The organism is Arthrobacter sp. MAHUQ-56 (genome assembly GCF_019710585.1).
Taxonomy (GTDB): Bacteria; Actinomycetota; Actinomycetes; order Actinomycetales; family Micrococcaceae; genus Arthrobacter.
The window spans coordinates 179,603-236,079 of the sequence record NZ_JAIFZQ010000026.1; the positions used below are offsets into that span (position 1 = coordinate 179,603).

General features: G+C 66.7%; 53 protein-coding genes, 7 tRNA genes and 1 riboswitch (2 of these 61 running past the window's edge). Of the genes, 38 read left to right on the forward strand and 22 right to left on the reverse strand.

The window, feature by feature from the left end:
- From K4G53_RS20780 to K4G53_RS20790, 3 genes are all read left to right on the forward strand, one after another.
- Positions 1 to 1,531, forward strand: partial view of a succinic semialdehyde dehydrogenase gene (locus tag K4G53_RS20780; protein ID WP_221387581.1) — the 3' portion only. 95 nt of this gene lie to the left of the window's left edge; only the last 1,531 of its 1,626 coding nucleotides appear in the window; its start codon lies beyond the left edge, outside the window; it ends in the stop codon at positions 1,529 to 1,531.
- Position 1,532: 1 nt separating this feature from the next.
- Positions 1,533 to 2,360, forward strand: coding sequence for an SDR family oxidoreductase (locus tag K4G53_RS20785; protein WP_221387582.1), 828 nt, complete (start codon positions 1,533 to 1,535; stop codon positions 2,358 to 2,360).
- A gap of 134 nt (positions 2,361 to 2,494) precedes the next feature.
- Entirely contained in the window at positions 2,495 to 4,282 is a 1,788-nt protein-coding gene (locus K4G53_RS20790; RefSeq protein ID WP_221387583.1) for a multicopper oxidase family protein, read from the forward strand.
- Positions 4,283 to 4,300: 18 nt separating this feature from the next.
- Here K4G53_RS20790 and ybaK read toward each other — a convergent pair whose 3' ends face one another.
- From ybaK to K4G53_RS20805, 3 genes are read right to left on the reverse strand one after another with little or no spacing between them, the layout of a single operon-like run.
- Positions 4,301 to 4,816 (reverse strand): Cys-tRNA(Pro) deacylase, encoded by a 516-nt coding sequence (gene ybaK, locus K4G53_RS20795; RefSeq protein ID WP_221387584.1) that lies wholly within the window; start codon positions 4,814 to 4,816, stop codon positions 4,301 to 4,303.
- Between the two features lie 10 nt (positions 4,817 to 4,826).
- Positions 4,827 to 5,276 carry a SufE family protein gene (locus K4G53_RS20800; RefSeq protein WP_221387585.1) on the reverse strand — a complete coding sequence of 150 codons (450 nt, stop codon included), beginning with the start codon at positions 5,274 to 5,276 and terminating at the stop codon, positions 4,827 to 4,829.
- A gap of 27 nt (positions 5,277 to 5,303) precedes the next feature.
- Positions 5,304 to 6,227 carry a sulfurtransferase gene (locus K4G53_RS20805; protein ID WP_221387586.1) on the reverse strand — a complete coding sequence of 308 codons (924 nt, stop codon included), beginning with the start codon at positions 6,225 to 6,227 and terminating at the stop codon, positions 5,304 to 5,306.
- A 216-nt stretch (positions 6,228 to 6,443) separates the two neighbouring features.
- Here K4G53_RS20805 and zapE point away from each other — a divergent pair, with 216 nt between their 5' ends.
- Entirely contained in the window at positions 6,444 to 7,481 is a 1,038-nt protein-coding gene (gene zapE, locus K4G53_RS20810; RefSeq protein WP_221387587.1) for a cell division protein ZapE, read from the forward strand.
- Here zapE and K4G53_RS20815 read toward each other — a convergent pair.
- The 7 genes from K4G53_RS20815 to K4G53_RS20845 all read right to left on the reverse strand — a co-directional run bounded on the left by K4G53_RS20815 (position 7,478) and on the right by K4G53_RS20845 (position 9,845).
- Entirely contained in the window at positions 7,478 to 8,731 is a 1,254-nt protein-coding gene (locus K4G53_RS20815) for a benzoate/H(+) symporter BenE family transporter (protein WP_221387588.1), read from the reverse strand. The two genes, zapE and K4G53_RS20815, sit on opposite strands and share 4 nt — an antisense overlap.
- Before the next feature lie 162 nt (positions 8,732 to 8,893).
- The gene (locus K4G53_RS20820) at positions 8,894 to 9,157 is read right to left on the reverse strand and encodes an antitoxin (protein WP_221387589.1); all 264 of its coding nucleotides are present in this window, start codon (positions 9,155 to 9,157) and stop codon (positions 8,894 to 8,896) included.
- Positions 9,158 to 9,301: 144 nt separating this feature from the next.
- Positions 9,302 to 9,376: transfer RNA gene (locus tag K4G53_RS20825), tRNA-Val, on the reverse strand.
- A 34-nt stretch (positions 9,377 to 9,410) separates the two neighbouring features.
- Positions 9,411 to 9,486 (reverse strand) — tRNA-Gly (locus K4G53_RS20830).
- 55 nt (positions 9,487 to 9,541) lie between these two features.
- A tRNA-Val gene (locus K4G53_RS20835) sits at positions 9,542 to 9,613 on the reverse strand.
- A gap of 41 nt (positions 9,614 to 9,654) precedes the next feature.
- Positions 9,655 to 9,725, reverse strand: a tRNA-Cys gene (locus K4G53_RS20840).
- A 47-nt stretch (positions 9,726 to 9,772) separates the two neighbouring features.
- Positions 9,773 to 9,845: transfer RNA gene (locus K4G53_RS20845), tRNA-Gly, on the reverse strand.
- Positions 9,846 to 10,200: 355 nt separating this feature from the next.
- Between K4G53_RS20845 and K4G53_RS20850 the strand changes: the two genes are divergently transcribed.
- From K4G53_RS20850 to hisF, 14 genes are all read left to right on the forward strand, one after another.
- Positions 10,201 to 10,272: transfer RNA gene (locus K4G53_RS20850), tRNA-Val, on the forward strand.
- A 104-nt stretch (positions 10,273 to 10,376) separates the two neighbouring features.
- Positions 10,377 to 11,237: a cytochrome gene (locus tag K4G53_RS20855; protein WP_221387590.1), complete on the forward strand. Its 861-nt coding sequence runs from the start codon at positions 10,377 to 10,379 to the stop codon at positions 11,235 to 11,237.
- A 123-nt stretch (positions 11,238 to 11,360) separates the two neighbouring features.
- Positions 11,361 to 11,963, forward strand: coding sequence for a peptide deformylase (def, locus tag K4G53_RS20860; RefSeq protein ID WP_221387591.1), 603 nt, complete (start codon positions 11,361 to 11,363; stop codon positions 11,961 to 11,963).
- Entirely contained in the window at positions 11,960 to 12,880 is a 921-nt protein-coding gene (fmt, locus tag K4G53_RS20865) for a methionyl-tRNA formyltransferase (protein WP_221387592.1), read from the forward strand. The genes def and fmt overlap by 4 nt, the downstream gene beginning before the upstream one ends.
- On the forward strand, positions 12,877 to 14,508 hold the full coding sequence (locus tag K4G53_RS20870; protein ID WP_221387593.1) for an RsmB/NOP family class I SAM-dependent RNA methyltransferase: 1,632 nt from the start codon (positions 12,877 to 12,879) through the stop codon (positions 14,506 to 14,508). Before fmt ends, K4G53_RS20870 begins: the two co-directional genes overlap by 4 nt.
- 110 nt (positions 14,509 to 14,618) lie before the next feature.
- The gene (rpe, locus tag K4G53_RS20875) at positions 14,619 to 15,299 is read left to right on the forward strand and encodes a ribulose-phosphate 3-epimerase (RefSeq protein WP_221387594.1); all 681 of its coding nucleotides are present in this window, start codon (positions 14,619 to 14,621) and stop codon (positions 15,297 to 15,299) included.
- A gap of 39 nt (positions 15,300 to 15,338) precedes the next feature.
- Positions 15,339 to 15,488: riboswitch (FMN riboswitch) on the forward strand.
- Between the two features lie 183 nt (positions 15,489 to 15,671).
- Positions 15,672 to 16,856, forward strand: a complete 1,185-nt coding sequence (ribD, locus tag K4G53_RS20880; RefSeq protein WP_221387595.1) for a bifunctional diaminohydroxyphosphoribosylaminopyrimidine deaminase/5-amino-6-(5-phosphoribosylamino)uracil reductase RibD — start codon at positions 15,672 to 15,674, stop codon at positions 16,854 to 16,856.
- Positions 16,856 to 17,515 (forward strand): riboflavin synthase, encoded by a 660-nt coding sequence (locus K4G53_RS20885; RefSeq protein WP_221387596.1) that lies wholly within the window; start codon positions 16,856 to 16,858, stop codon positions 17,513 to 17,515. Before ribD ends, K4G53_RS20885 begins: the two co-directional genes overlap by 1 nt.
- Positions 17,512 to 18,237 (forward strand): 3,4-dihydroxy-2-butanone-4-phosphate synthase, encoded by a 726-nt coding sequence (gene ribB / locus K4G53_RS20890; RefSeq protein WP_374226192.1) that lies wholly within the window; start codon positions 17,512 to 17,514, stop codon positions 18,235 to 18,237. The genes K4G53_RS20885 and ribB overlap by 4 nt, the downstream gene beginning before the upstream one ends.
- The gene (ribA, locus tag K4G53_RS20895) at positions 18,234 to 18,968 is read left to right on the forward strand and encodes a GTP cyclohydrolase II (RefSeq protein ID WP_221387597.1); all 735 of its coding nucleotides are present in this window, start codon (positions 18,234 to 18,236) and stop codon (positions 18,966 to 18,968) included. The genes ribB and ribA overlap by 4 nt, the downstream gene beginning before the upstream one ends.
- 30 nt (positions 18,969 to 18,998) lie before the next feature.
- Complete coding sequence (gene ribH, locus K4G53_RS20900) at positions 18,999 to 19,484, forward strand: 6,7-dimethyl-8-ribityllumazine synthase (RefSeq protein WP_221387598.1); 486 nt, start codon at positions 18,999 to 19,001, stop codon at positions 19,482 to 19,484.
- 104 nt (positions 19,485 to 19,588) lie between these two features.
- Entirely contained in the window at positions 19,589 to 19,852 is a 264-nt protein-coding gene (locus K4G53_RS20905) for a phosphoribosyl-ATP diphosphatase (protein WP_009358176.1), read from the forward strand.
- A gap of 84 nt (positions 19,853 to 19,936) precedes the next feature.
- Positions 19,937 to 20,797, forward strand: coding sequence for an ATP phosphoribosyltransferase (gene hisG, locus K4G53_RS20910; protein ID WP_221387599.1), 861 nt, complete (start codon positions 19,937 to 19,939; stop codon positions 20,795 to 20,797).
- Positions 20,798 to 20,837: 40 nt separating this feature from the next.
- Positions 20,838 to 21,614 carry an imidazole glycerol phosphate synthase subunit HisF gene (gene hisF, locus K4G53_RS20915; RefSeq protein WP_221387600.1) on the forward strand — a complete coding sequence of 259 codons (777 nt, stop codon included), beginning with the start codon at positions 20,838 to 20,840 and terminating at the stop codon, positions 21,612 to 21,614.
- A 56-nt stretch (positions 21,615 to 21,670) separates the two neighbouring features.
- Here hisF and K4G53_RS20920 read toward each other — a convergent pair whose 3' ends face one another.
- Entirely contained in the window at positions 21,671 to 22,315 is a 645-nt protein-coding gene (locus K4G53_RS20920) for a TIGR03085 family metal-binding protein (protein WP_221387601.1), read from the reverse strand.
- Positions 22,316 to 22,427: 112 nt separating this feature from the next.
- Between K4G53_RS20920 and hisI the strand changes: the two genes are divergently transcribed.
- The 11 genes from hisI (at position 22,428) to pyk (ending at position 37,711) form a co-directional block, all read left to right on the forward strand.
- Entirely contained in the window at positions 22,428 to 22,877 is a 450-nt protein-coding gene (gene hisI / locus K4G53_RS20925) for a phosphoribosyl-AMP cyclohydrolase (RefSeq protein WP_221387602.1), read from the forward strand.
- 114 nt (positions 22,878 to 22,991) lie between these two features.
- Complete coding sequence (locus K4G53_RS20930) at positions 22,992 to 24,554, forward strand: anthranilate synthase component I (protein ID WP_221387603.1); 1,563 nt, start codon at positions 22,992 to 22,994, stop codon at positions 24,552 to 24,554.
- Positions 24,554 to 25,198 carry a Trp biosynthesis-associated membrane protein gene (locus K4G53_RS20935; protein WP_221387604.1) on the forward strand — a complete coding sequence of 215 codons (645 nt, stop codon included), beginning with the start codon at positions 24,554 to 24,556 and terminating at the stop codon, positions 25,196 to 25,198. Before K4G53_RS20930 ends, K4G53_RS20935 begins: the two co-directional genes overlap by 1 nt.
- Before the next feature lie 104 nt (positions 25,199 to 25,302).
- Positions 25,303 to 25,590, forward strand: coding sequence for an HGxxPAAW family protein (locus K4G53_RS20940; protein ID WP_221387605.1), 288 nt, complete (start codon positions 25,303 to 25,305; stop codon positions 25,588 to 25,590).
- The gene (gene trpC / locus K4G53_RS20945) at positions 25,590 to 26,411 is read left to right on the forward strand and encodes an indole-3-glycerol phosphate synthase TrpC (protein WP_221387606.1); all 822 of its coding nucleotides are present in this window, start codon (positions 25,590 to 25,592) and stop codon (positions 26,409 to 26,411) included. Before K4G53_RS20940 ends, trpC begins: the two co-directional genes overlap by 1 nt.
- Positions 26,412 to 26,490: 79 nt before the next feature.
- Positions 26,491 to 27,810: a tryptophan synthase subunit beta gene (gene trpB / locus K4G53_RS20950; RefSeq protein WP_221387607.1), complete on the forward strand. Its 1,320-nt coding sequence runs from the start codon at positions 26,491 to 26,493 to the stop codon at positions 27,808 to 27,810.
- 20 nt (positions 27,811 to 27,830) lie between these two features.
- Positions 27,831 to 28,670: a tryptophan synthase subunit alpha gene (gene trpA / locus K4G53_RS20955; RefSeq protein ID WP_221387658.1), complete on the forward strand. Its 840-nt coding sequence runs from the start codon at positions 27,831 to 27,833 to the stop codon at positions 28,668 to 28,670.
- A gap of 3 nt (positions 28,671 to 28,673) precedes the next feature.
- A complete protein-coding gene (lgt, locus tag K4G53_RS20960; protein WP_221387608.1) occupies positions 28,674 to 29,828 on the forward strand; it encodes a prolipoprotein diacylglyceryl transferase in 1,155 nt (384 codons plus the stop codon).
- Positions 29,829 to 30,092: 264 nt separating this feature from the next.
- On the forward strand, positions 30,093 to 34,706 hold the full coding sequence (gene gltB, locus K4G53_RS20965) for a glutamate synthase large subunit (RefSeq protein WP_221387609.1): 4,614 nt from the start codon (positions 30,093 to 30,095) through the stop codon (positions 34,704 to 34,706).
- On the forward strand, positions 34,699 to 36,156 hold the full coding sequence (locus K4G53_RS20970) for a glutamate synthase subunit beta (RefSeq protein ID WP_221387610.1): 1,458 nt from the start codon (positions 34,699 to 34,701) through the stop codon (positions 36,154 to 36,156). Before gltB ends, K4G53_RS20970 begins: the two co-directional genes overlap by 8 nt.
- 64 nt (positions 36,157 to 36,220) lie before the next feature.
- The gene (pyk, locus tag K4G53_RS20975) at positions 36,221 to 37,711 is read left to right on the forward strand and encodes a pyruvate kinase (protein ID WP_221387611.1); all 1,491 of its coding nucleotides are present in this window, start codon (positions 36,221 to 36,223) and stop codon (positions 37,709 to 37,711) included.
- A 130-nt stretch (positions 37,712 to 37,841) separates the two neighbouring features.
- Here pyk and K4G53_RS20980 read toward each other — a convergent pair whose 3' ends face one another.
- Entirely contained in the window at positions 37,842 to 38,447 is a 606-nt protein-coding gene (locus K4G53_RS20980; RefSeq protein ID WP_131134321.1) for an ANTAR domain-containing response regulator, read from the reverse strand.
- Between the two features lie 204 nt (positions 38,448 to 38,651).
- Between K4G53_RS20980 and K4G53_RS20985 the strand changes: the two genes are divergently transcribed.
- Positions 38,652 to 38,733: transfer RNA gene (locus K4G53_RS20985), tRNA-Leu, on the forward strand.
- A 702-nt stretch (positions 38,734 to 39,435) separates the two neighbouring features.
- Here K4G53_RS20985 and acs read toward each other — a convergent pair.
- The 4 genes from acs to ald form a co-directional block, all read right to left on the reverse strand.
- Complete coding sequence (acs, locus tag K4G53_RS20990) at positions 39,436 to 41,385, reverse strand: acetate--CoA ligase (RefSeq protein WP_221387612.1); 1,950 nt, start codon at positions 41,383 to 41,385, stop codon at positions 39,436 to 39,438.
- Between the two features lie 115 nt (positions 41,386 to 41,500).
- Entirely contained in the window at positions 41,501 to 41,737 is a 237-nt protein-coding gene (locus K4G53_RS20995; protein ID WP_221387613.1) for a hypothetical protein, read from the reverse strand.
- Between the two features lie 76 nt (positions 41,738 to 41,813).
- A complete protein-coding gene (gene pdxS, locus K4G53_RS21000; protein ID WP_308287945.1) occupies positions 41,814 to 42,731 on the reverse strand; it encodes a pyridoxal 5'-phosphate synthase lyase subunit PdxS in 918 nt (305 codons plus the stop codon).
- The gene (ald, locus tag K4G53_RS21005; RefSeq protein WP_221387614.1) at positions 42,728 to 43,894 is read right to left on the reverse strand and encodes an alanine dehydrogenase; all 1,167 of its coding nucleotides are present in this window, start codon (positions 43,892 to 43,894) and stop codon (positions 42,728 to 42,730) included. The genes pdxS and ald overlap by 4 nt, the downstream gene beginning before the upstream one ends.
- A gap of 209 nt (positions 43,895 to 44,103) precedes the next feature.
- On the opposite strand from ald, the gene ehuB reads away from it, so the two are divergent.
- The 4 genes from ehuB to ehuA are packed head-to-tail and all read left to right on the forward strand — an operon-like array spanning position 44,104 to position 47,176.
- Positions 44,104 to 44,997: an ectoine/hydroxyectoine ABC transporter substrate-binding protein EhuB gene (ehuB, locus tag K4G53_RS21010; protein ID WP_221387615.1), complete on the forward strand. Its 894-nt coding sequence runs from the start codon at positions 44,104 to 44,106 to the stop codon at positions 44,995 to 44,997.
- 28 nt (positions 44,998 to 45,025) lie between these two features.
- Positions 45,026 to 45,724 carry an ectoine/hydroxyectoine ABC transporter permease subunit EhuC gene (gene ehuC / locus K4G53_RS21015; protein ID WP_221387616.1) on the forward strand — a complete coding sequence of 233 codons (699 nt, stop codon included), beginning with the start codon at positions 45,026 to 45,028 and terminating at the stop codon, positions 45,722 to 45,724.
- A complete protein-coding gene (gene ehuD / locus K4G53_RS21020; protein WP_221387617.1) occupies positions 45,721 to 46,377 on the forward strand; it encodes an ectoine/hydroxyectoine ABC transporter permease subunit EhuD in 657 nt (218 codons plus the stop codon). The genes ehuC and ehuD overlap by 4 nt, the downstream gene beginning before the upstream one ends.
- Positions 46,361 to 47,176: an ectoine/hydroxyectoine ABC transporter ATP-binding protein EhuA gene (gene ehuA / locus K4G53_RS21025; protein ID WP_260323904.1), complete on the forward strand. Its 816-nt coding sequence runs from the start codon at positions 46,361 to 46,363 to the stop codon at positions 47,174 to 47,176. Before ehuD ends, ehuA begins: the two co-directional genes overlap by 17 nt.
- Before the next feature lie 7 nt (positions 47,177 to 47,183).
- On the opposite strand, the gene K4G53_RS21030 is transcribed toward ehuA, so the two are convergent.
- Positions 47,184 to 47,636 (reverse strand): RidA family protein, encoded by a 453-nt coding sequence (locus K4G53_RS21030; RefSeq protein ID WP_221387618.1) that lies wholly within the window; start codon positions 47,634 to 47,636, stop codon positions 47,184 to 47,186.
- Between the two features lie 96 nt (positions 47,637 to 47,732).
- On the opposite strand from K4G53_RS21030, the gene K4G53_RS21035 reads away from it, so the two are divergent.
- Entirely contained in the window at positions 47,733 to 48,467 is a 735-nt protein-coding gene (locus K4G53_RS21035) for an Asp/Glu/hydantoin racemase (protein ID WP_221387619.1), read from the forward strand.
- Between the two features lie 71 nt (positions 48,468 to 48,538).
- On the opposite strand, the gene K4G53_RS21040 is transcribed toward K4G53_RS21035, so the two are convergent.
- The gene (locus tag K4G53_RS21040; RefSeq protein WP_221387620.1) at positions 48,539 to 49,279 is read right to left on the reverse strand and encodes a maleate cis-trans isomerase; all 741 of its coding nucleotides are present in this window, start codon (positions 49,277 to 49,279) and stop codon (positions 48,539 to 48,541) included.
- Between the two features lie 194 nt (positions 49,280 to 49,473).
- On the opposite strand from K4G53_RS21040, the gene K4G53_RS21045 reads away from it, so the two are divergent.
- The 3 genes from K4G53_RS21045 to K4G53_RS21055 all read left to right on the forward strand — a co-directional run bounded on the left by K4G53_RS21045 (position 49,474) and on the right by K4G53_RS21055 (position 52,285).
- Positions 49,474 to 50,904, forward strand: a complete 1,431-nt coding sequence (locus K4G53_RS21045) for an amidase (RefSeq protein WP_221387621.1) — start codon at positions 49,474 to 49,476, stop codon at positions 50,902 to 50,904.
- An 8-nt stretch (positions 50,905 to 50,912) separates the two neighbouring features.
- On the forward strand, positions 50,913 to 51,422 hold the full coding sequence (locus K4G53_RS21050) for a DUF3830 family protein (protein WP_221387622.1): 510 nt from the start codon (positions 50,913 to 50,915) through the stop codon (positions 51,420 to 51,422).
- A 185-nt stretch (positions 51,423 to 51,607) separates the two neighbouring features.
- Positions 51,608 to 52,285, forward strand: coding sequence for a GntR family transcriptional regulator (locus tag K4G53_RS21055; RefSeq protein ID WP_221387623.1), 678 nt, complete (start codon positions 51,608 to 51,610; stop codon positions 52,283 to 52,285).
- A gap of 91 nt (positions 52,286 to 52,376) precedes the next feature.
- Here the strand turns inward: K4G53_RS21055 and K4G53_RS21060 are convergent, their stop codons facing one another.
- The 4 genes from K4G53_RS21060 to K4G53_RS21075 all read right to left on the reverse strand — a co-directional run.
- Positions 52,377 to 53,606: a M20 family metallopeptidase gene (locus K4G53_RS21060; protein ID WP_308287947.1), complete on the reverse strand. Its 1,230-nt coding sequence runs from the start codon at positions 53,604 to 53,606 to the stop codon at positions 52,377 to 52,379.
- Complete coding sequence (locus K4G53_RS21065; protein WP_221387624.1) at positions 53,603 to 54,847, reverse strand: PLP-dependent aminotransferase family protein; 1,245 nt, start codon at positions 54,845 to 54,847, stop codon at positions 53,603 to 53,605. The genes K4G53_RS21060 and K4G53_RS21065 overlap by 4 nt, the downstream gene beginning before the upstream one ends.
- Before the next feature lie 3 nt (positions 54,848 to 54,850).
- Positions 54,851 to 56,032, reverse strand: coding sequence for a M24 family metallopeptidase (locus K4G53_RS21070; protein ID WP_221387625.1), 1,182 nt, complete (start codon positions 56,030 to 56,032; stop codon positions 54,851 to 54,853).
- Positions 56,033 to 56,135: 103 nt separating this feature from the next.
- Positions 56,136 to 56,477: the 3' end of a D-2-hydroxyacid dehydrogenase gene (locus K4G53_RS21075; protein WP_221387662.1), read on the reverse strand. Its footprint extends 627 nt past the window's final position; the window shows 342 of its 969 coding nt (coding positions 628-969); its start codon lies off the right edge, out of view; its stop codon occupies positions 56,136 to 56,138.

A 56,477-nucleotide genomic window follows, 5' to 3' on the forward strand; every position in this document is an offset into this window, starting at 1 on the left:
TCCAGCTCCGCCGGACAGGCCGCGGCAGGCCTCCTTTTCACCGTTTGACGGAACGGTGGTGGGCGAAGTGCCAGAGTGCACGCCCCAGGACGTCGATGCCGCCGTGGCCCGGGCACGGCAGGCGCAGCGCGGCTGGGCCGTTAAGTCCGTCACGGAGCGCCGGGCCGTGGTGCAGCGGTTCCGCAGCCTGCTGCTGGTCCGCGAAAAGGACATCCTGGACCTCGTCCAGGCCGAGAGCGGCAAATCGCGGCTGAGCGCCTTCGAGGAACTGGCCGACGTCGTCCTGACCGCGAACTACTACGCGCGCACTGCGGGACGGTTCCTCCGTCCCGCCCGTCGGAAGGGCGCAGCGCCGGTCCTGACCCGGACTGTGGAGTACCGGCTTCCCAAGGGCGTTGTGGGCGTGATCAGCCCGTGGAACTACCCCCTGACCCTCGCCGTGTCGGATGCGCTCCCGGCGCTCCTGGCGGGCAACGGCATCGTCCTGAAGCCGGATTCACAGACGCCGTTCACGGCCCTGCTGATGCTGCGGTTGCTCCGGCAGGCCGGGCTCCCCAAGGACCTGTTCCAGATTGTCACCGGGCCCGGACCGGTCATCGGCCCCGCCATCATCGAACGTGCGGACTTCGTCATGTTCACGGGATCTTCGAAAACCGGGAGGGAAGTGGCGCAGCAGTGCGGTGCGCGGCTGATCGGCTTCTCCGCTGAACTCGGCGGGAAGAACCCCATGCTGGTCCTCGCCGACGCGGACCTGGGCAAGGCCGCCAGCGGGGCGGTGCACGCCTGCTTCTCCAACTCGGGCCAGCTCTGCGTCAGCATCGAACGGATCTACGTCCACGCCGCTGTCTTTGACCGTTTCCTGGCAGCATTCACCGCAGAGGTGGAAGCCATCCGGCTGGGTCCAGGCACGGAATGGGACATCGGTATGGCGTCCCTCATCAGCGCCGAACACGTCGAACGGGTGGACCGCCACGTCCAGGACGCGCTGGCCAAAGGTGCCCGGCTCGTCACCGGGGGCCGCAGGAGGCCGGACCTGGGACCGCTGTTCTATGAGCCCACGGTCCTGACCGGGGTGACGGACAACATGCTGCTCGCGCGCGAGGAGACGTTCGGGCCCGTCGTTGCCGTCTACCAGGCAGCGGACGACGACGAAGCCGTAGCCATGGCCAACGACTCCGATTTTGGGCTGAACGCCAGCGTCTGGTCCGCCCGGCGTGGGGAATCCGTGGGCCGCCGGCTGAATGCGGGCACGGTCAACGTCAACGAGGGATATGCGGCCACCTGGGCTTCACATGACGCACCGATCGGCGGGATGAAGGATTCCGGCGTCGGGCGCAGGCACGGCCGGGAAGGGATCCTCAAGTACACGGAGCCACAGACCATCGCCCTGCAGCGGCTGCTCCGGGTGGCGCCCTCTCCCGGCATGACGAACAAGGCGTATGCGGGAATCATGAGGCGGGCCATCACGCTGATGAGCGGCCTCCGGGGAAGACCCGGGAAGTCCGCACGGCCCGGGAACGGGGAGGACTGACATGGCCAAAGGAACCGGGCTGTCCGGCGCAACCCTCCTGGTGACGGGAGGAGGCAGCGGATTGGGCCGCCGCCTCGCCCTCGGTGCCGCGCAGCGGGGAAGCCGGGTGGTCATCTGGGACATGGACGCCGTCCGCGGTGCAGGCGTCCGGGACGAAATCCGGGCTGCCGGCGGTGATGCGGAAGCTTTGGCTGTGGACGTCACCGACAGGGACGCCGTCAACGCCGCGGCAGCCAGCACCGGCCACGTTGACGTACTGGTCAACAACGCCGGCGTCGTCAGCGGCCACCATCTCCTGGACGCCGACGATGAGGCCATTGAACGGACCCTGAAGGTCAACGTCCTGGCCTTGTACTGGGTCACCCGCGCCTTCCTGGCCGGGATGGCCGGCCGCCGGCGTGGAACCATAGTCACCATCGCCAGCGCAGCGGGCCTGGTGGGGGTGGCGCGGCAGACCGACTACTCCGCCAGCAAATTCGCCGCTTTCGGTTTCAACGAGTCGCTCCGCGCCGAGTTGCGGGCCAACCGGCACGAGGTCAACACCCTGGTGGTTTGCCCGTACTACATCGACACCGGCATGTTCGAGGGCGTCCGGACCCGGTGGCCCCTGCTCCTGCCCATCCTTCGCGAAGAAGACGTGGCAACCAAGGTCCTCGACGCCATCGAGTCCGGCAGGCGGCAACTGGTCCTCCCGCCGATGGTGAAGCTGCTTCCGGCCCTCCGGGTGCTGCCGGTGGGTGCCTTCGACCGGCTGATGGATGTGTTCGGCGTGAACGGCACCATGGACCACTTCACCGGCCGGGCCGGGGACCGGGCTGTACAAGACTGACACCGGAACCAGCCCCTGAAACACGCACTTTCCCGGAGGTGACTCTTGGCCCTACCGCGCCCGGCGCTCCACGCCTAGCGTTGCTCTGGCAGGGGGCGCAACCGGCAAGGCACGTGTTGAAATGGGGCCCAAAAATGCGCATCACGAGGCGGCAACTCCTGCAGGCCGGCACGGTAGCCGGCGTGGGCATCCTGACCCAGGGGTACGGAACCGGCACCAATCGGGCGCTTGCTGCCCCGCCTGGTTCCGCCGTGGCCTTCACCGAGCAGCTTCCGGATTTGGCCGGGCTGGGGGTGATCGACCTGACGGCCGGGGGCGGTACATCCCTGTGGATGCGCAACGCGCGGCACCGTTTCCAGGAGGGCATGGGCCTGACCGATACGCTGGCTTACCAGGATGCCCGGGCGGCCCGTACCTACCTGGGCCCCGTGATCGTCGCCCGGAAGGGGACGGGCATCAGCCTCACCGTCCACAACCGAATCGGCCGGCACCCCCTGGCCTTCGCCGTCGACCCCGAACTGGTGCCGGCCGGCAGCAATGACTCCCGCTACCCCAGGACGGCGGTCCACCTTCACGGCGGAAACACCAGGCCCGAGTTCGACGGCGGCCCAACGCAGGCGCTGCTGCCCGGCGATTCATACACCTACCGCTACGGCAACGACCAGGACGCCGCCGGCCTGTGGTACCACGACCATGCGCTCGGCCTGACCCGCCTGAACGTCTACGCAGGGCTGGCGGGCGGATATCTCCTCCGCGACACACCCGGACCGGGCGGCACAGGCATCGATACCGGAGACGGAACGCACCTGCCCCCGCCGCCCTACGAGGTGCCGCTCATCATCCAGGACCGCATGTTCAACCCCGATGGTTCGTTTGCCTACCCGCCAAACCCCGATCTGGCCGGAGCGGACGGGACGCCCCGCCCGTGGGCCCCCGAGTTCTTCGGCGACGTGGCGACGGTCAACGGGAAGTGCTGGCCCAACCTTGACGTTGCCCGGGGGATGTACCGCTTCCGGGTATTCAACGGTTCCAACGCGCGGTTCTACGACGTCAAGTTCGTAGCCGGAGGGACGGCGATGCCGTTCCGGCAGATAGGTTCCGACGGCGGCCTGCTCAACGCGCCAGTCAGGCTCAACAGGCTGGTCCTAGGGCCAGGCGAGCGGGCGGACCTGATAGTGGATTTCGCCGGGTTCAAGGCCGGAACCACAGTGGTCCTCACCAACAGCGCGCGGGTTCCCTTCCCGGACGGCCCGAAGTCCGTACAGCTCGGCGCGGTTCCGCTTCGCCAGATCATGCAGTTTACGGTGCAGTCCCGGTCCGGCTATGACGTGCCCCTGCCGGACCATTTGCGGGCCCGGCCCATCACCCGGCTCGCAGACATGCACATAGTCGCCACCAGGCCCATGGCCCTGGTGGAAGTGGCCAATGGGAACGGCGTTCCCGTTGCGGCGCTCCTGAACAACCGGACCTTCGCCAGCCCGGACATCACCACCGTGCGCAGCGACACGCTGGAACAGTGGGAGCTCATCAACACAACGGGGGACGCGCACCCTATCCACCTGCATTTCACCCAGTTCCAGGTGGTGGGCAGGCAGAAATTCGATGTGGACGCCTACCTGGCCGCCACCGGCTTTGTGGACGCCGCAACAGGGCTGCTGGTGCCCGGCCAAGGAAAGACTGTCCCGGCAGGGCCGTTCCTCATTGGCCGGGAGAAGGGCGCCCCTCCCCACGAACAGGGCTGGAAGGACACCGTTGTGGCCATGCCGGGCGAGGTGACCAGGATCCGGGTCCCGTTCGGGGCGGCAGCGGCGGGCGGAGCCCCGCTGGCCATCGGCTCATCCTTCAAGGGCGAATACGTGTGGCACTGCCATATCCTCGAGCATGAGGACAACGACATGATGCAGCGGTACGTGATCGCCTAGCGGAATCACACCCCGGAATCACGGCCCGGAAGAAGTCCGTCCCGGCGGGGAACCGACCGGTGCCGTGACGGCCTTGGTCAGGCGGATCAGGTCTGCCGGCGCCAGTTCGATGTCCAGGCCGCGCCTGCCGCCGGAAACAAGCAACGAGTCCAGGGCCAGGGCGCTGGAATCCAGAACGGTGGGGGAGGGGAGGCGCTGCCCCAGCGGGGAAATACCGCCCAGGACGTATCCCGTGCGCCGCTGGGCGGCCGCGGGATCGGCCATGGCGGCTTTCTTCGCTCCCAGGGCCGCGGCCATGGCTTTCAGGTCAAGGGTTCCGCTGACCGGAACGATGCCCACGGCAAGCCGCCCTTCCACCTCCACCATCAGGGTCTTGAAGACGCGGGACGGGTCGATGCCCAGGGCGTCGGCTGCTTCCGTGCCGTAACTGGCGGCCGCGGGGTCATGGGCGTAGGGATGCAACAGAAAGGGAACCCCGGCGGCGGTCAGCACCGCTGTTGCCGGGGTTCCCTGGGAGCCGTTCCTGCGTGCCATGCGGCGCGGGTCAGCCCTGGACGCGGGAGGCCGCGGCCACCTTGCGCTTGATCCTTCCGAGCATCGCGGTCATGCCCCGCATTCGCAAGGGCGTGATGGCCCGTGTGAGGCCCAGCAGCTCCGGCATGTCGTCCGGCACGGAAAGGATTTCATCGGCGGACAGGCCGTCCAGGCCTTCGTGCAGCACGCCGGCGAAACCGCGGGTGGTGGGGGCTTCGGCCGGGGCCTTGAAGAACAGGCGCACCGGTCCGCCGCCGTTCTCCGTCTCAATGGTGAGGAACAGCGGGGACTGGCACTCCACCACCTGCTCCAGGAGCTCGGGGTGGTCCTTGAGCCGGTCGGGAAGCTCGGGCAGTCCCTCCGAGAATTCCAGCAGCAGCTGAAGCCTCTCGGGTTCGGACAGGGCCTGGAAATCATCCACGATCGCCGCCAGGGCGGAAGGCAAAGCTTGAGTAGTCATCAGTTCCAGTCTACCGGGGGAGCTTGGTCAGGCGCCGACGGTGACGGGAACGGAACCGCGCTCGGCGCCCTTGACGATCGGCACGCGCACGGCGTTGCCCCACTCGGTCCAGGATCCGTCGTAGTTGCGGACGGAATCGAAGCCCAGAAGGTACTTGAGCGCGAACCAGGTGTGGCTGGAACGTTCGCCGATGCGGCAGTACGCCACCACGTCATCGCCTTCGGACAGGCCGGCCTCGCCCAGGTAGATACCTTCGAGTTCTTCACGGCTGCGGAACGTGCCGTCCTCGGCGGCGGCACGGGCCCACGGAATCGATGCGGCGGTGGGGATGTGGCCGCCGCGCAGGGCGCCCTCTTCCGGATAGGCCGGCATGTGGGTGCGCTGGCCGGTGTATTCCTCCGGGGAACGGACATCGATGAGGGGCTTGCCGAGGTGTGCCAGGACGTCGTCCTTGAAGGCGCGGATGGGCGCGTCGTCGCGCTCAACCACGGGGTAGTTTCCGGGGGCCGGGGTGGGGCGGTCCTTAGTCAGTTCCCGGCCTTCGGCAATCCACTTGTCGCGGCCGCCGTCGAGCAGCCGGACGTCCTGGTGGCCGAAGAGCGTGAAGACCCAGAGGGCGTAGGCGGCCCACCAGTTGGACTTGTCGCCGTAGATGACCACGGTGCTGTCGCGGGAAATGCCCCTCGACGCCGCAAGCGCGGCGAACGCGGCACCGTCGACGTAGTCGCGGGTGACTTCGTCGTTCAGGTCCGTGTGCCAGTCGATCTTGACGGCGCCCGGGATGTGGCCGGTTTCGTACAGGAGCACGTCCTCGTCGGATTCCACCACGATCAGCTCACCGTTCGCCACGGCGCCGCTTTCAAGCGCAGCCGCGAGCCACTCCGTGGAGACGAGCCGCTCCGGGTGGGCATACGCTGCGAACTTGTCATTCTGTTCAACCGGGTAGGGCATGACTTGGCCTTTCAGTAAGAGCACGGGAAACCGCGGAACATGCAGATGGAACCTGTTCCCACACTAGCCAGCGCCCGGAAGGTTGTCCCTATTCCGTTAATAGGGCGAAATGTTGCCTTCGTCACGCTGCGGGGCGGCAGCACGGGCTCCCGCCCGGGTACGGTCCGCTCAGCCGGTATCCTTTCTGGGGACCAACCACCAGCAGAACGGACCACCTTGGTACAGATCGAACAGCTTGCCGCCCGCACCCCGGCAGTTTCGGTGGATGAGCTCCTGAAGGGCTTCTACCCGTCGCCGCGGTTCGGCGAGGTCTCTTTCGCGAGTTACCGCCCGGACCCCAAGCAGCCCAGCCAGGCCGCGGCCGTGCATGCCCTCAAGGGATTTGCCGAGGGCGTGGGGTCGGGTAACGGGGGCGGGCTCTTCAAGAAGATGTTCGGCAAGAAGGACGCGTCCCGGGCCGGCATCTACCTCGACGGCGGCTTCGGCGTCGGCAAGACCCACCTGCTGGCCTCCCTGTGGCACGCAACACCAGGGCCGAAGGCGTTCGGCACGTTCGTGGAGTACACCAACCTCGTGGGCGCACTCTCGTTCCGCAAGACGGTTGAGGCCCTGAGCAGCTACAAGCTCGTGTGCATCGACGAGTTCGAACTCGACGACCCGGGCGACACCGTCCTGATGTCCCGGCTGATGCGCGAACTGGCCGACGCCGGGGTGAAGCTCGCCGCCACGTCCAACACCCTGCCTGGTTCGCTGGGCGATGGCCGGTTTGCCGCCGTCGACTTCCAGCGGGAAATCCAGGTCCTGGCCGACCAGTTCGACGTCATCCGGATCGACGGCGAGGACTTCCGCCACCGTGGCCTGCCGGCAGCGCCCGCGCCGTTGCGGAACAGTGAGCTGTCCTCGCACATGAAGGCGGAGTTCGATGGCAAGACCGTGGCCCAGGACGAGTTCTCCACGCTGATCCACCACCTCGCCGGCGTCCACCCGAGCCGCTACCGGCAGTTGATCGACGGCATCGACGGCGTCGTATGGCGCAACGTGGAAACCATCACGGAGCAGGCAGTGGCGCTCCGGTTCGTGGTCCTGGCAGACCGGCTCTACGACAAGGACGTTCCCATCCTGGCCAGCGGCGTCCCCTTCGACAAGCTGTTCACCGAGGAAATGATGACCGGCGGCTACATGAAGAAGTACTTCCGTGCCGTGTCCCGCCTGACCGCCCTGGCCCGGGAGGGCCAGAACCACGAGCCGTCCTAGTCTCCTTTCCGGGTTCCCTGGTTCCCGGCCTGGTCGATGGCCCGGCGCCGGTGGCGCGGGACCAGCAGCGCCCGTACCGTGAGCCCCGCGAGGAGGGCCCAGAACGCGGAACCGATGCCCGCCAAGGCCACGCCGGAGGCTGCCATCAGGAAGGTCACGGCCGGGGCAATCCTGTCTTCCGGGTCTGCCAGGGCAGCCGATGCGGCGGAAGCGAGGGTGCCCAGCAGGGCCAGGCCGGCCACCGCCTCCAGCATCCCCGCCGGGGCCGCATTGACCACTGACACCAGTGCTGCCGAGAAAGCAGCCAGCACCAGGTAGCCCAGTCCGGACGTGAACCCGGCAATCCAGCGCCTGCCGCGTGCATCCCCGGCCTCGTCGCCTGCGGCGAGGGCAGCGCTGAGCGCCGCTAGGTTGATGGCATGGCCCCCGAATGGAGCGGCCAGCACCGTCCCGGCCCCCGTCACCAGCATCGAAGAGTGCCACGGAGTTTTGAAGCCGAAGGAGTGCAGCACCGCCACCCCGGGAACGTTCTGCGAGGCCATGGTCACCACGAACAGCGGCAACGCTATGCCCGCCATCGCCTGCAGGCTGAACGACGGGGTGGTCCACACCAGGGCAGGCACCAACCCTTCCGTGTCGGGAACGCTCCCAGCGGACGCCAGCGGGATGCCGATGACACCCAAGGCCACCAGCAAGGCGGCAGGCACGGCCCACCGTGGAGCAAACTTCATCAGAAGCAGCCAGCAGATGATCACGGGGGCGGCCAGCAGGGGAACGCTGCCCAGGGCCTTGAAGGGTGCCAGGCACAGCTGCAGCAGCACACCGGCCAGCATCGCCTGCGCCAGCGACGTGGGGATGCGTGCCATCAGCCGCCCCAACGCGGGGACCAGCCCGGTCAGCGCTATCAGCACCCCGGCGGCAAGGAAGGCGCCGACGGCGGCCGGCCATCCGCCGTCGGCCGCTCCTGAAGCGGCGAGCAGCGCAGCCCCGGGCGTGGACCACGCCAACGTCACCGGCACCTTGGAATGCCAGGCCAGCAGCAGGACGCCGAGGCCCACGGCGAGCGTCAGTGCCAGCAGGCCGGATGCGGCCTGCGCAGGATCCGCTCCCACTGCCCTGAGCCCGGCGAGCACCACGGCGAAGGAGGACGTGAAGCCCACCAGCGCGGTGACGATGCCGGCCACAACGGGCCGGGAATCGTGCTGTGTCCGGACGGGCGCGGACGTGGGAGGTGCAGGGGACTTCGCCATACCGGCAGGTTACCGGCGGGACCGGGAGAAGAAGGAATCGCCTTCCCGCCGGGACTGCTTCCCAATCGGGCAGCCGCATTAAACGCCAAAGGCGCGGGTGCCGCCTCCCGGCGGGACCCGCGCCCCGTTGACGTGCTGGGGCAAAGCCCTGGCCAAATCCTTTTACGGAGCCCTGTCAACCGGCGGAACCGGATTTCCAGGAGCTGCCGGGGGAACCTGCCCGTCGGCAGGTGCCTGGCCCGGGGTTCCGTTCTTGTCCACGAGCTTGGAAGCGCCATCCTGGATCTTGTCGACGTGGCCCGCGTACTTGCCGCCGGTCCTGGTGTCGACGAAATCGCCGGCCTTGGTGATGCCGTCCTTGATGGCCTGCTCGTTACCGCGGATGAGACCCTGAGCCTTGCCCTTTAGATCGTCAATCAAACCCACGGGCACCTCCCTTCTATCGCGGAGCCAGGTCGCTCCTCGCGCCTTCGATCCTATCGGGGCCGGGGAGGGGTGCCAAGGGAATCGCGTTCGCCCGCAGCGGATGGGGCGGAAACGACAAAAGCAGCTCCGCGGAGCTGCTTTTCGTGGTGGGCGATACTGGGATCGAACCAGTGACCTCTTCCGTGTCAGGGAAGCGCGCTACCGCTGCGCCAATCGCCCCGGAACCGGAAGTCCGGCATATGGGTTTGAATACTGGAGCGGACGACGAGATTCGAACTCGCGACATCCACCTTGGCAAGGTGGTGCTCTACCAGCTGAGCTACGTCCGCGTGCAGGCTTTCCGGACTGATCCGGCGTTCCTGCTGGGCAAGTTTCCTTGCCGAGTGGGCGATACTGGGATCGAACCAGTGACCTCTTCCGTGTCAGGGAAGCGCGCTACCGCTGCGCCAATCGCCCATTGCATCCGAAAAATGATCCGGAAACCATGGTTTTCACCGAGGTGGGTACGGGATTCGAACCCGTGTATACGGCTTTGCAGGCCGCTGCCTCGCCTCTCGGCCAACCCACCGTGTAAGCGTTCATTCCGGGGAATGTTTGCCGTGACAGTGTCCTGCGAGCGGACGACGAGATTCGAACTCGCGACATCCACCTTGGCAAGGTGGTGCTCTACCAGCTGAGCTACGTCCGCACTTTGGAGGCTTGATTCCTTGCCGTTCCCGGCATTTCCTCGCGTTCCAACGAGTAAAAACAATATAGGAGGTTCCCGGAATCTCCAAATCGCACCTGTCCGCCCGGGCCGTCATGGCCCTACTTCCCAGTATTGGCGCGGCGGACAGCTACTTACATATGTGTAATTCACGCTCTCCCTTCTGAGCCGGCCGTGGCAAAGGGGCGGCCCGCATGGTCCGGCGCGGGCGATCAGAAGGCATTGTTCGAAGGGAGGCCCGCCGGGCGGAACATGCACGATGTGGTGAGGCGGCCGGCAACCCGGGAACACCGATTTTTGAAATGTCCCGGTGGTGGGCTAGCATTCAAATGCACCCGGGCGATTGGCGCAGTGGTAGCGCGCTTCGTTCACACCGAAGAGGTCACTGGTTCGAACCCAGTATCGCCCACAGTACAAAAGGTCCGTTTCCGCTCCTTGCAGCGGGAACGGACCTTTTTTGTGCCCTGCCGCCGTGCCGGAGACTTTGTCAGTCCCTTGTGAAAGAGTTTTTGTATGACTGATCCGCTTCTAGCCCATGCCACCGAATACGGCCGGATGTACGCCCGGTCCACCTCGGAGCAATTCTCGGTTCCCTCCATTACTACGGTGATCAGCCAGCAGCCCCACGGACTGGACGGCTGGTTCGGCTACATGGGGGCCAGCAGCCTGGCCAACGATCCACTGCTCGCGGATTGCCTGGGCAGCCCGGCCAAAATCAAGCAGGCGGTGAACCGTGCCGCCAAGGCGGCGGAAACCTATCGCGATGAGGCTGCGCAGCGCGGCGACCGGGTCCACAACTACTGTGAGCAGGTGGCTTTGCGTGCTTTGGGCCGGCCGCATGCCATGCAGGAAGCGCGCCAGGCCCTGGCTGCCAACGGCGAGGAAGCCTTCGCTGCCCGCTTCGACGAATGGTGGGAGCTGTTCAGGGTGGAACCCATCGCTCCTGAAATCACCGTGTGGAACAACGCGGTGGGATATGCCGGCACGCTGGACCTGGTGGCAAGGATCAACGGCCGGGTGTGCCTGATTGACTACAAGACCAAGGGCACCACCCGCGACGGCCAGGTCAAGCCGCTGGACGACAAAGTGGTCATGCAGCTGGTGGCGGGCATGAAGGCCGAGGAAAGCCTGGTGGACGCGGAAGCGGGCACCTGGGAGCCGTGGAAATACGGTGAAAACCCCGTTCTGCTGGCCGTCGCCATTGGCGAGACCGAAGTCCGGCCGGTCCGCGCCAACCCGGAAGTCCTCAAACACCACTGGTGGAAGTTTTGTGCCCTGCGCCGCGTTTGGGAGCTGAACGCGGACACCATCAGCGCCGGGAGCGCCCTGCTGCCCATTGCCCCGCCGCCCCTGGCCCAGGTCCGCACGGCCTAGGTCCGCACCGCCTAGGTCCGCACGGCCCAAGCCCGCACGGCCTGGTGCGGGCCGGTGCATCAGGAGTACTGCACCTAAACTGGATAGGTTCCCTTTGCCGCCAACCGTGAGGACAAACAGCGCATGGCTATTCTGAATATCCGCATCATCGGGGATCCTGTGCTTCGCACAGTCGCCGATCCCGTGACGGAGTTCGGGCCGGAGCTGGCCAAACTGGTCGCAGACATGACGGAAACCATGGAGGACGTGGAGGGCGCGGGCCTGGCCGCACCCCAGGTGGGCGTCAGCCAGCGCGTGTTCACCTACCGCATCGGCGGCGTGGAGGGGCACGTCATCAACCCCGTCCTGGAAAACAGCGAGGACTACCAGGACGACCATGTGGAAGGCTGCCTTTCCATCCCCGGCCTCGGCTTCCCGGTCCGCCGCTTCCGTGCCACCCGGCTCACCGGCGTGGACATCCACGGCAATCCGGTGTCCATTGAAGCCGAGGGCATGTTGGCGCGCTGCTTCCAGCACGAGAACGACCACTTGGACGGCATCCTCTACACCGACCGCCTTGAGGGGGAGGACCGCAAGGCGGCCCTGCGCTCCATCCGCAACTCCAATTACGGCGCCATCGCCGGAAAGACGACGGCGAAGCGCGCCAAAACAGTAGGCAGCAGTTTCGGCGGTGCAAGCTTCGGCGGGGGCAGCTTCGGGACAGCCGGCCAGGGCGCCGCTGAATGAGGGTCCTCTTCGCCGGCACCCCGGCCGTCGCCGTACCGTCACTGGACGCCCTGGTTAAGGCCGGGTTCGACGTCGTGGCCGTTCTGACCCGGCCGGACGCGCCGGTGGGCCGGAAACGCGTGCTGACGCCCTCGCCGGTTGCCGCCCGCGCGGCGGAACTGGGGATCGAGGTGATCCACGCCGCGAAAGTGGATGCGGATGCCATAGCCAGGATTTCCGCCGTGAATCCGGACGTTGCCGCCATCGTGGCTTACGGCGGCCTGGTGCCTCCGGCCGCGCTCGGGATTCCCCGGCATGGCTGGGTCAACCTGCACTTCTCGCTGCTGCCCGCCTGGCGCGGTGCGGCGCCGGTGCAGCGGTCCGTGATGGCAGGGGACGACGTCACCGGTGCCGTCACCTTTCAGTTGGAGGAAGGCCTGGACACGGGCCCCGTCTTCGGAACGCTCACTGAAGGAGTAGGGCCGGACGACACTGCGGGGGAGCTTTTGGACCGGCTCTCGCACAGCGGCGCGGTGCTCCTGGCCCAAACGTTGTCTGCCATTGAAGCCGGAAAGGCGGCCCCCCAGCCGCAATCGGGCGATGTCACCCTCGCGCCAAAGCTCACGCTTGAGGACGGCCGGCTTAACTGGACACACCCGGCGCTGGCCATCAGCAGGCAGGCCCGCGGTGTCACCCCGGAGCCGGGCGCCTGGACCATGTTGGACGGGCAGCGGGTCAAGCTCGAGCCGGTCCGGCTCCGCCCCGACGTCTCCGGCCTGGTGCCGGGCGCGGTGTCAGTCCAGGGCAAGAGCGTATTGGTGGGCACCGGCTCGCACGCGGTGGAACTCACCCGGATCCAGCCAGCCGGCAAAAAGATGATGGGCGCGGCCGACTGGGCGCGCGGCATGGCTTCAGCAGAGAGTGTGGTGTTCGAATGAGCGGGTCCGGCAGCAACGCGGGAGGGCCGGGAAACGGCGGCGGCCGCGGCAACACCGGCAAAGGCGGACGCGCCGGCAGCCAGGGGACCGGCCGGGGCAAGGGTACCCCGGGGGATTCCAGCCGCCGCAACGCCCAGGGCCGCGAACGCAACCGTGGCCCACGGCGCAGCTTCACCGAAAACGCACCCTCCCAGCGGACCCGGCGCGCGGATCCCGCCCGGCTGGTGGCCTTCGAGGTCCTCCGTGCCGTCGCCGCGGAGGACGCCTACGCCAACCTGGTCCTCCCGGCCCGAATCCGCCACCATGGCCTGGACAAGCGCGACGCCGGCTTTGCCACCGAGCTGAGCTACGGTGCCCTCCGCAGCCAGGGCACTTATGACGCCATCCTGGCCAAATGCGTCGACCGGCCACTGGCCCAGCTGGACCCGGCCATCCTCGACGCCCTGCGCATCGGAACACACCAGTTGCTGGCCATGCGTGTCCCCGCGCATGCCGCCCTGGACCAGACGGTTGGACTTGCCCGGGCAGTGATCGGCGCGGGGCCCTCCGCCCTGATCAATGCCGTGCTGCGGAAGGTTACCGCCCGGACCCTTGAGGAATGGCTGGACCTGCTGGTGGCCGGTGAAACCGACGAGACGAAGATCGCCTCGCTCCGGTACGCGCACCCGGAATGGATTGTCCGCGCCATGCGCCAGTCGCTCGTGGCCCACGGCCGCCCCGCCAGCGAGATCAACGATCTGCTGGAAGCTGACAACGCGGCCCCCGTGGTCAACCTTGTGGCCCTTCCTGGCCTGGGAAGCCTTGACGAGGCTTTGGAAAACGGCGCCACCCCCGGCGAACTGGTGGAAGGGTCGGCGCTCTCCAGCGGTGGGGACCTGGGCCGCCTGCCGTCGGTGCGTGCCGGAACCACCAGGGTTCAGGACGTCGGCTCCCAGCTCGTGGCCAGGGCATTGGCAGCGGTTGATCTCCGCCCGGCCCCGGACGGGCGTGGCGTGGACGTCAAGGCCCAGGCTGGACCGGGTGGAGGAGGAGAGGCGTGGCTGGACCTGTGCGCCGGCCCGGGCGGGAAAGCAGCACTCCTGGGCGCCTTGGCCCATGAACGCGGTGCGACGCTCCTGGCCAACGAACCGGCTCCGCACCGCGCCAAGCTGGTCAGCCAGGCCCTCTCCGCGGTCCCGCACGACACCTGGCGGGTACGGACCGGAGACGGCCGCGACGTGGGCGCCGAACAGCCCGCCGCGTTCGACCGGGTCCTGGTGGACGTCCCGTGCAGCGGCCTGGGCGCACTGCGGCGCCGGCCTGAATCCAGGTGGCGCCGCACTCCGAAAGACCTTGCCGACCTTGGCCCGCTGCAGCGCGATCTCCTTGCATCCGCCTTGGCGGCGGTGCGGCCCGGCGGAGTGGTGGCATATGTGACCTGTTCCCCGCACCCTGCCGAAACCACCGCCGTGGTGGCTGACGTCCTCCGGAAGCGCAACGACCTTGAACTCCTGGACTCAGGAGCAGCACTGGACGCTGTCAGCCTGCCTGGAGACCTTGGCGCCGGTCACGAACTGACAGCCCAGCTGTGGCCACACATCCACCACACCGATGCCATGTTCCTAGCCCTCATCAGGAAGAAAGCCTGATCCGCAAGGGCCCAGGTCCGGGCTGCGGACACAGGGTCCGGCCCGTCCCTGCGGAGGCGCGCGGGACTTTGTCCATTTGATCCAAACACCTTCAGTGAAAGGCACCCCCAGTGACGCAATGCTGCATCAACCCGAGCATCCTCTCTGCCGACTTCGTCAATCTCGAGGCCGAACTGCAGCGCATCAGCAACGCCGATGCCGTGCACGTTGACGTCATGGACAACCACTTCGTCCCGAACCTGACCATCGGCCTGCCCGTGGTCCAGCGGATCCAGGCTGTCAGCCCCGTTCCGCTCGACGCGCACCTGATGATCGCCGACGCCGACCGCTGGGCGCCCGGCTTCGCAGACGCCGGCCTGGCGTCCGTGACTTTCCATGCCGAAGCATCCATCGCCCCCATCAAACTGGCGCGGGAACTGCGCAGCAGGGGATCGAAGGCAGGCATGGCCCTGCGCCCGGCCACGCCCGTGGAGCCATACCTGGACATGCTGGCGGAACTGGACATGCTGCTCATCATGACGGTTGAACCGGGTTTCGGCGGACAGGCGTTCCTGGATGTCACGCTGCCCAAGATCCGCCGGGCACGGGCGGCGGTGGACGGCTCCGGCATCGGAGTGGCCATCCAGGTTGACGGCGGCATCACCGAAGACACCATTGCCCGCGCTGCCGAAGCGGGTGCCAATGTGTTCGTGGCAGGCTCCGCGGTGTACGGGGCCGGGGACCCCGCTGCCGCCATCGACCTGCTGCGCGAAAAAGGACGCCGGACGTTACGTGCGGCGTCGGTGGAATAACCGGGGGCACCTGCCGGTTGTGGCACAATAACAACACACATACGTGCTCCGGGGTCGGTGTAAGTCCGAACCGGCGGTGACAGTCCGCGACCCGCGAGCCGAGGTTCTCCCATGGAGGATCCCGGCGGACGGTTGAACCGGTGGAATTCCGGTACCGACAGTTAAAGTCTGGATGAGAGAAGCACGTACAGCTGTATCTGCGGGCCTTCGGGCCCCGCAGCGTTCTGCTGTCGTATCCCCGGAGCCATCGCGGTTCGACAGGGAAGGAACGACAGGAATGAACCCCCAGCGATGGCTCTTTAACGCCGAAAGTCCTGCTGCTTCGATGGCAGGCGCACATCCCCGAACCAGGCCCGCAGCGGTGGCCGCCGCATGACCGGCGCTACCGGGCTGCAGCCCGCCGCCGGAGTGGTCACTGCCTTCAGCCCGGCCGAAGCGCGGGCCATGGAGACCGCCCTCAAAGCTGCCCTCAACGGACCGCGCGGGGCAAACCCGCTGGTCGGCGCCGTCGTCATCGGTCCTGACGGCCGGCACCTGGTCACCGGCTACCACCGCGGTGCCGGCACCGCACATGCCGAAGCCGACGCAATCGCGCAGGCGGCCGCCGTCGGCCTTGACCTGACCGGCTGCACCATGATGGTCACCCTGGAGCCCTGCGACCACGTGGGCCGCACCGGGCCCTGCACGGAAGCGATCATCGCCGCAGGGATTACCGATGTGGTGTATGCCGTGGACGACCCGCATGATCCGGCCGCCGGGGGAGCGGCAACCCTGCGTGCTGCCGGGGTGCGCGTTCGCAGCGGCCTCGGCGCGGACGAAGCCCTGGACCTGAACCGCCAATGGTTTGAGGCAGTGGCGGCCAGGCGGCCCTTCGTCACACTGCACATCGCCCAGACGCTGGACGCGCGGATCGCCGCCGAGGACGGTACGAGCCAGTGGATTTCCAGCCCGGAATCGCTCGCGGACAACCATGCCATCCGCAGCAGGATCGACGCCATCCTGGTCGGCACCCAGACCGTCCTGGTGGACAATCCCCGCCTCACCGCCCGGACCCCTTCCGGCGAACCTGCGGCCAGCCAGCCCGTGCGGGCCGTCATGGGGCTTCGCGATGTCCCGGCGGACGCCGCGATCCTTGGCGATGACGGGCTCGCCGTCCACCTTCCCACCCGGGATCCGCGCGAGGCCCTGTCCATGCTGTACGCCTCGGGCACCCGCCACGTCATGGTGGAGGGCGGCTCCCGGATCCTCAGCTCATTCCTGGCAGCCGGGCTGGTCGACGAACTGATCGTCTACCTGGCTCCCACCCTGCTCGGTTCCGGCACTCCGGCCCTGAACGGGCTGGGCATCACCAGCCTTCCCGACGCCCAGCTGTGGGAATGGGATGCGTCCGACGGCGGCGCCGTCCAAACGCTGGGCCGGGACCTTCGGCTGCATTTGAGGCCGCAACGACGAGTCGCCCTGGACCCCAAACCAGCAGGCCCGCAAAGCTCTGACCCACAACTTCCAAACCCACAACCGTCCCGCGGACCCGCGGATCAAGCCCAGGGAGGCTACTGATGTTCACCGGAATTATCGCCGAACAAGGGCACGTGCTGTCCGTCGAGCGCGACGGGGACAGCAGTGCCACCGTCCGGCTGCACGCCCCCGGCACCACCGAGGGCCTGGCCCTGGGCGGCTCGATCGCCGTCAACGGGGTATGCCTTACCGCCACCGCCATCGATGGCAAGGAGTTCAGCGTGGACGTCATGGGGGAGACCCTGGTCCGCAGCACCATCGGTGAGCTTGCCCCCGGCGACGCCGTGAACCTGGAGCGGTGCGTTCCGGCCGGCGGCCGCCTGGACGGGCACGTGGTGCAGGGCCACGTGGACGGCGTCGGCGTCCTGCTGGAGCGCGAGCCCCAGGGCAACTGGGAGCGGCTCCGCTTCGGCGTCCCTGCCAACCTTGCCCGCTACATCGCCGAAAAGGGCTCGATCGCCATCGACGGCGTCTCCCTCACGGTCACGGCAGTCAGCGCCGCAGACGAACCCGAACCCTGGTTCGAGGTTGGCCTGATCCCCACCACGCTGGCCGAAACCGGCCTCGGTACCAAGACCACCGGCAGCCGGGTCAACCTGGAAGTCGACGTGCTCGCCAAGTACACCGAACGCCTGCTCGCGTTCGCCGGTCCCCGCGCTGCCGCCACCGGCGAAGCCGCAACTGCCGGAGGTGCCCGGTGAACGCCGCCGTACGCCTCGAACCAGCCGTCACGGTCGACCCGGAGGTGAAGACCGGCCGCACGCTGGACCCCATCGAAGACGCCGTCCGTGCCCTGGCCGCCGGCCGGCCCGTGCTCGTCGTGGACAATGAGGACCGGGAAAACGAAGGCGACATCATCTTCGCGGCCCAGCACGCCACGCCCGCGCTGATGGGCTGGACCATCCGGTACAGCTCCGGCGTCATTTGCGTCCCGCTGCCCGGCGAACGGGCCGACGCATTGGCGCTGCCCCCGATGGTTGCCGTCAACGAGGACGCCAAAGGAACCGCGTACACGGTGTCCTGTGATGCGGCCATCGGCGTCAGCACCGGTATTTCCGCCACGGACCGCGCCCTGACCGCCAGGATCCTCGCCGACCCGCAGGCCGTTCCGGCGTCCATCACCCGCCCGGGGCATATTTTCCCGCTGCGTGCAGTTGACGGAGGTGTGCGGGAGCGCCAGGGCCACACCGAAGCCGCGGTGGACCTGTGCCGCCTGGCGGGACTGGAACCGGTCGGCGTCATCGCGGAAGTGGTCTACGACGACGGGGAAATGATGCGCCTGGACGGCCTGCGTTCGTTTGCAGCGGAACATGGATGCCCACTGATCTCGATTGAGGACCTGGTGGCGTATCTTGAAGCCGGGGCCGGGGGAGCCCACGGAGATGCCCGGGTGACGCCGGGCGAAAAGAAGGAGGAACGATGACGGCATCGGCAGCCAGCGACGACAGCCACCAGGACGGCCACCGGAAGCACCACGCAGTGTCCGGCGGGGCGCCCTACCCCGTCAGCGGAGGGCCCGTTGTGCAGCTGCCCACTGCCTTCGGCGATTTTGTGGCACAGGCGTGGACCGACGTCCTGACCGGCGTGGAACACCTTGCCGTCAGTTCGCCCAACCCGCCCGCGGACGGCGAAGCGCCGCTGGTCCGGCTGCACTCGGAGTGCCTGACCGGCGACGTCTTTGGTTCCTACCGCTGCGACTGCGGGGAACAGCTGGCCTTTGCCCTGGAACTGATCCGTGACAACGGCGGAACGCTGCTCTACTTGCGCGGACAGGAAGGCCGCGGCATCGGTCTGGCGAACAAGATGAAGGCCTACGCGCTCCAGGAAGCCGGGTTCGACACGGTGGAGGCCAACGAGCAGCTGGGCCTGCCCGTGGATGCCCGGTGCTACAAGGCTGCCGCCCAGATCCTCGCCGAGATGGGACTGCACGAGGTGCGGCTCCTAAGCAACAACCCGGACAAGCAGAACAGGCTGGCCAAGGCCGGCGTCAGGGTCGTGGAGATGGTTCCAACGGAGGTCCCGTCCCGCGAACAGAACATCCGGTACCTGCGCACGAAGAAGGAGCGTATGGAGCACCGGCTCCTGCTGGACACCCAGGTGGCACCCGTGCCCGTGTCCGGCTCAGACGCCCTTTACGACCACGAACAAGACTGACCCCCAGAAGACGAAGGACCACAAGAACACATGAGCGGACACGGCGCCCCCGATATCGACCTCACCACCCTCAACCCCGCAGAAACGTCGCAGCTGAAACTGGCGATCGTCGCGGCAAGCTGGCATACGCAGATCATGGACGGCCTCCTGGACGGTGCACTGCGTGCCGCCAAGGACGCCGGCATCGCCGAGCCCACGGTCGTGCGGGTCCCGGGCAGCTTCGAGCTTCCCGTCGCCGCCGCCCGGCTGGCACCGCACTTTGACGCCGTGGTGGCGCTCGGCGTCGTGATCCGCGGCGGCACGCCGCACTTTGACTACGTCTGCGAGGCAGCGACGTCGGGACTCACCGACGTCAGCGTCCGCACCGGTGTCCCGGTGGGCTTCGGCGTCCTCACCTGCGACAACGAGCAGCAGGGCCTGGACCGCGCGGGCCTGCCCGGCTCCAAGGAAGACAAGGGCCATGAGGCCGTCACCGCGGCGCTGGCCACCGCCGTCGTCCTCAAGCAGTACGCCTGACCCCGGCGCCGGATGGCGGGTGCGGTGTGTATTCGCTCACATCGCGCCCGTCATGCAACGGGCCGGGAAGCGCCCCCGCGGCTGCACCAAGTAGGCTGGAGGGTGTGAAGAATTTCGAGACGCTGTTCGCTGAGCTCAGCGAGAAGGCAGCCACCCGCCCGGAAGGCTCCCGCACCGTCGCTGAATTGGAGTCCGGTGTTCACGGCATCGGCAAGAAAGTCGTTGAGGAAGCAGCCGAAGTCTGGATGGCTGCCGAATATGAATCCGATGAAGCGGCGGCCGAGGAAATCTCCCAGCTGCTGTACCACCTGCAGGTTCTGATGCTCGCCAAAGGCCTGACCCTGGAAGACGTCTACAAGCATCTGTAGCCACCGGTCCGGCGCACTGCCGCCGGGCTTCGCTGTGGCCTGCACTGCCTGAAACATAGACCTTCCACCAAGAAAGAAACCCCCATGCTGCGCGTAGCCGTCCCCAACAAGGGCTCCCTGTCCGAAGCCGCCTCTGCCATGCTCTCCGAAGCCGGATACCGGCAACGGCGCGACAGCCGCGAGCTGGTCATGGTTGACCCCGACAACGACATCGAGTTCTTCTTCCTCCGCCCCCGCGACATCGCGGTCTATGTCGGCCAGGGAACGCTCGACGTCGGCATCACCGGCCGGGACCTGCTGTTGGACGCCGAGGTGGAAGCCGAAGAACTGCTTCCGCTGGGGTTCGCGGCGTCCACCTTCCGCTTCGCCGGTCCCGTAGGGAACTTCAGCTCCGCCGCGGAGCTCGAAGGCAAGCGCCTTGCCACCAGCTATGACGGCCTGCTGCGCAACTACCTGGCGGAGCGCGGAATCAACGCCAAGGTGGTCCGGCTGGACGGCGCCGTGGAATCCTCCGTCCGCCTCGGCGTCGCTGATGCCATCGCCGACGTCGTGGAGACCGGCAATACGCTCAAGGCCGCCGGGATGGAAATCTTCGGCGATCCCATCCTCAAGTCCGAGGCCGTCCTGATCCGCCGCACCGGAAACGGCGGCGCCGCCAACGGCACGGCCAAGGAAATCGACGTCCTGATCCGCCGCCTGCAGGGCGTCCTCGTGGCCCGCCAGTACGTCCTGATGGACTACGACATCCGCAAGGAACTCGTGGAGAAGGCGGCCGGCCTGACCCCCGGGCTTGAATCACCCACGGTCTCCCCGCTGCGCGACTCCGACTGGGTCGCCGTCCGGTCCATGGTGCCCAAGAAGGAAACCAACCGGATCATGGACGAGCTGTACGACCTCGGCGCCCGCGCCATCCTGGTCAGCAGCATCCACGCCTGCCGCATCTGACACCGGCAATCCCAGCACCGCAGAATATCCAGGAGCTCCCATGGCAGTAGCAGTACGGGTCATTCCCTGCCTCGACGTCGACGCCGGACGCGTCGTCAAGGGCGTCAACTTCGAGGGCCTCCGCGATGCCGGCGACCCCGTTGAACTGGCGCACCGCTATGACAACGCCGGCGCAGACGAACTCACGTTCCTTGATGTGACGGCCTCCTCGGGCAACCGCGAAACCACGTTCGACGTCGTCCGCCGCACCGCAGAGGAAGTCTTCATTCCGCTCACCGTCGGCGGTGGTGTCCGTGGCGTGGCGGAGGTGGACAAGCTCCTGCGCTACGGCGCTGACAAGGCCTCGATCAACACGGCAGCCGTCGCGAGGCCGGACGTCATCGACGAAATCACCCGCCACTTTGGCTCCCAGGTCCTGGTGCTGTCCGTCGATGCGCGCCGCACCCGCCCGGGATCCCGGCCCACGGCGTCGGGGTTTGAAGTCACCACCCATGGCGGGCGTACCGGCACCGGCATCGACGCCATTGAATGGGCCAAGGAAGCAGCCGACCGCGGCGTAGGGGAGATCCTGCTCAACTCCATCGACGCCGACGGCACCAAGGACGGCTTCGACCTCGAACTCATCAAGCTGGTCCGGGCCGCCGTCAGGGTTCCCATCATCGCTTCCGGCGGTGCGGGAGAGCCGGCGCACTTCCCGCCGGCGGTGGCTGCGGGTGCGGATGCCGTGCTGGCGGCGTCCATCTTCCACTGGGGACCGGACGACATGATGTCGCAGGTCAAGGACGCCATCCGCGAAGCAGGCTTCGAAGTCAGGTAATCCCTACCGCAGGAAACAAATGCCAGGTCACGGCAAGTGACCTGGCATTAGTTTTTTTAGAGCCCTACTTCGGCTGACTGGAGGAGGGCGACGGCGTCGGGCTGGCCTTCGAAGGTGACCAGCGCGTGGCGGGTGCGCCCGTGGGCGTGCATCAGCAGTTCGCCCGGCTCACCGACGATGGCCACCGAGACAGGTGCGCGCTTGGCAACGTGGCGGGGGCCCGACGGCCGGACCAGGACAATGCCCAGGTCTACGCCGCGGTACAAGATGGCGGCACGCTTGACCAGTTCATCCCAGAGGGCGTCCGAGTAGGCCTCATCCAGGGCCCGGGGCGCCCACCGGTCCACGGCGCGCCGGACGTCCTCGGTGTGCACGAAGTACTCGATCAGGTTGGCGCTTTCGTCCAGCGCCTTGATGCTCATGGGCGAGAAGGCAGGCGGGCCCGCGCGGAACGTATTCACCAGCCGGGCGTAGTCCTCGTTGCTGGTGAGCTTGGCCGCCAGCCTGGCGGTGGCCTGGTCCGAGGCCTTGGCGAGGCGCTTGATCACCAGGCCCAGCCCGACTGCTGCTTTCCGTTCGCGCAGGTAGAGGTGCGCGGCGAGGTCCCTGGTGCGCCAGCCCTTGCACAATGTGGGCGCGTCAGGACCGGCCGCAAGCAAGGTTTCGGCCAGGACTTCTCGGGACGGTTCGACGAAATGCATCACTTGGAAAACTAGCACGAGAGCCGCGGACTTGGGCAGCACCGGAGCCGCCGTTGGCGTGCCGTTGTTCACATCGGGAAAGGGTGCTGGTGAAGGCACTAGACTTGACCCGATGTCTGAGCAGCAAACCCCCGCCCAAACCGCAGGATCCGCCGCGTCCCCGTTCGTGGAATCCGTGCCGCCGCCGTCCGCCGTGACGGCTGCCGGCCCGCTCCCCGAAGACGTGGCCGCAGCCCTCAAGCGCGACGCCGCTGGCCTCGTTGCCGCCGTAGTGCAGCAGTACGACACCAACGAAGTCCTGATGCTCGGCTGGATGGATGACGAGGCGCTGCACCGGACCATGACCACCGGCCGCGTCACCTTCTACTCCCGTTCCCGCCAGGAGTACTGGCGCAAGGGCGACACCTCCGGGCACGTCCAGTGGGTCAAATCCGTAGCGATGGACTGCGACGGCGACGCGCTGCTGGTGCGCGTGGACCAGGTGGGTGCCGCCTGCCACACCGGCACCCGCACCTGCTTCGACGGCAGGGCGCTCGACGTTGCAACGGGCCAGGCGGACTAGGCCGGACAGGATGCCCGGCCGCCGGTCCACCCGGGACCACGGCCATTCCAGGAAGCAGAATCAAGGAGCCGGCAGGGGCCGGCCCTTTCGAAGAACAGGCGGACAAGCAAAGCCATGCAGGACCTTGGAACCATCAGCCCGACACTTGAGGAGTTCCGGGAACTTGCCGGCCACAGCCGCGTCATCCCGGTCAGGCTCAAGGTCCTCGCCGACGCCGAAACCCCCATCGGCCTCTACCGGAAACTGGCCCAGGGGCAGCCCGGTACGTTCCTGATGGAATCGGCGGCCGTCGGGGGCGCCTGGTCCCGCTACTCCTTCATTGGCGCGCGGTCACGGGCAACCCTGACCACCAAGGACGGCCAGGCACACTGGCTGGGCGAACCTCCTGCCGGGGTGCCGGTGGACGGCAGCCCCGTGGACGCCGTCCGTGACACCATCGAGGCCCTGCGCACCGACCGGTTCGAGGGCCTGCCGCCCTTCACCTCGGGCCTGGTGGGCTTCCTGGGTTGGGAAACGGTCCGGCACTGGGAGCGGCTGGTGAGCCCGCCGGAGGATGACCTGCAGCTGCCCGAGATGGCCCTCAACCTGGTCACCGACATGGCCGTGCATGACAACGTGGACGGCACGGTCCTGCTGATCGCCAACGCCATCAACTTCGATAACAGCTCCGAACGGGTCGACGAGGCCTGGCACGACGCCGTGGCCCGGGTCAAGGAACTCCTGGCGAAGATCAGCGCGCCCGTGGTGCAGCCCGTCTCCGTGCTGACGCCGGCGGCGCTGGACTTCGCCTCCAGCGTCCAGGAACGCTGGGACGAGGCCGAGTACCTGGCCGCCCTGGACCGCGGCAAGGAAGCCATCGTGGACGGCGAGGTCTTCCAGGTGGTGATCTCGCGCCGCTTCGAGATGGAATGCCAGGCTCCCGCCCTGGACGTGTACCGCGTCCTGCGGAACACCAACCCCAGCCCCTACATGTACATCTTCAGCCTGGCGGATGCCGACGGCCGGGAGTACTCGATCGTCGGCTCCTCGCCGGAAGCCCTGGTGACGGTCACCGGCGGGGAAGTCATCACCCATCCCATCGCCGGCTCACGCCCGCGCGGCAAGACCGTGGAAGCTGACAAGGCCCTGGCCGAGGAACTCCTGGCCGACCAGAAGGAACGCGCCGAGCACCTGATGCTGGTGGACCTGTCCCGCAACGATCTTTCCAAGGTCTGCGTGGCCGGAACCGTGGACGTCACGCAGTTCATGGAAGTGGAGCGCTTCAGCCACATCATGCACCTGGTGTCCACCGTCGTCGGGCAGCTGGCTCCTGGCGCCAAGGCGTACGACGTCCTGAAGGCAACGTTCCCGGCCGGCACGCTGTCCGGCGCACCCAAGCCCCGCGCCCTGCGCCTCCTGGACGAACTGGAGCCACACCGCCGCGGCATCTACGGCGGAGTGGTGGGCTACCTCGACTTCGCCGGTGACATGGACATGGCCATCGCGATCCGTTCCGCCCTGATCCGGGAGGGCCGTGCCTACGTCCAGGCCGGCGGCGGCATCGTGGCCGATTCCGTCAACCCCACCGAGGCCCTGGAGACGGTCAACAAGGCGGCAGCCCCCCTGCGCGCGGTGCACACGGCGGGATCGCTGCATAACATTTCCGCCGAGTCGCTGCCTGGCGGGACGGACTCCTGATGCCCGACGCCGGACTCGGGGCCGGGCAGGCAGGGAAGGCCAGTAAGGCCGGCAGCGCACCGTTCTGGGCGAGGAAGTCCACCCTGGTGCTGCTGATCGCATTGCTGGCCCTGGCCGCCTTCGGCACCACCACGCAAACCTGGCTGACCGTCACGCTGGACCCGGACCAGGTGGGCCAGGCCGGAGCCTCGCAGAACGCCCTGCAGGTCCAGGGCAGCAAAGCCGCCACCACGGTGACGGCCCTCGCGCTGGTGGCCCTCGCCGGCGGCCTCGCCGCAGCCATCGCCGGCAGGATCGCCCGCTGGATCATCACAGCCATCATTGTCCTCGCGGCAGCCGGCGTGGCCGCTGCCGCCGCCACGGTCCTGGCCGACCCGCTGACGGCGGCGCAGGGATCCATCGCGGCCGCAACGGGCATTTCGGGAAGCCCGGCGCACGTGGACGTGACCGCCTTCCCGGTGCTCGCCGTCGTCGCCGGCTGCCTGCTGGCCTTGGCCGCCCTGCTGGTCATTCCGGCATCCCGGCACTGGCGCACGCGGACCAAATATGACGCTCCGGGAACCGCAGGGGCCGCCGCACCCACCGGCCCGGTGGACGAAATCGACAGCTGGGACCGGTTGTCCCGGGGCGACGACCCGACCTAAGCCAACCGCGCACCCTCCGGCGGTCCGGGCAGATGCCCGCGGTACGCGGACGGCGCCCAAAAAATGGCAGAATGTAAGCAGTATCCATCCTGAGGAGATTTTCCATGAGCAAAGCACCTGCGTCCGTTTCCAAGTCCGGCACCCGCACGGTTGCCCCCGGCGCCATCGACCACAGCCAGGAACTCGGCCACGGCAACAGCCCCGCAGCCTGGACCTGCGTCATCGTCATGCTCATCGGCGCACTCATCGCAGCCATCGCGTTCGTGATCGCCAGCACCCCCATCTTCATCGCCGGTGCCGCCGTCATGGTCCTGGGCCTGATCCTCGGATACGTCATGCGCAAGGCAGGCTACGGCGTCGAAGGCAGCAAGCTGAAGAACTCCGGCCACTGATGGCGACTGTTCTCGACGACATCAACGCCGGTGTCCGGGAGGATATGGAGGCCAGGAAGCGGCACGTTTCGCTGGCTGAGCTGAAGGACCGGGCACAGGCCGCCGCCCCTGCGCGCGACGCCTGGGCCGCCCTCGGCGGGACCTCCCCAACCCGGGAACAGCTGAAAGTCATCGCGGAGATCAAGCGCCGCAGCCCCTCCAAGGGGGATCTGGCCAGCATCGGCGACCCCGCCTCGCTTGCCAGGCAGTATGCCGACGGCGGTGCCGCCGTCATCAGCGTCCTCACCGAACAGCGCCGCTTCAACGGCTCGCTGGCCGACCTTGACGCGGTGCGTGCCGCCGTCGACGTCCCGCTGCTGCGCAAGGACTTCACCCTTGACGAGTACCAGATCTGGGAAGCCCGCGCCCATGGCGCAGACCTGGTCCTGCTGATCGTCGCGGCACTCTCGGACGGGCAGCTGAACGAGTTCTCCGCCCTGAGCCGGGAACTCGGCATGAACGTGCTCGTGGAGACGCACACCGAAGAGGAAATCGAGCGGGCGGTGGCCGCCCAGGCGCGCATCATCGGCGTCAACGTGCGGAACCTGAAGACGCTCGACGTCGACCGTTCAGTCTTTGCCTCGCTGGCGGGTCTGATTCCGGCCGGGTCGCTCGTGGTTGCCGAATCCGGCGTCAGGGACGCCGACGACGTCACGCACTACGCCGCCAGCGGCGCCAACGCAATACTGGTGGGCGAAGCCCTGGTGAGCCACGCGACGCCGCGGGAGCGGATCGCCGAGTTCACCGCCGCCGGCGCCGCCGCCATCGCCGCACGCGGCTGAGGCTCGCGGCGCGGGAAACCCGTCCGGCCCCGGCCGGACTGCACACTTTTGACCACTTACTCTCGAACAGGATGGACTGATGGCTGACGCACCTTCAGGAAACGCTGACAACAACACCGCGGAAGCCTTCCTGCAGGGCGGTTCCCTCCGCCACGCCCCGGGGCCGTACTTCGGCAACTACGGCGGACGCTGGATGCCCGAATCCCTGATCGCCGCCCTGGACGAGCTTGAGGAAACCTTCAACAAGGCCAAGGACGATCCTGAGTTCCGTGCGCAGATCGATGACCTGAACAAGAACTACTCGGGCCGGCCCTCCCTGCTGACCGAAGCCAAGCGCTTTTCCCAGCATGCCGGAGGCGTGCGGGTGTTCCTCAAGCGCGAGGACCTCAACCACACGGGATCCCACAAGATCAACAACGTCCTGGGCCAGGCGCTGCTCGCCAAGCGCATGGGCAAGACCCGGGTCATTGCCGAGACCGGCGCCGGCCAGCACGGCGTGGCCAGTGCCACCGCGGCCGCCCTGATGGGCCTCGAATGCGTGGTCTACATGGGTGCCGAGGACTGCCGCCGGCAGGCGCTGAACGTCGCCCGGATGGAGCTGCTGGGCGCCAAGGTCATCCCCGTCACCAGCGGGTCCCAGACCCTCAAGGACGCCATTAACGAGGCCCTGCGGGACTGGGTGGCCAACGTCGGCAACACCCACTACCTGCTGGGCACCGCCGCCGGCGCGCACCCCTTCCCGGCCATGGTCCGCTACTTCCACGAGGTCATCGGCGAGGAAGCCCGCGCCCAGATCCTGGAGCAGGAAGGACGCCTCCCGGACGCGGTCTGCGCCTGCATCGGCGGCGGCTCCAACGCCATCGGCATCTTCCACGGCTTCCTGGACGACCCCTCCGTCAGGATCTACGGCTTCGAGGCCGGCGGCGACGGTGTGGAGACCGGCCGGCACGCTGCCACCATCACCCTCGGCAAGCCCGGTGTGCTGCACGGCGCACGTTCCTACCTGATGCAGGACGACGACGGGCAGACCATCGAGTCGCACTCCATCTCCGCAGGCCTGGACTATCCGGGCGTTGGGCCCGAGCACTCCTACCTGTCCGACATCGGGCGGGTCAGCTACGAGCCGATCACCGACAGCGAGGCGATGGACGCCTTCCGGCTGCTGTGCCGCACCGAGGGCATCATCCCCGCGATCGAGTCCTCGCACGCACTTGCCGGGGCCATCAAGGTGGGCCAGCGGCTTGCGGCCGAGGACCCTGCGACAGCTTCGGAAAAGATCGTCATCGTCAACCTGTCCGGCCGCGGCGACAAGGACGTAGCCACCGCTGCGGAATGGTTCGACCTGCTGGACAAGGATTCCGCCGAATCGGAAATCGGCAAAGAGGGGGAGCAGCTGTGAGCACCGCAGGAATGGACAACATGGCACAGACGGCCGGCAAGGCCCAGATGACCAGCAAGTCGGCGGCAGCCATCGACAAGGCCCGGTCCCAGGGCCGCGCTGCCCTGATCGGCTACCTTCCGGCTGGTTACCCGAGCGTTGAGGAGACCATCGCGGCCGGCATCGCCCTCGCCGAAAACGGTGCGGACCTGATCGAAATCGGCATCCCCTACTCGGACCCCGTCATGGACGGCCAGGTTATCCAGGCCGCCACCACCGAGGCGCTGGCCAAGGGTTTCCACGTCAAGCAGGTCTTCGACGTCGTAGCCGGCATCACCAGCAAGACCGACGCCGCCGTCCTGGTGATGACCTACTGGAACCCGGTGGTCCGCATGGGCGTGGATGAGTTCTCCCGCAGGCTTGCCGAAGCCGGGGGAGCCGGGCTCATCACCCCAGACCTCATCCCGGACGAGGCCGCCGAATGGATGGAAGCGTCGGATAAGTACGGCCTTGACCGGGTGTTCCTGGTTGCGCCGTCCTCCACAACGGAGCGCATGCAGCGGACCGTGGACGCCAGCCGCGGCTTCGTGTACGCGGTTTCCATCATGGGCGTCACCGGTGCCCGCACGAGCGTCAGCTCGGCCGCCAAGGACGTGGTGGCCGCTGCCCACGCCGCCGGCGCGGAACGCGTCTGCGTCGGGCTCGGCGTCTCCAACGCCGACCAGGTCCGGGAGATCGCCGCCTACGCGGAAGGCGTCATTGTGGGCACTGCCCTGGTGGCGGCCGTGCGCGACGGGGGAGTGGACGCCGTCGCCGCACTGACCAAGGACCTCAGCACTGGCCTCGCCCGGGAATCGGCCCAGGCCAAGGACGGGGCGTAACCCATGCAGACCCTCCTTCAGGCAGCTGTCTTGGTGCCGGCGAGCATCCCCAGCCCGGACTGGTCCGGCTTCGACATCCCCCTGCCGTGGGGCAGCCTGCGCATCCACGCGTACGCGCTGTGCATCCTGGCCGGGATTGTTCTGGGCCTCTGGCTGACTTCCGTCCGCTGGGCCAAGCGCGGTGCGCCTGAGGGAAGCGTCTGGGACATCGTCATTTGGGCCATCCCCTTCGGCATCATCGGGGGCCGGCTGTACCACGTGGTGTCCTCGCCGGACGCCTACTTCGGGCCTGGTTTCGATGGCACCGGCGACCTCTCGCTGATCCCGCAGATCCAACGCGGCGGACTGGGCATCTGGGGCGCCGTCGTCCTCGGTGCCGTCGGTGCCTGGATCGGTTGCCGCCGCAGCGGCGTCAAGCTCAGCGCGTTCGTCGACGCCGCCGCGCCCGGGCTGTTGCTGGCACAGGCCGTGGGCCGCTGGGGCAACTGGTTCAACCAGGAGCTCTTCGGCGGGCCCACAACCCTTCCCTGGGGCCTGCAGATCGACCCCAACAACGCGAACTTTCCCGCAGGGATGCCCGCCGACACCCTGTTCCACCCCACTTTCCTCTACGAATCCCTGTGGAACCTGGCGGGCGTGCTGATCCTGCTTGCGCTCGACAGGCGGTTCCATTTCCGCCGCAGCAGGCTCTTCTGGCTCTACGCCATGTACTACACGCTGGGCCGGGTCTGGATCGAAGCACTGCGCATCGACGACGCCGAGCAGATCAACCTGCTCGGCATCACCACCCGCCTCAACGTCTGGACCAGCATCTTCGTCTTCCTTGCCGCCCTCGCCGCGTTCATCCTCCTGGGACTGAAGGGCCGCCCGGAACCGGACACGGTGTACCTGGCCGGCCACGGACCGGAAACGGCCGCGGCAGCCGGTGCCGATGCCCGCACGGAAGATGACGTCCGTTCTCCGGACCCCGTTGTCTCAGATAGTGATTCGCGTGATAATCTCCCTGATAACCAAAGCGGTTCCCGGCATGCTTCCGACCCCACGGAAAATGCCGAGGCGGCACCGGCCGGCTCCAAGCCTGGAACGGGTGCAACGGCTTCCGGAACTTCCGGCAGCACAGCCACAGGATCCGCGTCGGAGGCTGGCCCCGGTAAGTAGGGAGCCGGCCACGCAGGGCAGCAGAGCCACCGCTCGAAGGGCCCGAAACCACAACGTCGTGGCATGGGGCACCGTCCGGAAGGCATAGAGCTGCTGTCCGGTGTTGCCCAGGGCAGGAGCCTGCGTAACCGTTAGTTCGGCAGGCTGCGCTGACCTACAATTTCCAGTAAGTAACACTTTGTTGTGCCCAATGTGAGCGGCGCCCGACGAGTGGGGCCAATGGTGTCCCTTCCATACGCACGATCAGGAGGAAGGACGTCTCCCATGACCCAAACTCTTCACACTCCCAGCTGGTCCGAACCGGATCAGCCTGAGACTGCATTGTCGCCGTTCAAGCGCTTCGCGGCCTTGCCGGAGGCTGCCGGGCTGTACAACCCGGAGCAGGAGAAGGACGCCTGCGGCCTGGCGATCATCGCCACCCTGCGCGGCGAACCCGGGTACGACATCGTCGACGCCGCACTAACCGCGCTGCGCAACCTTGAGCACCGCGGCGCCGTGGGCGCCGACGAGGGAACGGGCGACGGCGCCGGCCTCCTCATGCAGATCCCGGACGAGTTCTTCCGCGCTGTCACCGAATTCGAGCTGCCCGCTCCCGGCCAGTACGTGGCCGGCACCGCGTTCCTCCCCGCCGAGCAGCGCGAAGCCGACGCTGCGAAGGCCGGCATCGAGGGCCTGGCGGCAGACGAGGGCCTGAAGGTCCTCGGCTGGCGTGAGGTGCCCGTCGTTGCCGACCTCGTTGGTGCCATGGCGCGTGCCTGCATGCCGTACTTCTCCCAGCCCTTCCTGGCATCCGCCAACGGCGAGGAACTGGACCGCAACGAACTGGACTCCCGCGCCTGGCGTATCCGGAAGCGCGCCCAGAACAAGTACGGCGTCTACTTCCCGTCGCTGTCCTCCCGGACCATCGTCTACAAGGGCATGCTCACCACCGCCCAGCTGGAGCCGTTCTACCCGGACCTCTCGGACAAGCGGTTCAAGACCAAGCTGGCGATCGTCCACTCGCGCTTCTCCACCAACACCTTCCCGTCCTGGCCGCTGGCGCAGCCGTTCCGGACCATCGCCCACAACGGTGAGATCAACACCGTCAAGGGCAACCGGAACTGGATGCGTGCCCGCCAGTCCCAGCTGGCGAACCCGCTGCTGGGTGACTCGCCGGAAGAGCTGTACCCCATCTGCACCCCCGGTGCATCGGACTCCGCGTCCTTCGACGAGGTTGCCGAACTCCTCTGGCTGTCCGGCCGCCCCATCACGCACTCGATCATGATGATGATCCCCGAGGCCTGGGAAAACCACGCCACGATGGACCCTGCACGGCGTGCGTTCTACGAGTACCACTCGCTGCTGATGGAACCCTGGGACGGTCCTGCGGCCGTATCGTTCACCGACGGCAACCTCGTGGGTGCCACCCTTGACCGCAACGGCCTGCGCCCGGGCCGGTTCTGGATCACCGAGGACGGCCTCATTGTGTTCGCCTCCGAGGTGGGCGTCATCGACGTCGAACCCTCCAAGGTGGTCAAGAAGGGCCGCGTGTCCCCGGGCAAGATGTTCCTGGTGGACACCGAGGCCGGCCGCATCATCGACGACGAAGAGGTCAAGGCCGAAGTCGCCGCGGCCAACCCGTGGGCCGAGTGGGTCAAGGACAACCTGATCGACCTCAACGACCTGCCCGAACGTGAGCACGTGGTCCACACCGCCGCGTCCGTCAACATCCGCCAGCGGACCTTCGGCTACACCACCGAGGAACTGAAGATCCTGCTCGGCCCGATGGCCCGCACCGGTGCCGAGCCGCTCGGCGCCATGGGCTCCGATACCCCGGTGGCCGTGCTGTCCAAGCGCCCGCGCCTGCTCTTCGACTACTTCGTGCAGTCCTTCGCGCAGGTCACCAACCCGCCGCTGGACGCCATCCGCGAAGAGCTGGTCACGTCGCTGACCTGCGCCATCGGACCCAACGGCAACCTGCTGGACACCAAGCAGGTCCGCCAGCCCCAGGTCCAGCTGCCGTTCCCGGTGATCAACAACGACCAGCTCGCCAAGATCGCCAACATCGAGGACGCCGACGGCAACCGCGTGGCCATGAAGGTCCGCGGCCTGTACCGCCCCGAAGGCGGCGAGAACGCCCTGCGCGCCCGGCTCACGGAGATCTGCGAGCAGGTTTCCGGTGCCATCAACCGCGGCGTGCAGTACATCGTGCTGTCCGACCGCGACTCGAACGCCCAGTGGGCGCCCATCCCGTCGCTGCTGCTGGTCAGCGCCGTGCACCACCACCTGCTGCGCAGCGCCAACCGCACCAAGACCGCCCTGGTGGTCGAGGCCGGCGACGTCCGCGAGACACACCACGTGGCGGTCCTGATCGGCTACGGCGCGTCCGCCGTCAACCCGTACCTGGCCATGGAGTCCGTGGAACAGCTCATCGCTGCCGGCGACGTCACGGGCGTCACCCCGCAGGATGGCGTCTACAACCTGATCAAGGGCCTCGGCAAGGGTGTCCTGAAGATCATGTCCAAGATGGGCATCTCCACGGTTGCCTCCTACACCGGTGCGCAGACCTTCGAAGCTCTGGGCCTGGGCCAGGAACTGGTGGACGAATTCTTCGCCGGCACCCACTCCCAGCTGGGCGGCGTGGGCCTTGACGTGATCGCGGCCGAGGTCTCGGCACGCCACCAGATGGCCTACCCCGAGGGCGGCATCGAGCAGCCGCACCGCCCCCTGCTGGGCGGGGGCGAGTACCAGTGGCGCCGCGACGGCGAGCCGCACCTGTTCAACCCGGAGACCGTCTTCCGGCTGCAGCACGCCACGCGTGAGCGCCGCTACGACATCTTCAAGGCCTACACCAAGGGCGTGGACGACCAGTCCACCAACCTGATGACCCTTCGCGGCCTGCTGAAGTTCAAGAACGAGCGCCCCTCCGTGCCCCTTGAGGAAGTGGAGCCCGTCTCCAGCATCGTCAAGCGGTTCTCCACCGGCGCGATGAGCTACGGCTCCATTTCGCAGGAGGCCCACGAGACGCTGGCCATCGCCATGAACCAGTTGGGCGGCAAATCCAACACCGGCGAAGGCGGCGAGGACGTCGAGCGCCTGCTCGACCCCAAGCGCCGCTCAGCCGTGAAGCAGATCGCGTCCGGTCGCTTCGGTGTGACCAGCCTGTACCTGACCAACGCCGACGACATCCAGATCAAGATGGCGCAGGGTGCCAAGCCCGGCGAAGGCGGCCAGCTGATGGCGCAGAAGGTCTACCCGTGGGTTGCCCGCACGCGGCACTCGACCCCCGGCGTCGGACTCATCTCCCCGCCCCCGCACCACGACATCTACTCCATCGAGGACCTCGCGCAGCTCATCTACGATGCCAAGCGCGCCAACCCCTCGGCACGGGTGCACGTGAAGCTTGTCTCGGAAGTCGGGATCGGCACCGTGGCGTCCGGCGTGACCAAGGCGAAGGCCGACGTCGTACTTGTCTCCGGACACGACGGCGGCACCGGCGCCTCGCCGCTGAACTCGCTCAAGCACGCCGGTGTTCCCTGGGAGCTCGGCCTGGCCGAGACGCAGCAGACGCTGATGCTCAACGGCCTGCGCGACCGCGTGGTGGTGCAGGTGGACGGCCAGCTCAAGACCGGCCGTGACGTGGTCATCGCCGCGCTGCTGGGCGGCGAGGAATTCGGCTTCGCCACCGCTCCGCTGGTGGTGGAAGGCTGCATCATGATGCGCGTCTGCCACCTGGACACCTGCCCTGTGGGTGTCGCCACCCAGAACCCTGAGCTGCGCGCCCGGTTCAGCGGCAAGCCGGAGTTCGTGGTCAACTTCTTCGAGTTCCTGGCCGAGGAAGTCCGCGAAATCCTTGCTGAGCTTGGCTTCCGCAGCCTTGAGGAGGCCATCGGCCACGCCGAGGTGCTGGACACCCGCGACGCCGTGGACCACTGGAAGGCCGACGGCCTGGACCTGGACCCGATCCTGCACGGCCTGGAGTTCGACGACGACGCGCCGCTGCGCAACATGACCGGCCAGAACCACGAGCTGGACAAGCACTTCGACCAGCGGCTGATCACCATGGCCACCGAAGCGCTGACGGACCGCAGCCCGGTGAAGATCACCGTGGACGTCATCAACACCGACCGTTCGGTGGGGACGATGCTGGGCCACGTGGTGACCAAGACCTTTGGTACCGACGTGCTCGCCACCGACACGATCGACGTCACCCTGAACGGCACCGCCGGCCAGTCCTTGGGCGCCTTCCTGCCCGCGGGTATCACGCTGCGGCTGTTCGGCGACTCGAACGACTACGTGGGCAAAGGCCTCTCCGGCGGCCGCATCATCGTCCGCCCGGACCGCACCAACGTCTTCAAGGCGGAGACCAACGTCATCGCCGGCAACGTGATCGGCTACGGCGCCACCAGCGGCGAGCTGTTCCTGCGCGGCCAGGTGGGGGAGCGGTTCCTGGTCCGGAACTCCGGTGCCACGGCCGTCGTCGAAGGCATCGGCGATCACGGCTGCGAGTACATGACCGGGGGCCAAACCCTGATCATCGGACGCACCGGGCGCAACTTCGGTGCCGGCATGTCCGGCGGCACCGCCTACGTCCTGGACCTGCGGACCACCCGCGTCAACAAGCAGGCCCTTGAGTCCGGCGAGCTGCAGCTCCGCGAGCTGGACGCCGAGGACCGCGACATCGTCCACGGCCTGCTGGTCAAGCACGTGGAAGAAACTGACTCCCAGCTGGCAGCCCGCCTCCTCGAGAACTTCGATGACACCGCTGCCCGCATCACCAAGGTGCTGCCGCGCGATTACGCGGCCGTGCTGCAAACCCGTCTCGACGCCATCGAAGAGGGCCTTGACCCCGACGGCGAAGAAGTATGGTCTCGAATCCTGGAGGTTACCGGTGGCTGATCCACGCGGATTTCTGAAAGTACGCCAGCGTGAAACCCAGCCGCGCCGTCCTGTTCCCGTCCGCATCATGGACTGGAAAGAGGTCTACGAGGCACAGGAAAAGGGCACGCTGAAGGCCCAGGCCGGGCGCTGCATGGACTGCGGCATCCCGTTCTGCCACCAGGGCTGCCCGCTGGGCAACCTCATTCCCGAGTGGAACGACCTCATGTGGCGGGACAAGGGCGACGAAGCGATCGAGCGCCTGCACGCCACCAACAACTTCCCGGAGTTCACCGGCCGGCTGTGCCCCGCGCCGTGTGAGGCCTCCTGCGTGCTGGGGATCAACCAGCCTGCGGTCACGATCAAGCAGGTGGAAGTCTCCATCATCGATGAGGCTTGGGACAACGGCTGGGTCAACCCGCTGCCGCCTGCCCGCCTGACGGGCAAGACGGTTGCCGTGGTTGGTTCCGGGCCTGCCGGCCTGGCGGTGGCCCAGCAGCTGACCCGCGTGGGCCACACCGTCGCGGTGTACGAGCGCGACGACAAGATCGGCGGCCTGCTGCGGTACGGCATCCCCGACTTCAAGATGGAAAAAGAGCAGGTTGACCGCCGTGTCGAGCAGATGAAGGCGGAAGGCACCCGCTTCCGGACCGGCGTTGCCGTGGGCACGGACGTCACCTGGGAGCAGCTGCGCCGGCGCTACGACGCCGTCGTGGTGTGCACCGGCGCCACCGTTCCGCGGGACCTGCCCATCCCGGGACGTGACCTGGACGGCGTCCACTTCGCCATGGACTACCTCGTGCCCGCCAACCGCGCGGTGGCGGGGGAAACGATCGAGAACCAGATCCACGCCCAGGGCAAGCACGTGGTGATCCTTGGTGGCGGCGACACTGGGGCCGACTGCCTCGGCACCGCCCACCGCCACGGCGCAGCGTCCGTCACCACCCTGGCCATCGGAAAGCAGCCGCCCGTGGAGCGCGCCAGCCACCAGCCGTGGCCGATGTTCCCCAACCTCTTCGAGGTAGCCAGCGCCCACGAGGAAGGTGGCGAACGCACCTACCTCGCCTCCACCGTGGAGTTCGTCGGTGAAAACGGCAAGCTGACCGGCGTAAAGGTAGCTGAGACCGAGTTCGTCGACGGCAAGCGCCTCCCGAAGGCCGGCACCGAGCGGATCATCCCCGCCGACCTGGTGTTCCTGTCGCTGGGCTTCACCGGAGCCGAGCCCGCGGGCATCACCGAGCAGGTGCACGCCGAATTCGATGGCCGCGGCAACGTTGCGCGCGACGGCTACTACATGACCAACACCGAAGGTGTCTTCGTGGCCGGCGACGCCGGCCGTGGGCAGTCCCTGATCGTGTGGGCCATCGCCGAGGGACGTGCCGCTGCGGCCGCCGTCGACAAGTACCTGATGGGGAGCACCATCCTGCCCGCGCCGGTGGCGCCGACGGACCGCGCCATCGCCGTCCTCTAGGGATGCACCGAGGGTTCACCTCTTCGACAACTTAACCAATGCAAGTGACCAATAGGGTAGGTATATGAGACGCGCAAAAATTGTGGCTACGTTTGGCCCGGCTATTGCCAGCTACGAAAACACCCTCGCGGTGCTCGAAGCCGGCGTCGACGTCGCCCGCATGAACATGAGCCACGGCGACTACACCGTGCATGACAACACCTACGAGAACGTCCGCAAGGCCGCGTCCGACCTTGGAAAGGCCGTCGCCATCATGGCGGACCTGCAGGGTCCCAAGATCCGCCTGGGCCGCTTCGTTGACGGGCCGCACGCCCTGGCCGTGGGTGACATCTTCACCATCACCACCGAGGACGTTCCCGGCACCCAGGAGATCTGCTCCACCACCCTGAAGAGCCTCACCGAGGACGTCAGAGTGGGGGACGCGCTGCTGATCGACGACGGCAAGGTGGCACTGCGCGCCATCGAGGTCGACGACGTCAAGGTCGTCGCCGAGGTGACCGTGGGCGGCATGGTGTCCAACAACAAGGGCATCAACCTTCCCGGAGTGGCCGTCAACGTTCCCGCGCTGAGCGAGAAGGATGAGGACGACCTCCGCTGGGCGATGCGCCGCGGCGTGGACCTGGTGGCGCTCTCGTTCGTCCGCGACGCCACCGACATCACCCGCGTGCACGAGATCATGGATGAAGAAGGCCGCCGCGTGCCGGTCATCGCCAAGATCGAAAAGCCCCAGGCAGTGGACCAGCTCCCCGAGATCATCGACGCGTTCGATGCCATCATGGTGGCCCGTGGCGACCTCGGCGTGGAGCTGCCGCTGGAGGAAGTGCCGATCGTCCAGAAGCGCGCCATCGAACTGGCCCGCCGCTGGGCCAAGCCGGTGATCGTCGCCACCCAGGTGCTTGAATCCATGATCGACAACCCGCGCCCGACGCGCGCGGAGGCCTCGGACTGCGCCAACGCTGTGCTCGATGGTGCTGACGCAGTCATGCTGTCCGGCGAGACCAGCGTGGGCAAGTACCCGATCGACACGGTCAAGACCATGGCCCGGATCATCGAGTCCACCGAGGTCCACGGCCTCGAGCGCGTCCCCCCGCTCGGGACGAAGCCCAAGACCCGTGGTGGCGCCATTACCCGTGCCGCCGTCGAAATCGCAGACCAGCTGGACGCCAAGTACATCTGTGCGTTCACCCAGTCCGGCGACTCCGCACGCCGCCTGTCCCGCCTGCGGCCCATCAAGCCGGTCTTCGCTTTCACCCCGGTGGAGCAGGTCTGGAACCAGCTGGCGCTGACCTGGGGCATCCAGCCGGTGCTGGTGCAGATGGTGGACCACACCGACGCCATGACCGCGCAGGTTGACCGCAGCCTCGAGGAAATGGGACTCGTTGAGGATGGCGACCTGGTGGTTATCGCCGCCGGTTCCCCTCCCGGAAAGGCCGGTTCCACCAACTCGCTGAAGGTGCACAAGGTGGGCGACCTCGCCGACTCCACGCGCGGCGGGGAAATCGGCAGCAACCGCGAAAAGCTCGGCCCCTGGCCGGAAAAGAAGAAGAAAGCCTAGCTTTCACCTACGAAAAGGACCCCTGCCGGCGGCAGGGGTCCTTTTTCGCTGTGGTGCTTTTCTGTCCGGTGACCTGACCGTGCGCGGCTGGGCCCGTCGTCGTAATCTTCCCGGGCCCAGCCAGCCGGCGCTAGTTGACCTGGTTGATGATGGTCTCGGCGACCTCGCGCATGCTGAGGCGGCGGTCCATGGAGGTCTTCTGGATCCAGCGGAAAGCTTCCGGTTCCGTCAGGCCCATCTTGGTGGTCAGCAGGCTCTTGGCGCGTTCCACCAGCTTGCGGGTGGCGAACTGCTCCTGGAGGTCGGAGACTTCGCTTTCCAGCGCCTTGATTTCCTCGTGGCGGGAGAGCGCGATCTCCAGTGCCGGGATCAGGTCCGCGGGCGTGAACGGCTTGACGACATAGGCCATGGCGCCGGCATCGCGGGCGCGCTCCACGAGTTCCTTCTGGCTGAAGGCGGTCAGCAGCACCACGGGGGCGATGCGGGCCTTGACGATCTTCTCGGCGGCGGAAATGCCGTCCATGACGGGCATCTTGACGTCCATCAGGACCAGGTCCGGCTTCAATTCCTCAGCCAGCTGGACGGCCTTCTCGCCGTTGTCCGCCTCGCCCACAACCTCATAACCCTCGCCCCGCAGGATTTCGATGATGTCGAGGCGGATGAGGGTTTCATCCTCTGCCACAATGACGCGGCGCGCCGGCTGGGACGTGGGCTTTGACTCCGTCTGTTCAGTCACGGGATCTCCTTGAAAAGGTACGGCGGGACATCACTATCTTAGGTGCCACCGCGGCTGTACTTGGCTTGCAGGGGTTCGGTTGCGGCGACGGCGGCGCGATTCTGGAATTCAGCCTATCTGCATGTAGAGTAATTCCGCGTACGTGAAGCGATCGCGTTGCTCACAGTCAGCTGTGGGCGTAGCGTTTTGCTCCATGTATTCCGCGCCCGAGTGGCGGAATTGGCAGACGCGCCGCACTCAAAATGCGGTATCGAAAGGTGTGTGGGTTCGAGTCCCACCTCGGGCACGGCGTATCCCCTCGTCAGGGGACGATTTTGCTTTGACGTGTTGACAAGGCTTCCGGTCGCGTCATTTGACGAGTTGGTCGTGGGCTGTAGCCTGGCCGCCGCGGTGGCCTGTTCAGGGGTGTGGGGTGGCGGGCTCAAGTCCCTGACTGGTGGGCCTTCCGCCTGTGGTGGGCTTGGTTTATGCGGTTCCTCGTAACGGTTGTCTCGGGTTGGTCTGGAGTGGCCAACACCTGTTCATGGTTCCGGGCTGGCGTTACAACATGACTTTCCGATTCTGGGTGCGACCCGTACTTGGACCCCGCCTCCCTGCCTAAACCGGACCTGGAGTGCGCCGTTTGTCCTGCCAAAGGGGGTGTGGACACTGTCAACACTTATGTCTGCTTTAAGGGCGTTCAGTGGCGGCTAGGAGCGGGAAGGTTTCAGGAGGGGCAAGTAGTGCTCTAGCTGCGCCGTGGGGAATGGCCCAGCGATGACCCAGACCATAAGCCGAACAGCGAACCACGTGGCTTCTGGTCGTCCGAAAATCGCGGGGGAGCGCGGAACCAGGACCTACAGAAGCGCATGCGCCCCTGACACCCTGGATGTTTTGGGGTGCTACCCACGGTGCTCTGACCAAGTTGACCGTATGCTGCCATTTAGCGCGTAATCAGAAGGGTGGGATTTCGACCCGGGGTGTGAGCTAGTCATCCAGGGCTTGGCGCCTATTTCTTCAGGGAGGCGGCGATCTGCTGCATGATCGTGGGGTCGGAGAGGGTGGTGGCGTCACCGGGATCGCGGCCTTCGGCGACATCCTTGAGCAGGCGGCGCATGATCTTGCCGGACCGGGTCTTGGGCAGCTCGGGCACCACCAGGATGTTCTTGGGCTTGGCGATGGGGCCGATTTCCTTGCCCACGTGGTTGCGCAGTTCCTGGACTGTGGCATCGCCGTTGTTGGCGGCGTCGCCGCGGAGGATGACGAACGCGACGACGGCCTGGCCGGTGGTTTCGTCCGTGGCACCCACGACGGCGGCCTCCGCCACGGCGGGGTGGCTGACGAGGGCGGATTCGATCTCCGTGGTGGAGAGCCGGTGGCCGGAGACGTTCATGACGTCGTCCACACGGCCCAGGAGCCAGATGTCGCCGTCCTCGTCCTTCTTGGCGCCGTCCCCGGCGAAGTACATGTTCTCGAACCGGGACCAGTAGGTGTCCTTGAAGCGTTCGGGATCGCCCCAGATGCCGCGGAGCATGGAGGGCCAGGGTTCGCGGATCACCAGGAAGCCGCCGTGCCCGTTGGGCATGGATTCGCCCATTTCATCGACGACGTCCACGGCGATGCCGGGCAGCGGCACCTGCGCGGACCCGGGCTTGGTGGCGGTGACACCGGGCAGCGGCGCGATCATCTGGGCGCCCGTTTCGGTCTGCCACCAGGTGTCAACGATGGGTGCCTTGTCGCCGCCGATAACCTTGCGGTACCACATCCAGGCCTCGGGATTGATCGGCTCACCCACTGAGCCCAGCACCCGCAGGGAGGAGAGGTCGTACTTGGCAGGGATCTCCGCGCCCCACTTCATGAACGTCCGGATGGCGGTGGGGGCGGTGTAGAGGATGGAGACCTTGTACTTTTCCACGATCTCCCACCAGCGGCCCTGGTGCGGGGAGTCCGGGGTGCCTTCGTACATGACCTGGGTGGCGCCGTTGATGAGCGGAGCATAGGCGACGTAGGAGTGTCCGGTGACCCAGCCGACGTCGGCCGTGCACCAGTACACGTCCGTCTCCGGGTGCAGGTCGAAGACAACCTTGTGGGTGTAGGCGGTCTGGGTGAGGTACCCGCCGGTGGTGTGCAGGATGCCCTTGGGCTTTCCGGTGGTGCCGGAGGTGTAGAGGATGTAGAGCGGGTGTTCGGAGTCATGCCCCACGGCGGTGTGTTCGGCGGCCGCGGCGCCGACGGTGTCGTCCCACCAGTGGTCCCGGCCTTCGGTCCAGTCCACGTTCTGGCCGTTGCGCTTGACCACCACCACGTTCTGCACGGTGTGCCCGTCGTGCGCCAGGGCGTCATCCACAGCGGGCTTGAGCGGGCTGGGCTTGCCGCGCCGGTAGGTCCCGTCGGCGGTGACCACGAGCTTGGCTTCGGCATCGTCGATCCGGGAGCGGAGGGCTTCGGCGGAGAAACCGCCGAAGACCACGGAGTGGACGGCTCCGATCCGGGCGCAGGCCAGCATGGTGATGACGGCCTCGGGAATCATGGGCAGGTACACGGCCACCCGGTCACCCTTGGCGACGCCCAGGGACTCGAACGCGTTGGCTGCCTTCTTGACCTCTTCGGTCAGCTGCGCGTACGTGTAGGTGCGGGTGTCGCCCGGCTCGCCCTCGAAGTAGATGGCGACGCGGTCGCCATTGCCGGCCTCGACGTGCCGGTCCAGCGCGTTGTAAGCGGCGTTGAGTTCACCGCCGACGAACCATTTGGCGAACGGAGGGTTGGACCAGTCCAGCGCCTGCGTGAAGTCCTTGCTCCACGTCAGCAGTTCGCGGGCCTTCTTGGTCCAAAAAGCGGGATGGTCGTTGCCCGCCTCCTCATACTCCGCAGCCGTGACCACGGCGCCGGCAGCGAACTCCGCGGCTGGAAGAAATCGATGCGTTTCATGGTGCCATTTCGGGATCGTTGACGAGGTCACAGATTTCCAACTTTCTTCATGTAAGGGCGGTGCTTAGCCGCTTTGGAGCGTTCAGGCGGTGGGGCTTGGCGTGATCGTGGTTTTGGGGCCGGATCCGGTCCCGGTGACGCGGCCGTTAGATCGTGTCCAGGGCAAAACCCCGCGGCGGAAGGTTGTGGGCGGCCCCCTGGTCCTCCCAGCGCAGCCGGCGAACAATAAGTTTCCAATCAACGGCGCTGCCATTGATGGACGGCATGAGGCTTCCCTCCGTGATGAAGTGAGTGTTCTTTTCGTCATTGAATGGCGCCCACCATCCATTGGCGGGGCAGTGGTCGCCGGTCCGGGGACTCTGCGGGTGCGTACGTTTCTTCACGGTCCTGATCCTGAACTTTCCATGTTGTGGCTTTATTCGAAATGTCGTGTGGCCTGCTAGTGAGCGGTACGGCGTGTTACCAGCCGCGCTCGGCGAGGCGGTGCGGCTGGGGGATCTCGTCGACGTTGATGCCCACCATGGCTTCGCCGAGCCCGCGGGAGGCCTTGGCGATGACGTCGGGGTCGTCGTAGAAGGTGGTGGCCTTGACGACGGCGGCGGCGCGCTGGGCGGGGTTGCCGGACTTGAAGATGCCGGAGCCGACGAAGACGCCGTCGGCGCCGAGCTGCATCATCATCGCGGCGTCAGCGGGCGTGGCGATGCCGCCTGCGGTGAACAGGACCACGGGGAGCTTGCCGGCGGCGGCGACTTCCTTGACCAGTTCGTACGGGGCCTGCAGTTCCTTGGCCGCAACGTACAGTTCGTCCTCGGGGAGGGCGGAGAGCTTGGCGATCTCGGCACGGATCTGGCGCATGTGGCCGGTGGCGTTGGAGACGTCGCCGGTGCCGGCCTCGCCCTTGGAACGGATCATCGCCGCGCCCTCGTTGATGCGGCGCAGGGCCTCACCGAGGTTGGTGGCACCGCAGACGAAGGGAACCTTGAAGTTCCACTTGTCGATGTGGTTGACGTAGTCCGCCGGGGTCAGGACCTCGGACTCGTCGATGTAGTCAACGCCGAGGGACTGCAGGACCTGGGCCTCGACGAAGTGGCCGATGCGGGCCTTGGCCATGACCGGGATGGACACGGCGTCGATGATCTGGTCGATCATGTCCGGATCGGACATCCGGGACACGCCGCCCTGGGCACGGATATCGGCCGGAACACGCTCGAGCGCCATGACCGCCACGGCACCGGCGTCTTCGGCGATGCGGGCCTGCTCGACGTTGACGACGTCCATGATGACGCCGCCCTTGAGCATCTCAGCCATGCCACGCTTCACGCGGCTGCTGCCCGTGACAGGCAGGGACCAATCTGGGGCTTGTGATGAGGTGATCATGAGCGTCCTTTTTGGGTGTCCTGGGTGGAAGGAGCGGACGACGATGTGGCGGAAACCAGTTCGTGCCAGTCGGCGACGAGGGGCAGGTTGTGGGCTTCGGACACGGAGTGGTGTGCCACGTGGCCGGCGGCGATGTTGAGGCCGGCAGCGAGTGCGGGGTCGCGGTCGAAGGCGGCCTTGACGCCCAGGTTTGCCAGTGCAACGGCGTAGCGCAGGGTGACGTTGGTCAGCGCGTACGTTGAGGTGTTGGGGACGGCGCCGGGCATGTTGGCGACGCAGTAGAAGATGGTGTTGTGCACCTTGTACGTGGGTTCCTGGTGCGTGGTGGGGTGGGTGTCCTCGAAGCAGCCGCCCTGGTCCACGGCGATGTCCACCAGGACCGAGCCGGGCTTCATCCGGGCTACGAGGTCGTTGGTGACCAGCTTGGGAGCCTTGGCGCCGGGGATGAGCACGGATCCGATGACGAGGTCGGCGTCAACCACTGACTTCTCGATCTCGTACTTGTTGGACGCAACGGTCTTCAGGCGGCCCTGGTATTGGGCGTCGAGGTCGCGGAGGCGGTTGATGTTGATGTCCATGATGGTTACGTCCGCACCCAGGCCCAGGGCCATGGCTGCAGCGTTGGTGCCGGCCACGCCGGCGCCCAGGACGACGACCTTGGCGGGGCGGACGCCGGGCACGCCGCCCAGCAGGACGCCCTTGCCGCCGGCAGGTGCCATGAGGGACGTGGCGCCAACCTGGACGGAGAGCCGGCCGGCGACCTCGGACATCGGTGCGAGCAGCGGCAGGCTGCGGCCTTCCTGCACAGTCTCGTAGGCGATGGCGGTGACGCCGGAGTTGATCAGTTCGCGGGTCAGTTCGGGCTCGGCTGCCAGGTGCAGGTAGGTGAAGAGGATCAGGCCCTTGCGGAAGCGGTGGTATTCGGCCTTGATGGGCTCCTTGACCTTCATCACCATGTCTGCGCGGCCCCAGACGTCGTCCGCCTCGTTGACGATCTCGGCGCCTGCGATGGCGTATTCCTCATCCGTGACACCTGAGCCGAGGCCGGCCCCGCGCTCCACCAGGACGGTGTGGCCGTGGGTGCGGAACTCGTGGACGCCGGCGGCGGTGATGGCCACCCGGAATTCGTTGTTCTTGATTTCTTTGGGGACGCCGATGATCATCGTGTGCTCCATTCTGGGGTCTGAGGCGGCTCGGGGCCTTAGGTCAACCGAATGCACTCTGTCCGCGTTCGTCTTTGAATCGCTCGGTTACGCACGTTTTACATTCGGATTGTTGACAATACTACATCCAGCTCCTAGGTTTGTGTAACACACGTCACAGAACGTGATCATCCTGGTGATCTCCGGCATGTCCGGGCGAAGGAGTAATAATGACGAGCAAACTTTCACGAAGGAACGTCCTGCGCAGTGCGGGGGTGGCTGTACTAGGCGCCGCTGTGGCCGGTTGGGCAACGGGTTGTTCCAGCGTCGCTGCAGGCGGCCCGGCGTCCGGTGGTGCGAGCAACCTTCTGGAGCGGGCGAAGTCCCAGGGTTTCCTCCGGGTGGGTATCGCCAATGAGCCGCCGTACACACAGGTTGACGCGGATGGAACCGTAACCGGCTGTGAGCCCGACGTGCTGCGCGCCGTCTGCAAGCGGCTCGGCATCGACGAGGTTCAAGGCATTATTACGCCGTACGAGTCAATGATTCCCGGGCTGAATGCCAACCGCTGGGACGTCATCGCCGCGGGCCTGTTCATGAAGGAGTCCCGGTGCTCGCAAGTGCTGTACTCCGAGCCGGTCATCGTTTCCACGGAGTCCTTTGCAACGCCGAAGGGCAACCCCAAAGCCATCACCTCTGTTGCCGCCGTGCTCGCTGACCCGGCACTGCGGATTGCAGTTCTCCCAGGGGGCTTCGAAGAGGGTGTACTCAAATCTGCGAACGTTCCAGCCTCCCAGCAGGTCAAGATCAATGACGGGCGCAGCGGCATTGAGGCGCTCAAAGCCAACCGGGCAGACGCCTTCATGTTGCCCACCCTGTCGCTGAAAGCCCTTGCCAAAGACGATGGAAGCTTTGACATCAGCAAGCCGGTAGACGATGCTCCGCGCACCGGTTCCGGTGCTGCCTTCCGCCAGTCCGACGCTGCCTTCCATGAGGCCTACAACAAGGAGCTCGCAGCGTTCAAGAAGACGCCGGAGTTCGCCGAAATCCTCACGAAGTGGGGCTTTGACGCTTCCGTAGTCGATGGCGTCACCTCCGAGGAGCTATGCAAGACCGCGGGCTGATGGTCGGGCACTTCCGGAGGGGGCGGGCATGTCAGCAGTAATCGAGTACGCACCCCTGCTGTGGCAGGGGCTGCTGACCACCATCCTCGTGGCGGTGCTCAGCGGTGCCCTCTGCCTGGTGGTCGCCTTCGCCGCGGGGCTGGCGCGCCTGTCCCGGCACCGCTTCATCAGCTGGCCGGCGGGCGTCTTCATCGAGGTATTCCGCGGGACATCGCTGCTGGTCCAGATGTTCTGGCTGTTCTTCGCACTGCCGTTCTTCGGAATCCAGCTCCACCCGCTGACAGCGGCGGTCTTGGCGCTTGGGCTGAACGAGGGCGCGTACGCCGCAGAAGTCGTGCGGGGTGCCATCGCCAGCCGGGCCAAAGGCCAGACCGAAGCGTGCATCGCACTGGGCATGGAACCCGCACTGAGGCTCAGGCGCATCATCATCCCGCAGTCGATCCCCGCCATGCTGCCGCCCTTCGGAAACGTCATGGTGGACCTGCTGAAGAACACCTCACTCGTCTCCCTCGTCACGGTGGCGGACCTGACCTTCCGGGCACAGATGATTCGCAGCAGCACAGGGCAGACGACGGCGATCTTCATCACCATCCTGGTGATGTACTTTGTCCTCTCTTACCTGCTGACACTGTTCACCAGCTGGCTGGAACGGCGCTACGCGCTCGACCGGAAGGCACTCGCCGCCCAGCGCAAGGAAAGCCAACTCATGAAGGTAGGTGCAGCATGATCTGGGACAACAACTTTGCCGTGTCCGTCATTCCGCTGCTCCTTGAGGGCCTCTGGGTCACGGTCAAGATCACCCTGCTGGGCACCCTGCTGGCTGCCGTTCTCGGTCTGTTCTTCGCGATTCTTCGGCGGCTCGCCATCCCGGTGCTGTCGCCCGTCGTGTCCTTCTTCGTGGTGTTCGTGCGGGGAACCCCGCTGCTGGTCCAGGCCTACTGCGCATTCTTTGTCCTGCCGGCGTACGGCCTCAGCTTCGACGCCTTCACCACGGGCGTAGTGGTTATAGGCGTGAACTACAGCGCTTATATGGCAGAGGTTTACCGCAGCGGCATCCAGGGTGTGCCCAAGGGCCAGTGGGAGGCAGCAACGGCGCTGAGTCTCCCCGGGTCCCGCACCTGGAGCAGGATCATCCTCCCGCAGGCAATACGCACCGTGGTGCCGATGCTCGGGAACTACCTCATCCAGATGTTCAAGGACTCAGCAGTTCTCTCAGCCATCACGGTGGTGGAACTCATGGCAACGGCACAGGCGATCGGAAGCTCCAGCTTCCGGTACCTGGAACCGCTGACCCTGGCAGCGCTGTTGTTCCTCGCCATCAGCTACCCCGCCTCACGGCTCGTCAACAGATTGGAGCGGCGCTATGCGCCCCAGCACTGAACCCCAACCCCTGTCCACTCCGGTGGGCCTTGCCCCCGATCCGATCGTTAGGTTCCAGAACGTCAGCAAGAACTGGGGATCAAACCAGGTCCTGAAGTCGCTGAACTTCGAAGTGGCGCCGGGGGAGAAGGTCTCCATCATCGGTCCTTCCGGATCGGGCAAGACCACCATCCTGCGTATCCTCATGACGCTGGAGACGCCCAGTGAAGGGCTCGTGAAGGTCGACGGCGACGTGTTGTGGGATGTCACGGCCGGCCAGAAGGTGCGCGAGACCAAGCAGATGCGGGAAACCCGGCGCAAGATCGGCATGGTGTTCCAGCAGTTCAACCTGTTTCCGCACATGACCGCCATGGAGAACGTCATCGAGGCGCCCATCCACGTGCTGGGCATGAACAAGGCGGAGGCGAAGGAACGCGCCGCGGAGCTGCTGAACCTGGTGGGCCTCGGGAAGCACATGAACCACACGCCGCCGCAGATGTCCGGCGGGCAGCAGCAGCGTGTGGCCATCGCCCGCGCGCTGGCTATGCGGCCCAGGGTGCTGTTGTTCGACGAGCCCACCTCGGCGCTTGACCCGGAGTTGATCGGCGAGGTGCTGAATGTGATCCGGAACCTCGCGCACACCACGGACATGACCATGCTCATGGTGACGCACGAGATGCGGTTCGCGGAGGAGATCTCGGACCGGGTGGTGATGTTCGACAACGGGGCTGCGGTGGAGAGTGGGCCGCCCGCCCAGATCTTCAAGGACCCGCAGCAGGAACGGACCCGGACCTTCCTCCGGGCCGTCCTGCAGCACTGACGGTCCGCTACACCTCTACAATCATCGCAATTTCAACGGGCGCCAGCCCGGGCAGTTCGGCAACACCGACAGCTGCCCGGGCATGGCGCCCCCTGTCGCCGAAGGCCTGTTCCAGGACCAGCGAGGCGCCGTTGATCACGGCCGGCTGGTCACCGAAGCCTTCGGCCGAAGCTACGTAACCGGTGAGGCTGACCACGGACACGATCCGGTCCAGCGAGCCCAGGTGCTGCTTCAGGGCTGCCAGGCAGTTAAGCACCGCCGTGGCGCTCGCTTCCTGGCCCTGCTCGACGGTGAGCTCGCGGCCCAGCTTGCCGCTGATGGTGAGAACGCCATCGCGCGTGGGCGTCTGGCCCGCCGTGAAGACGAGGTTTCCCACTTGGCGGACCGGAACGTAGTTGGCCACCGGAACGGGTGGGGACGGCAATTCGAGGTCGACGCCGTCGGCCGGAATTTTCGACATGTTCAGGATGCTCCTTAGCGCGGGTTAGCCGGGTCACTACGGACCCTAGGCAAGCGGCAATGGATTGTCAACAATCTACTAATTTTAGGAGAACTAATGAAGCCCATTGAACCCACGTTCGCCGGCCCGGAGGCGCAGGCCGGCATAGGCGTGGTATGCCCGTTCGACATGGCGCTGGACCGAGAGCTGTGGCGGTGGATGCCGTCGGACGTCTCGCTGTTCTTCACCCGGACGCCGTTCTTTGATGAGCCCGTCAGCCTGGAGATGGCAGAGGACGTGAGCGACGACGCCGACATCCTCGCTGCGGTGAAGAACCTTAGCGCCGTGCGCCCCGCGGTCATGGCCTACGCCTGCACGTCCGGCAGCTTCGTCAACGGTTTATCCGGAGCCCGCCATATTTCGAAGGTGATGGCAACCGCCGCCGACGCGCATGGGGTCAGCACCTCCGAGGCGCTCCTGGAGGCGCTGGAGTATCTGGGCGTCTCTAAGGTTGTGGTCATTACGCCGTACGTGGCGGACCTGACCTTGCGGCTGGGGGATTTCCTGGAGGAGGCCGGCCATTCGGTGGCAGCGCAAGCCGGGCTGGGGCTGGACGGGGGTATCTGGCAGGTTCCCTACCAGTCCACTTGCGACTTGATCCGCGGGGCCGACGTTCCGGAGGCGGACGTGGTGTTCATCAGCTGCACCAACTTGCCCACGTACGACATCATCGCGCCGCTGGAGCGGGAACTGGACAAGCCGGTCCTCTCGGCCAACCAGGTGACAGCGTGGGCGTCGCTGCGTCGCCTGGGCAAGGCGGCGGTGGGTCCGGGGCAGCGCCTGCTGGCATAGCCGGGACAAAAGAAATCCCGGCCCGGGCTGTTCGTCTGACAGCCCGGGCCGGGATTTCGTGTCGCGGCGGGCTATGCTCCGACGGCGACCGGTGCCGTCTTCTTGAACAGCGTGCCCAGAGCGTCGCACGGGCGCAGGGCGCCGGCAAGCCGCAGGCCTTGCCAAACGGTTACCTGGTTCGCGGTGAGGACGGGCTTGCCGAGCTCCGCTTCGAGTTCGTTGATCCATCGGGCGCTGTGCAGCGCCGTGTCCGGGATCAGGATCGCCTGCGCCTCGTCACTGTCATTGCTCCGGGCGAGGGCAAGGACGCCCTCGCGGTCAAGCTCGCCGGCAAGGGCGGCCGTGGGGATGTCGTGGCTGACCAGCTGCGTGACCTTGATGCCGCCACGGTTCAACAGTGCCGCGAAGTGCCGGGAGACGTCCTCCGGGTACGTGGCAGCGACGGCCACCTTGGTCAGGTCCAGCGCCTTGCAGGCGTCAACGAATGCCAGGGACGTGGAGGAGGCGGGCACCTCAAGGGCTTCCTGGACCTCCTGAGCCTGCCGGTGTGCGCCCTCCCAGCCGAAGACGAAGCTGCCTGACGTGCATGCCCACATGACGGCGTCGGGCAGGGCTGCTCGCAAGGCGTCCGCGCCTTCCAGGAGCCGCTCGCTCTTGCCGAGGTCCAGCAGGGCCTGGACTTCGTGCGCGTCGACGCCCACGGACGTGTGGACCAGGGGAAGGTGGACCCCCTCGCCCAGGAGTTCCTCCATGAAGGGGTAGTCGTCCTCGGCGCCGAAGCCCGGGTACAGCATGCCAATGGTCACGGCCATAGATTCTCCTTTGAAGTAACCGCGGGAATCGCTCCCGCGGATTGTGCACAATCGTACAATCCCACGACCTCAAAAGATAGGAAAGTAGGATTGTTGACAATAGTGATGCGCGCACCATAACCTGACCGAAGTGTTACCGGCGTCACAGCCGGTGGCGGAGACCGCAGCTTGTACCGGACAAGGAGCTTCACAGCGTGATTGATTCACTGGAATGGGCCACTGCCACGCAGCTGGTTGACGCGTACGGCGCCGGGGAGGTCTCCCCGGTGGAGGCCACGCAGGCGGCCCTGGACGCCATCGAGCAGCACGACGGCGGCATCAACGCCTTCTGCCTGGTGGAGGCGGAATCAGCCCTTGCGGCGGCGCGTGAATCGGAGCAGCGCTGGCGCCGGAACGAGCCGCTGGGCCTGGCCGACGGTGTACCTACCTCCATCAAGGACCTCATGCTTACCAAAGGGTGGCCCACGCTGCGCGGGTCCCGCCTGACCTCCCCAGATGGGGACTGGAACGAGGACGCACCCGCCGTGGCCAGGCTGCGCGAAAATGGTGCTGTGCTGATCGGCAAGGTCACCAGCCCCGAGTTCGGCTGGAAGGGCGTGACCGACAGCCCGCGCTGCGGGATCACCCGCAACCCGTGGGACGTTTCGCGCACCGCCGGCGGTTCCAGCGGGGGCAGCGCGGCCGCCGTGGCGCAGGGCATGGGCCCGTGGTCCGTAGGGACCGACGGCGGCGGCTCCATCCGCATCCCCGCCGGCTTTACCGGCGTTGTGGGTTTCAAACCGACGTACGGGACCGTGCCGCTGTACCCGGCCAGCCCCTTCGGCACCCTCGCCCACGCCGGCCCCATCACCCGCACCGTTGAGGATGCGGCGCTGATGCTGGATATCCTCTCCCGCCCGGATGCTCGCGACTGGTCTGCAGGTCCCGCGCCGACGCGCTCCTTCCTGTCCACCATCGACGAAGGGGTCCGGGGCCGGAAAATCGCTTTCAGCCCGGATCTTGGCTACGGAAAAAATGATCCCGACGTCGACGAGGCAGTCCGCGGGGCAGTCCAGGTCCTGCAGGACCTGGGGGCCGAGGTGGAGGAAATCGACCTTGGCTGGCAGGACCCGGTGGACGCCTACCACGTGCTCTGGTTCAGCGGTGCGGCCAAAGTGGTGGAAGGCTACGGCCCCGGTGCCGCGGAACAGCTTGATCCGCTGCTGGCGGCGGCACTGGAACGGCACTCCGGCTTCAGCGCCGGGGACTTCCTGGACGCCACGGCGGTCCGCATGAAACTGGGCCGGGAGATGGGGCTTCTCCACGAGCGCTTCGACCTCCTGGTGACCCCCACCCTTCCTATTCCGGCCTTCGAAGCCGGCCGGGACGTCCCGGCCGGCTCGTCGTCGCAGGACTGGACCTCGTGGACGCCCTACACATACCCCTTTAACCTGACCCAGCAGCCGGGCATTAGTGTCCCGTGCGGCTTCACCGTTGAAGGCCTTCCGGTCGGGCTGCAGATAGTAGGTCCCCGGCATGGCGACGCCGGGGTGCTCTCGGCGGCTGCCGCATACCAGGGCGCCGCCGACTGGCAGCACGCCCGCCCCATTTCCATCCCGGCAATGTCCACCCCCGTCCCGAAGTAAGGCAGAAAATGGCCAGGTACATCAACATCACCCTTGAAAAGCGCGGAGTCACCTGCAAGGCGCTCCTGCACGACGATGCAGCGCCCCGTACGGCCAAAGCCGTCTGGGATGCGCTTCCCCTCAGCGGACAGGTCTTCCATGGAAAGTACGCCCGTAACGAGATCTACAACCTGGTCCCGGCGTTTGCTCCGGCTGAACCCGGCGCAGAGAACACCACCGTGACTCCCATTCCGGGCGACGTCTGCTACTTCACGTTTACGTCCAACGACCTCAAGACGCCGTCACACGGCTATGAAGCCGACTCCACGGATTCGGTACAGACCATCGTCGACCTTGCCGTCTTCTATGGCCGCAACAACCTGCTGCTGAACGGCGACACGGGCTGGGTGCCCGGCAACGTGTTCGCCACCATCGTGGAGGGCCTGGATGGAATGGCGGCCGCCTGCCAGGACATCTGGATGGGCGGCGCCCGAGACGAAACGCTGACCTACTCACGGGCAGTTGATACCACGGACTGAACCGCATCTGCCGGGGCCGCCATGCGTGCGGCCCCGGCTTCTTTTACATAATCCAAGGAATCTCAGCCTGCTGGCAGTAGGATTGTAGACAGTTTTTGGGTCCGGCTCTTCTGCCGGCAGAAGAATATGGGTCCGGAGCGTCCCCGAGGGCCGCGACCGGGCCCCTGACGGAATAGTAGGTACCGATGCAGAGATTTGAGCCCCTGGTGCGCGAGTCCACACCAGCAATCATTGCCGGTAAGCTGCGCACGGCAATCGGGCTGGGCCAGATACCGCCGGGCTCCCAGCTGGGGGAGGCGGAACTGGCCAAGGAGCTCGGCGTCAGCCGGGGACCGCTCCGTGAGGCCATGCAGCGGCTCACGCAGGAAGGCCTGCTGATCAGCATCCGCAACCGCGGCCTGTTCGTGATCACCATGACCGATGAAGAGGTCCGCGACATGTATGCGGCGCGCACCGCCGTCGAACGCGCCGCCTCCGAACTGATCCTGCAGAAGGGCGGCAAGGGTGTCGCCGCGCAGCTGGTATCGATCGTCAAAGCCATGCAGAGAGCCGCCGACAAAGGCGACCTGGACGCGATGTCCGAAGCCGATATGGAATACCACGCCACGCTGGTGGCGGCGGCCGAAAGCACCCGGCTGACCCGCATGCACAACACTCTGCTGACCGAGACCCGAATGTGCCTTACCGCCCTGGAGAAAAAGTACCCCGACCCGCATGCCCGGGTGGCCGAACACCAAGCCATCGCCGAGGCCTTGGGGGACGGGGACCAGGAGCGCGTGGGCAAGCTTTTGATCAGCCACATGGAAGACGCGTTGGAACGCCTGACCGGCGGCAGCGGCGATGCCGAGGTTGCGACCGCCTGACCAGGGGCCCGCGCCTTCGCGCCACCGTTGAAATGTTACCGCTCAAAAGAAGGGGGCCGGCTGCACAATGTGCATCCGGCCCCCTTCCGCGTTAATTGATGGTCTGTCTGCTCCCGCCGTGCCGCAGGCAAAGCAGCGCGTAAGCGCGGGCGGCGGCGACAATCTCGGCAATGCTGACGGATTCGTTCACTTGGTGGGCCTGGTCATTCAGTCCGCCGGGGCCCATCACAATCGCCGGCACGCCGAGGTCCCGGACCACGAAGCCGCCGTCGCAGGCAGCCGTCCAGCCGCGGATGGCGCTGTCAACGCCGGCGTCCGCCAGCGCGGCCACGGAGTTAGACACCAGCGGGTGGTCCTCGGGGGTGCGGAAACCGGGCATCTCCATGGTGACCCCGGCCGAGACCGAGATGCCGTCCGTGTCGATGCCGGCCTCCCGGACCTGTGCCAGGAGGCGGTCCAGGATTTGCTGCGCGTCGTCGTCAGGCATGAGCCGGCGGTCGAGTGAAACGGTACATTCCGCGGCCACCATGGAGGTGCCCGTGCCGCCCTGGATGAGGCCGATGTTCCAGGTGCCCGCGCCCAGTAGCGCGTCCTGGTCCTCCTGAAGCACGGCGTGGTCCTTGCGGACCAGTTCCAGGATCCTGGCGGCGGCATCGATGGCGTTCCGGCCGTCGGCGGGCCGGCCGGAGTGGGCTGACTTGCCGGTGACTTTCAGTTCGATGTAGCTGTCACCCCGGCAGCCGATCACGGTCTCCAGGTCGGTGGGCTCCGCCACCACGCAGGCCGAATAGCTGAAGGCCGGATCGGCTGCGGCGGAGGCGGTGTACGCGCGGATGCCGATGCCCAGGTCCTCCTCATCCACGGTGCAGGCCAGTGCCGCGTTGAACGGCAGTTCGGCACCGGCGGCCTTGAGTGCCTTGAGTGCGATGAGCACGGCGGCAAGGCCGCCTTTCATGTCCGTGGAACCGCGGCCGAACAGCCGGCCGTCCCGTATGTAGGGTTCAAACGGGGGACGCTCCCAGCCGGTCCCGGCCGGAACAACGTCCGAATGGCCCAGGAACAGCATGCCTGGCATGCTGCCGCCGGGCAGGACGGCCGTGAAGTTCGGCCGTCCCTCCGCGACGGTTTCGGTGACAACGTCCAGGCCAGCGGCCCGGCTGAACTCCGTCAGGACCTGCACGGTGGCTTCCTCGGTCCCGCCGGGGTTCTCGCCGCCGGCCGCCACCAGTGCGGCGGTGAGCGCCACCAGGTCAGCTTCGCTGATCAGGCCCAGGACCCTGTCCTCAAGGAGCTGCAGATCCTGTTGGACGGCGGCACTCACGCGCCTGCCCCGGCCTTAAGCGCTGAAAGCTCACGGTCCATGGCCCGGCCAAGCCGGACGATGCCTTCCTCGGCCCGCTCCGGAGTGGTCGATGCGAAGCAGAGGCGGACGGCGTCGTCGAACTTCCCGCTGGCGGACAGCGCTGGCCCGGGGATGAACGCCACCCCTTCTGCCAGTGCCGTTTCGAAGAGCTTCCGGGTGGAGATCCCTGCATCCTCGCCCTGCAGGGTGAGCCAGAGGAAGAAGCCCCCTTCAGGATCGGTGGTGGTGATCCGGTCGCCGAGGTGCCGGCGGAGGCTTTCCTGCATCGCGTCCTTGCGGCGCTTGTACTCCGTGCGCAGGCCGGCCAGGTGGTTGTCCAGGCCGCCGCGGCGGATGAATTCGGCCACGATGTGCTGGTTGGGGACGTTGGTGCAGGTGTCCATCGCCTGCTTGGCGTTGATGACCAGCTGGCGGAGCGCCGGATCGGTGTCAACCCAGCCCACGCGCAGGCCCGGAGCCAGGATCTTAGAGAACGTGCGGACAGAGAAAAGCAGCGGATCGCCCGGGCTCAGAGCCTGGAAGGACGGCAGGTCCTCGCCCTGGAACCGGAGGAGACCGTAGGGGTCGTCGTCGATTATCACGGCGTTCCACTCGTGGGCCAGTTCCAACAGCTGATGGCGCCGGGCCAGTGACAGGGTGACGCCGGAAGGGTTCTGGAAGTTGGGGATGGTGTAGATGGCCTTGGGCGTGCGCCCGGCGGCGGCCACCAACTCCGGGAGGGCCTCGACGATGAGGCCGTTTTCGTCCATAGGCGCTTCGAGCAGTTCGGCGCCGTAGCTCAGGGCGGTGGCGCTGCCGTTCGTGTACGTGGGGCTTTCAACAATGACCAGGTCGCCGGGGTTGATGAAGATCTTGCACGCCAGGTCCAGGCCCTGCATGCCGCCGGCGGTGATGGTGACGCGGTCCTCCGTGGTGGGATCCGTGGTCCCGGCAAGGTAGTCCACCAGCGCCTTCAGGAGCACGGGCTCGCCCTCGGTGGCGCCGTAGGTCATGGAGCTGTGGTCGATGACCTTGTCAGCGATGTCGCGGAATTCGTCCAGCGGCACGGCTTCGTCCGCGGGGGAGCCCATGGCGAAGCGGACAATGTCGTGGGTCTGGGCGGCCAGCAGGGACGTGCTGGAGTCGATTACCGAGCCCACCAGGCTGGCGGCGCGGTCTGCCAGCGGCAATGCCTGGGCGCGGGTAGCGATGTGGTTCACGGCTTAGCCGCCTTTCTGGATGAGTTCGCGGGGGAAGCTGGTGAAGGTTTCCACCCCGTCGGCGGTGACGCGGATGGATTCAGAGAGTTCGTAGCCGTAGTTGTCCATCCACATGCCTCCGATGACGTGGAAGGTCATGTTCTCCTCGAGGATGGATTCCTCCTCGGAGCGGATGGAGATGGTGCGCTCGCCCCAGTCCGGCGGGTAGCCGACGCCGATCGAGTAACCGATGCGGGACGGTTTTTCCAGGCCGTACTTGGCCAGTGTCCAGTTCCAGGCGCGGGCAAGTTCCCGGACGGGAACGCCCGGCTGGACCTCGGTAAGCACGGCATTCAGACCGTCCGCGACGGCGTCTGCCAGCTTGGCGAGCCGCTCCGGCTTCTTGCCGAGCGTCAGGGTGCGCGCCAGGGGCGTGTGGTACCGCTGGTGGGCGCCGGCGAGTTCGATCACCACGGCCTGGCCGGCCTCGAAGCGGTCCTCGCTCCAGGTCAGGTGTGGGGTGTCGGCAGCTTCGCCGGTGGGCAGCATCGGCACGATGGCTGGGTAGTCGCCGCCGATGCCGTTGGCGCCCCGGATCTGGGCCTGGCTGATCGCCGCGGCCGCATCGCATTGGCGGACGCCGACGTCGATCGTTTCCACAGCAGCCTGCATCGCCGCCATGCAGACCTGGGCGGCGCCGCGCATCAGCTGGATCTCGGCGGGGGACTTGACGGAGCGCACCCAGTTGACCAGCTCGAAACTGTCCACAAGGGTCCATTCGGGGATGGCGTTGACCAGCGAACGGTACGCCTTGGGGGAGAAGAAGTGCGAGTCCATCTCCAGGCCCACGCAGCCTTTGGTGGCAGGGGCGATGAGGTGGCGCTCGCGCAATGCAAAAGCCACCCAATCGAAGGGGTGGACATGCGGGCGGTGGACGTACTGCTCGGGGTATCCTACGATGCATTCCTCGGGCAGCCAGGTGGTCCGGGTGGCGCCGCCGGCATCCATGGCCCGGCTAAACAACAGCATGGGGCCGTCAGCCGGCACAAAGACCAGTTGCGGGGTATAGAAGGACCAGGCGTTGTAGCCGGTCAGGTAGTAGATGTTGGCAGGATCGGTGACCAGCAGGGCTGACAGCCCCTGCCTGGCCATGCGCAAGCGGACGCCGGCGAGCCTGGCATCATATTCCTCTTGGCTGAACAGCAAAGAGACACCTCCGATTTAGTTAGTAGATTGTTTACAATTTACGTCATGTGTCATGGCTCACACAAGCCGGCGCGCAGCGCTGCGGGCAGGGGTGTGTGCAGGACTATCGGCGGCTGACGTAGCCGCGCTGCTTGTCCACCACGTTGTTGAGCTGCCCGCCGCTGGTCCAGTGCTCGAGATTCTCCTGGAATTGGCGCGCCAATGCGTCCCGCCAGCCGACCACGTCGCCGCACATGTGGGCGGACATGTGGACGTTGTCCATGGCCCAGAAGGGGTGCGCGGCAGGAACCGGCTCCTCGGTGAAGACGTCCAGGGACGCAGCAGCAATCAGCCCCTCCTGAAGGGCCTCGATCAGCGCCGTCTCGTCCACCAGTGCGCCGCGGCCCACGTTGATGAGGTGCGCGGACGGCTTCATGGCGGCGAGAACCTTGCGGTCCACCATGTT

Coding starts and splice junctions, on each gene's coding strand:
- trpA (WP_221387658.1), top strand. CDS start 27,831: ATGGCACAGACGGCCGGCAAGGCCCAGATGACCAGCAAGTCGGCGGCA.
- K4G53_RS20935 (WP_221387604.1), top strand. CDS start 24,554: ATGCCCGACGCCGGACTCGGGGCCGGGCAGGCAGGGAAGGCCAGTAAG.
- K4G53_RS21030 (WP_221387618.1), bottom strand. CDS start 47,636: ATGTCGAAAATTCCGGCCGACGGCGTCGACCTCGAATTGCCGTCCCCA.
- K4G53_RS20870 (WP_221387593.1), top strand. CDS start 12,877: ATGAGCGGGTCCGGCAGCAACGCGGGAGGGCCGGGAAACGGCGGCGGC.
- fmt (WP_221387592.1), top strand. CDS start 11,960: ATGAGGGTCCTCTTCGCCGGCACCCCGGCCGTCGCCGTACCGTCACTG.
- def (WP_221387591.1), top strand. CDS start 11,361: ATGGCTATTCTGAATATCCGCATCATCGGGGATCCTGTGCTTCGCACA.
- K4G53_RS20940 (WP_221387605.1), top strand. CDS start 25,303: ATGAGCAAAGCACCTGCGTCCGTTTCCAAGTCCGGCACCCGCACGGTT.
- K4G53_RS20790 (WP_221387583.1), top strand. CDS start 2,495: ATGCGCATCACGAGGCGGCAACTCCTGCAGGCCGGCACGGTAGCCGGC.
- K4G53_RS21040 (WP_221387620.1), bottom strand. CDS start 49,279: ATGGCCGTGACCATTGGCATGCTGTACCCGGGCTTCGGCGCCGAGGAC.
- ehuD (WP_221387617.1), top strand. CDS start 45,721: ATGATCTGGGACAACAACTTTGCCGTGTCCGTCATTCCGCTGCTCCTT.
- K4G53_RS20885 (WP_221387596.1), top strand. CDS start 16,856: ATGTTCACCGGAATTATCGCCGAACAAGGGCACGTGCTGTCCGTCGAG.
- K4G53_RS20805 (WP_221387586.1), bottom strand. CDS start 6,227: ATGCCCTACCCGGTTGAACAGAATGACAAGTTCGCAGCGTATGCCCAC.
- K4G53_RS20800 (WP_221387585.1), bottom strand. CDS start 5,276: ATGACTACTCAAGCTTTGCCTTCCGCCCTGGCGGCGATCGTGGATGAT.
- gltB (WP_221387609.1), top strand. CDS start 30,093: ATGACCCAAACTCTTCACACTCCCAGCTGGTCCGAACCGGATCAGCCT.
- ybaK (WP_221387584.1), bottom strand. CDS start 4,816: ATGGCACGCAGGAACGGCTCCCAGGGAACCCCGGCAACAGCGGTGCTG.
- K4G53_RS20930 (WP_221387603.1), top strand. CDS start 22,992: ATGCAGGACCTTGGAACCATCAGCCCGACACTTGAGGAGTTCCGGGAA.
- ehuA (WP_260323904.1), top strand. CDS start 46,361: ATGCGCCCCAGCACTGAACCCCAACCCCTGTCCACTCCGGTGGGCCTT.
- ehuB (WP_221387615.1), top strand. CDS start 44,104: ATGACGAGCAAACTTTCACGAAGGAACGTCCTGCGCAGTGCGGGGGTG.
- K4G53_RS20920 (WP_221387601.1), bottom strand. CDS start 22,315: ATGCATTTCGTCGAACCGTCCCGAGAAGTCCTGGCCGAAACCTTGCTT.
- hisG (WP_221387599.1), top strand. CDS start 19,937: ATGCTGCGCGTAGCCGTCCCCAACAAGGGCTCCCTGTCCGAAGCCGCC.
- ald (WP_221387614.1), bottom strand. CDS start 43,894: ATGATCATCGGCGTCCCCAAAGAAATCAAGAACAACGAATTCCGGGTG.
- pyk (WP_221387611.1), top strand. CDS start 36,221: ATGAGACGCGCAAAAATTGTGGCTACGTTTGGCCCGGCTATTGCCAGC.
- ribD (WP_221387595.1), top strand. CDS start 15,672: ATGACCGGCGCTACCGGGCTGCAGCCCGCCGCCGGAGTGGTCACTGCC.
- K4G53_RS21050 (WP_221387622.1), top strand. CDS start 50,913: ATGGCCAGGTACATCAACATCACCCTTGAAAAGCGCGGAGTCACCTGC.
- ribH (WP_221387598.1), top strand. CDS start 18,999: ATGAGCGGACACGGCGCCCCCGATATCGACCTCACCACCCTCAACCCC.
- pdxS (WP_308287945.1), bottom strand. CDS start 42,731: ATGATCACCTCATCACAAGCCCCAGATTGGTCCCTGCCTGTCACGGGC.
- trpC (WP_221387606.1), top strand. CDS start 25,590: ATGGCGACTGTTCTCGACGACATCAACGCCGGTGTCCGGGAGGATATG.
- lgt (WP_221387608.1), top strand. CDS start 28,674: ATGCAGACCCTCCTTCAGGCAGCTGTCTTGGTGCCGGCGAGCATCCCC.
- trpB (WP_221387607.1), top strand. CDS start 26,491: ATGGCTGACGCACCTTCAGGAAACGCTGACAACAACACCGCGGAAGCC.
- hisI (WP_221387602.1), top strand. CDS start 22,428: ATGTCTGAGCAGCAAACCCCCGCCCAAACCGCAGGATCCGCCGCGTCC.
- K4G53_RS20785 (WP_221387582.1), top strand. CDS start 1,533: ATGGCCAAAGGAACCGGGCTGTCCGGCGCAACCCTCCTGGTGACGGGA.
- K4G53_RS20815 (WP_221387588.1), bottom strand. CDS start 8,731: ATGGCGAAGTCCCCTGCACCTCCCACGTCCGCGCCCGTCCGGACACAG.
- K4G53_RS21055 (WP_221387623.1), top strand. CDS start 51,608: ATGCAGAGATTTGAGCCCCTGGTGCGCGAGTCCACACCAGCAATCATT.
- K4G53_RS21035 (WP_221387619.1), top strand. CDS start 47,733: ATGAAGCCCATTGAACCCACGTTCGCCGGCCCGGAGGCGCAGGCCGGC.
- hisF (WP_221387600.1), top strand. CDS start 20,838: ATGGCAGTAGCAGTACGGGTCATTCCCTGCCTCGACGTCGACGCCGGA.
- K4G53_RS20855 (WP_221387590.1), top strand. CDS start 10,377: ATGACTGATCCGCTTCTAGCCCATGCCACCGAATACGGCCGGATGTAC.
- ribA (WP_221387597.1), top strand. CDS start 18,234: ATGACGGCATCGGCAGCCAGCGACGACAGCCACCAGGACGGCCACCGG.
- ehuC (WP_221387616.1), top strand. CDS start 45,026: ATGTCAGCAGTAATCGAGTACGCACCCCTGCTGTGGCAGGGGCTGCTG.